The 57671-nt window shown below is 48.3% G+C and carries 53 protein-coding genes (1 of these 53 running past the window's edge); 48 read left to right on the top strand and 5 right to left on the bottom strand.

All coding sequences use genetic code 11. The features are described from left to right. The 11 genes from HP398_RS25770 to HP398_RS25720 all read left to right on the top strand — a co-directional run. Positions 1–482, top strand: the 3' end of a protein-coding gene (locus HP398_RS25770; protein WP_173624043.1) for a carboxypeptidase regulatory-like domain-containing protein. It extends 6073 nt beyond the left edge of the window; the window shows 482 of its 6555 coding nt (coding positions 6074–6555); the start codon falls outside the window, past its left edge; the stop codon is at positions 480–482. Positions 483–627: 145 nt separating this feature from the next. Further along, on the top strand, positions 628–1521 hold the full coding sequence (locus HP398_RS25765) for a MurR/RpiR family transcriptional regulator (RefSeq protein WP_069848228.1): 894 nt from the start codon (positions 628–630) through the stop codon (positions 1519–1521). Positions 1522–1559: 38 nt separating this feature from the next. Next, positions 1560–2324, top strand: coding sequence for a glucosamine-6-phosphate deaminase (gene nagB, locus HP398_RS25760; protein WP_017252189.1), 765 nt, complete (start codon positions 1560–1562; stop codon positions 2322–2324). A gap of 121 nt (positions 2325–2445) precedes the next feature. Continuing rightward, entirely contained in the window at positions 2446–3198 is a 753-nt protein-coding gene (gene hemQ / locus HP398_RS25755; RefSeq protein ID WP_017252188.1) for a hydrogen peroxide-dependent heme synthase, read from the top strand. A 121-nt stretch (positions 3199–3319) separates the two neighbouring features. Further along, positions 3320–4993 (top strand): YcdB/YcdC domain-containing protein, encoded by a 1674-nt coding sequence (locus tag HP398_RS25750; RefSeq protein ID WP_371736795.1) that lies wholly within the window; start codon positions 3320–3322, stop codon positions 4991–4993. Positions 4994–5090: 97 nt separating this feature from the next. After that, positions 5091–6080 (top strand): aromatic acid exporter family protein, encoded by a 990-nt coding sequence (locus tag HP398_RS25745; RefSeq protein WP_082192260.1) that lies wholly within the window; start codon positions 5091–5093, stop codon positions 6078–6080. A gap of 226 nt (positions 6081–6306) precedes the next feature. Further along, positions 6307–6681: a hypothetical protein gene (locus HP398_RS25740; protein WP_017252184.1), complete on the top strand. Its 375-nt coding sequence runs from the start codon at positions 6307–6309 to the stop codon at positions 6679–6681. A 14-nt stretch (positions 6682–6695) separates the two neighbouring features. Continuing rightward, a complete protein-coding gene (locus HP398_RS25735) occupies positions 6696–6893 on the top strand; it encodes a hypothetical protein (protein ID WP_144612861.1) in 198 nt (65 codons plus the stop codon). A gap of 56 nt (positions 6894–6949) precedes the next feature. After that, complete coding sequence (locus HP398_RS25730) at positions 6950–8401, top strand: glycosyltransferase family 2 protein (protein WP_173624042.1); 1452 nt, start codon at positions 6950–6952, stop codon at positions 8399–8401. A 46-nt stretch (positions 8402–8447) separates the two neighbouring features. Continuing rightward, entirely contained in the window at positions 8448–9155 is a 708-nt protein-coding gene (locus HP398_RS25725) for a glycosyltransferase family 2 protein (protein ID WP_173624041.1), read from the top strand. A gap of 4 nt (positions 9156–9159) precedes the next feature. Then, positions 9160–11343 (top strand): polysaccharide pyruvyl transferase family protein, encoded by a 2184-nt coding sequence (locus tag HP398_RS25720; RefSeq protein ID WP_173624040.1) that lies wholly within the window; start codon positions 9160–9162, stop codon positions 11341–11343. 62 nt (positions 11344–11405) lie between these two features. On the opposite strand, the gene HP398_RS25715 is transcribed toward HP398_RS25720, so the two are convergent. Continuing rightward, complete coding sequence (locus HP398_RS25715) at positions 11406–11594, bottom strand: H-type small acid-soluble spore protein (RefSeq protein WP_017252179.1); 189 nt, start codon at positions 11592–11594, stop codon at positions 11406–11408. Positions 11595–11739: 145 nt separating this feature from the next. On the opposite strand from HP398_RS25715, the gene HP398_RS25710 reads away from it, so the two are divergent. The 5 genes from HP398_RS25710 (at position 11740) to HP398_RS25690 (ending at position 14713) form a co-directional block, all read left to right on the top strand. After that, positions 11740–12216 carry a MarR family winged helix-turn-helix transcriptional regulator gene (locus tag HP398_RS25710; protein ID WP_069848208.1) on the top strand — a complete coding sequence of 159 codons (477 nt, stop codon included), beginning with the start codon at positions 11740–11742 and terminating at the stop codon, positions 12214–12216. Between the two features lie 75 nt (positions 12217–12291). Next, complete coding sequence (locus tag HP398_RS25705) at positions 12292–13476, top strand: ArsA family ATPase (protein ID WP_173624039.1); 1185 nt, start codon at positions 12292–12294, stop codon at positions 13474–13476. 11 nt (positions 13477–13487) lie between these two features. Beyond that, complete coding sequence (locus tag HP398_RS25700) at positions 13488–13667, top strand: hypothetical protein (protein ID WP_254476370.1); 180 nt, start codon at positions 13488–13490, stop codon at positions 13665–13667. Positions 13668–13697: 30 nt separating this feature from the next. Further along, positions 13698–14048, top strand: a complete 351-nt coding sequence (locus HP398_RS25695; protein WP_173624037.1) for a DUF6463 family protein — start codon at positions 13698–13700, stop codon at positions 14046–14048. Between the two features lie 113 nt (positions 14049–14161). Then, complete coding sequence (locus HP398_RS25690; protein ID WP_017252174.1) at positions 14162–14713, top strand: riboflavin biosynthesis intermediates N-glycosidase; 552 nt, start codon at positions 14162–14164, stop codon at positions 14711–14713. 109 nt (positions 14714–14822) lie between these two features. On the opposite strand, the gene HP398_RS25685 is transcribed toward HP398_RS25690, so the two are convergent. Together HP398_RS25685 and HP398_RS25680 are read right to left on the bottom strand one after the other, a co-directional pair. Beyond that, positions 14823–15980, bottom strand: a complete 1158-nt coding sequence (locus HP398_RS25685) for a serine hydrolase domain-containing protein (RefSeq protein WP_017252173.1) — start codon at positions 15978–15980, stop codon at positions 14823–14825. A 279-nt stretch (positions 15981–16259) separates the two neighbouring features. Further along, positions 16260–16859 (bottom strand): hypothetical protein, encoded by a 600-nt coding sequence (locus tag HP398_RS25680; protein WP_017252172.1) that lies wholly within the window; start codon positions 16857–16859, stop codon positions 16260–16262. Positions 16860–17072: 213 nt separating this feature from the next. On the opposite strand from HP398_RS25680, the gene HP398_RS25675 reads away from it, so the two are divergent. The 18 genes from HP398_RS25675 (at position 17073) to HP398_RS25590 (ending at position 41385) form a co-directional block, all read left to right on the top strand. After that, on the top strand, positions 17073–17795 hold the full coding sequence (locus HP398_RS25675; protein WP_173624036.1) for an amino acid ABC transporter ATP-binding protein: 723 nt from the start codon (positions 17073–17075) through the stop codon (positions 17793–17795). Between the two features lie 50 nt (positions 17796–17845). Beyond that, a complete protein-coding gene (locus HP398_RS25670) occupies positions 17846–18658 on the top strand; it encodes an ABC transporter substrate-binding protein (RefSeq protein ID WP_173624035.1) in 813 nt (270 codons plus the stop codon). A 65-nt stretch (positions 18659–18723) separates the two neighbouring features. Next, a complete protein-coding gene (locus HP398_RS25665; RefSeq protein WP_017252169.1) occupies positions 18724–19413 on the top strand; it encodes an amino acid ABC transporter permease in 690 nt (229 codons plus the stop codon). 27 nt (positions 19414–19440) lie between these two features. Further along, positions 19441–20172, top strand: coding sequence for an IclR family transcriptional regulator (locus HP398_RS25660; protein WP_173624034.1), 732 nt, complete (start codon positions 19441–19443; stop codon positions 20170–20172). 130 nt (positions 20173–20302) lie between these two features. After that, entirely contained in the window at positions 20303–21352 is a 1050-nt protein-coding gene (locus HP398_RS25655; RefSeq protein ID WP_173624033.1) for an ornithine cyclodeaminase family protein, read from the top strand. A gap of 33 nt (positions 21353–21385) precedes the next feature. Beyond that, on the top strand, positions 21386–22507 hold the full coding sequence (locus HP398_RS25650; protein WP_173624032.1) for an aminotransferase: 1122 nt from the start codon (positions 21386–21388) through the stop codon (positions 22505–22507). 224 nt (positions 22508–22731) lie between these two features. Next, positions 22732–23613, top strand: a complete 882-nt coding sequence (locus HP398_RS25645) for a LysR family transcriptional regulator (RefSeq protein ID WP_173624031.1) — start codon at positions 22732–22734, stop codon at positions 23611–23613. A gap of 145 nt (positions 23614–23758) precedes the next feature. Beyond that, positions 23759–24037, top strand: a complete 279-nt coding sequence (locus tag HP398_RS25640) for a hypothetical protein (RefSeq protein WP_017252164.1) — start codon at positions 23759–23761, stop codon at positions 24035–24037. A gap of 801 nt (positions 24038–24838) precedes the next feature. Then, the gene (locus tag HP398_RS25635; protein WP_017252163.1) at positions 24839–26017 is read left to right on the top strand and encodes an ROK family protein; all 1179 of its coding nucleotides are present in this window, start codon (positions 24839–24841) and stop codon (positions 26015–26017) included. A 24-nt stretch (positions 26018–26041) separates the two neighbouring features. Further along, positions 26042–27166 (top strand): extracellular solute-binding protein, encoded by a 1125-nt coding sequence (locus tag HP398_RS25630; protein WP_173624030.1) that lies wholly within the window; start codon positions 26042–26044, stop codon positions 27164–27166. Positions 27167–27289: 123 nt separating this feature from the next. Continuing rightward, positions 27290–28366, top strand: coding sequence for an ABC transporter ATP-binding protein (locus tag HP398_RS25625; protein WP_017252161.1), 1077 nt, complete (start codon positions 27290–27292; stop codon positions 28364–28366). Positions 28367–28380: 14 nt separating this feature from the next. Further along, positions 28381–30108, top strand: coding sequence for an ABC transporter permease (locus tag HP398_RS25620; RefSeq protein WP_173618794.1), 1728 nt, complete (start codon positions 28381–28383; stop codon positions 30106–30108). Between the two features lie 54 nt (positions 30109–30162). Further along, on the top strand, positions 30163–32682 hold the full coding sequence (locus HP398_RS25615; protein ID WP_217368884.1) for an NEW3 domain-containing protein: 2520 nt from the start codon (positions 30163–30165) through the stop codon (positions 32680–32682). A gap of 120 nt (positions 32683–32802) precedes the next feature. Further along, positions 32803–35334 carry an NEW3 domain-containing protein gene (locus tag HP398_RS25610; RefSeq protein WP_173624028.1) on the top strand — a complete coding sequence of 844 codons (2532 nt, stop codon included), beginning with the start codon at positions 32803–32805 and terminating at the stop codon, positions 35332–35334. A gap of 109 nt (positions 35335–35443) precedes the next feature. Continuing rightward, positions 35444–36952, top strand: a complete 1509-nt coding sequence (argH, locus tag HP398_RS25605; protein WP_069848172.1) for an argininosuccinate lyase — start codon at positions 35444–35446, stop codon at positions 36950–36952. Next, the gene (locus HP398_RS25600) at positions 36952–37968 is read left to right on the top strand and encodes an N-acetylglucosamine kinase (protein WP_173624027.1); all 1017 of its coding nucleotides are present in this window, start codon (positions 36952–36954) and stop codon (positions 37966–37968) included. Before argH ends, HP398_RS25600 begins: the two co-directional genes overlap by 1 nt. A gap of 10 nt (positions 37969–37978) precedes the next feature. Continuing rightward, positions 37979–38716: a PIG-L deacetylase family protein gene (locus tag HP398_RS25595; RefSeq protein ID WP_017252155.1), complete on the top strand. Its 738-nt coding sequence runs from the start codon at positions 37979–37981 to the stop codon at positions 38714–38716. Positions 38717–38859: 143 nt separating this feature from the next. Next, positions 38860–41385, top strand: a complete 2526-nt coding sequence (locus HP398_RS25590) for an SEL1-like repeat protein (RefSeq protein ID WP_173624026.1) — start codon at positions 38860–38862, stop codon at positions 41383–41385. Positions 41386–41445: 60 nt separating this feature from the next. Here the strand turns inward: HP398_RS25590 and HP398_RS25585 are convergent, their stop codons facing one another. Beyond that, on the bottom strand, positions 41446–41826 hold the full coding sequence (locus HP398_RS25585; RefSeq protein ID WP_173624025.1) for a RidA family protein: 381 nt from the start codon (positions 41824–41826) through the stop codon (positions 41446–41448). Positions 41827–41893: 67 nt separating this feature from the next. Here HP398_RS25585 and HP398_RS25580 point away from each other — a divergent pair, with 67 nt between their 5' ends. The 4 genes from HP398_RS25580 (at position 41894) to HP398_RS25565 (ending at position 43931) form a co-directional block, all read left to right on the top strand. Continuing rightward, the gene (locus tag HP398_RS25580; protein WP_173624024.1) at positions 41894–42154 is read left to right on the top strand and encodes a hypothetical protein; all 261 of its coding nucleotides are present in this window, start codon (positions 41894–41896) and stop codon (positions 42152–42154) included. Positions 42155–42235: 81 nt separating this feature from the next. Beyond that, the gene (locus HP398_RS25575) at positions 42236–42793 is read left to right on the top strand and encodes a nitroreductase family protein (RefSeq protein ID WP_173624023.1); all 558 of its coding nucleotides are present in this window, start codon (positions 42236–42238) and stop codon (positions 42791–42793) included. Between the two features lie 97 nt (positions 42794–42890). Continuing rightward, positions 42891–43238, top strand: a complete 348-nt coding sequence (locus tag HP398_RS25570) for a DUF1801 domain-containing protein (protein ID WP_173624022.1) — start codon at positions 42891–42893, stop codon at positions 43236–43238. 78 nt (positions 43239–43316) lie between these two features. Then, positions 43317–43931: a PH domain-containing protein gene (locus HP398_RS25565; RefSeq protein ID WP_173624021.1), complete on the top strand. Its 615-nt coding sequence runs from the start codon at positions 43317–43319 to the stop codon at positions 43929–43931. A 230-nt stretch (positions 43932–44161) separates the two neighbouring features. Here the strand turns inward: HP398_RS25565 and HP398_RS25560 are convergent, their stop codons facing one another. After that, positions 44162–45856 carry a PucR family transcriptional regulator gene (locus tag HP398_RS25560; protein ID WP_017252148.1) on the bottom strand — a complete coding sequence of 565 codons (1695 nt, stop codon included), beginning with the start codon at positions 45854–45856 and terminating at the stop codon, positions 44162–44164. A gap of 215 nt (positions 45857–46071) precedes the next feature. Here HP398_RS25560 and HP398_RS25555 point away from each other — a divergent pair, with 215 nt between their 5' ends. From HP398_RS25555 to HP398_RS25510, 10 genes are all read left to right on the top strand, one after another. After that, a complete protein-coding gene (locus HP398_RS25555; protein WP_017252147.1) occupies positions 46072–46680 on the top strand; it encodes an ankyrin repeat domain-containing protein in 609 nt (202 codons plus the stop codon). Positions 46681–46688: 8 nt separating this feature from the next. Continuing rightward, on the top strand, positions 46689–47600 hold the full coding sequence (locus tag HP398_RS25550) for an oxamate carbamoyltransferase subunit AllH family protein (protein WP_173624020.1): 912 nt from the start codon (positions 46689–46691) through the stop codon (positions 47598–47600). Further along, positions 47582–49126 carry an acyl-CoA synthetase FdrA gene (gene fdrA / locus HP398_RS25545; protein WP_173624019.1) on the top strand — a complete coding sequence of 515 codons (1545 nt, stop codon included), beginning with the start codon at positions 47582–47584 and terminating at the stop codon, positions 49124–49126. The genes HP398_RS25550 and fdrA overlap by 19 nt, the downstream gene beginning before the upstream one ends. 2 nt (positions 49127–49128) lie before the next feature. After that, the gene (locus HP398_RS25540) at positions 49129–50553 is read left to right on the top strand and encodes a YlbE family protein (RefSeq protein WP_173624018.1); all 1425 of its coding nucleotides are present in this window, start codon (positions 49129–49131) and stop codon (positions 50551–50553) included. An 81-nt stretch (positions 50554–50634) separates the two neighbouring features. Next, on the top strand, positions 50635–52116 hold the full coding sequence (locus HP398_RS25535; protein ID WP_106834275.1) for a cytosine permease: 1482 nt from the start codon (positions 50635–50637) through the stop codon (positions 52114–52116). Positions 52117–52134: 18 nt separating this feature from the next. Continuing rightward, positions 52135–53085 (top strand): carbamate kinase, encoded by a 951-nt coding sequence (gene arcC / locus HP398_RS25530; protein WP_173624017.1) that lies wholly within the window; start codon positions 52135–52137, stop codon positions 53083–53085. A 27-nt stretch (positions 53086–53112) separates the two neighbouring features. Then, complete coding sequence (locus HP398_RS25525; protein ID WP_173624016.1) at positions 53113–53565, top strand: nucleoside deaminase; 453 nt, start codon at positions 53113–53115, stop codon at positions 53563–53565. 219 nt (positions 53566–53784) lie between these two features. Then, a complete protein-coding gene (locus HP398_RS25520; protein ID WP_173624015.1) occupies positions 53785–54840 on the top strand; it encodes an ankyrin repeat domain-containing protein in 1056 nt (351 codons plus the stop codon). Positions 54841–55457: 617 nt separating this feature from the next. Further along, the gene (locus HP398_RS25515; RefSeq protein ID WP_017252139.1) at positions 55458–56915 is read left to right on the top strand and encodes a YcdB/YcdC domain-containing protein; all 1458 of its coding nucleotides are present in this window, start codon (positions 55458–55460) and stop codon (positions 56913–56915) included. Between the two features lie 136 nt (positions 56916–57051). Further along, positions 57052–57618: an SLOG family protein gene (locus tag HP398_RS25510; protein WP_173624014.1), complete on the top strand. Its 567-nt coding sequence runs from the start codon at positions 57052–57054 to the stop codon at positions 57616–57618. Positions 57619–57671: the final 53 nt, after the last annotated feature.

The raw sequence follows: 57671 nt of genomic DNA, 5'->3' as shown, positions 1-57671 counted from the left end.
AAAATATTCTGGCTGAGCCGGATGGAACCTTCCATTTTGTCAATGTCGCTCCGGGGACGTATACCGTTATCGGGACCATCCCGGGCATTGGTACCGGTCAGGCACAAGTGGTCGTTTTGCCGAACCAAACAACCTTTATCATCATCCGCCTTTCTCAAACGGGTACGATACAAGGAACGGTTCGATCCGGTTTGACAGGTTTGCCAGTTGCTGGAGCGACCGTGTATGTGCAAACGGTGAATCAACCAATCAGAAAGACGGTGGTGGTCCAAACAGACAGCTTTGGCAAGTATAAGGTGACTGATCTTGATCCTGGCTCCTACTTGGTTGTTGCCAATGCGATGGGGAGTGGAGAAGCGAGAGGGACAGTGACGCTAGGTGCAGGGGAAATCGTAACGCTCGATCTGGTTCTGCTTCCAGCAGCAATGAGCGGATCTTTGCGGGTCGCAGCATGTCCGACCATTTTGTTTACCCCATTTTGACATTTTGGAGAATTACTCCACTAAAAATATTTAATATGGCGGATAACTCCTTTTTTGATATAATAGCTGTAGAAATACAGCTATTTTGTTTTGGGTAAAAACAATTGAGAAAATCCTGACTTTTATTCAAGGGGGAGCGAGCCATATGGTGAAACAGCAGGAGGAGCTGTCCCATCCATTGACAGCTACCATCACGAAGACAAATACGCTTTTGCATATTCAGAGTCTCCTTCCCTCCTTTACGAAATCGGAGCAAAAGGTTGCCCACATCGTCCTACAGCAGACAGATAGCGTGATTTATTCATCGGTGATTGACCTTGCCGAAAAGGCGGGAGTTGGTGAGACGACCGTTTTGCGATTTTGCAGGAAAATAGGCTTCCATGGCTATCAGGAATTCAAGCTGGCATTGGCGCAAGAATTGGTTAATCCAGTCAAAAACTTGCATGGCGAAGTAGGAGAAGACGATTCACTGGATATCATCACGCACAAAGTAACCGCAACCAATCAACAGGCGATTGGGGATACCTCAGCCCTGTTTCAGATCGAACAGCTGGAGCGCTGTGTAGACCTTTTGCAAAAAGCAAACACGATCCATTTTTACGGAGTAGGTACGTCAGCGGTAACAGCACAGGATGCCAAGTACACGTTCTTGCGGATCGGGCTTCGAGTGGACGCTTTTAATGAATCACATCTGCAAGCGATGGCTGCAGCGACTCTGGGACCGGGGGATGTCGCGATCGGCTTGTCTGTATCCGGCAGTACGAAAGACACCATTGATTCATTGAAAGTCGCCAAGCAGGCAGGCGCAACTTGCATTTGCCTGACGCACTATCGACGTTCACCGATTACGAATGTAGCGGACATTACGCTTCTGACCGCAGCGCAAGAAGGTCCGTTGCAGGGAGGCTCTCTCGCAGCAAAAATTGCACAGCTGCATGTACTGGATGTTATTAGTACCACAATAACAATGCGCAACAAGGAAAAGGCCCTTTTATATAAAGAGAGAACAGCGAAGGCTGTACTGGAGAGAAAATACTAAAAGCATTCTGAACTTATATTGGATAGGAGTGGTTGGAAATGAAGCTCGTGATCGTGAAAGATTACGCGGAGCTCAGCAGAAAAGCTGCTGAAATGCTCGTAAGCGAAGTAAAAGCAAATCCGAAGACCGTCTTTGGCCTTGCAACCGGAGGCACACCAGTAGGGATGTACCGTGAGCTGATCAAGCTGTCGCAAGCAGAGAGCATCGATTTTTCGCAAGCGAGCAGCTTTAATCTGGATGAATACGTCGGACTTTCCTCGACTCATCCGCAAAGCTATCGCTCGTATATGCAAGAAAACTTGTTCAATCACATCAATATTCCTGCGGAGAAAACACATGTGCCAGCTGGGAATACGACAGATCATTTGGCAGAATGTGCACGCTATGAGGAAGCAATTCGTTTGGCAGGCGGGATCGACATCCAGGTGCTGGGGATCGGCAATAACGGCCATATTGGCTTCAACGAGCCTGGCTCCTCTGCGGAATCATTGACACGCGTGGTCCAGCTCACTGACAGTACGATTGAAGCAAATGCCCGCTATTTTGATAGTGTGGACCAGGTTCCGACTCAGGCAGTTTCCATGGGGATCAAGACGATTCTTGGCACTAAAAAAGTCGTACTTCTCGCAAGTGGAGAGGCAAAGGCAGAGGCAGTGCGATTGATGCTGGAGGGTGAGCCTACGGCAGATGTACCAGCTTCCTTATTGCAACTGCATCCGAATGTAACGGTCATTGTGGATCACGGGGCAGCGAGTAAGCTGACAACCTCCGTACTGGCAGGAACGAAACCAAGCGGCAGCTAATGCGCCCCTTGGTTTTCATTTTTCTTGTTCACCAATCTGTTCCGAATACGCACTTGTTCCTTATGCTATACTGGGAATGTTGCAAGAAGGTCACCAGATTTTTCAAAGGAGCTGATTTAGAATGAGCGCAAACGAAGCGTTGCTTACATTAGAAGGTTGGTATACGTATCATAATTTCCGCACCATCAATTGGGAAAAGTGGAAAGCAGCGTCCGCAGCAGAACGCCAAGAAGCGTTGGACGAGCTGAATACATTGATCCGCACATGGGAAGCCAATGAGGGAGAGAACCAAGGCAGCACGGCTGTCTACTCCATCCTCGGACACAAAGCAGACCTCGTGTTCATGTTCCTGCGTCCAACCATGCAAGAACTCGATGAGATCAAAACAGCGTTCAATAAAACTCGCTTTGCTGCCTATACAGAAGCTCCTTATTCGTATGTATCCGTAGTAGAGCTGAGCAACTATGTACATAACCCAGGTGAAGATCCAAAAGCGAATCCGCACGTGCGCGACCGCCTCTATCCGATCCTGCCAAAATGGGAGCACATCTGCTTCTATCCAATGAACAAAAAGCGTGATCTGCAAGACAACTGGTACATGCTCTCCATGCAGGAGCGCCAAGAAATGATGCGTTCCCACGGCTTGATCGGTCGCTCCTACGCAGGTCGCGTGAAGCAAATCATCGGTGGCTCCGTTGGTTTCGACGATTGGGAGTGGGGGGTTACCCTCTTTGCCAACGATCCGCTGGAATTCAAGCATATCGTCTACGAAATGCGCTTTGATGAAGTGAGTGCGCGCTTCGGTGAATTCGGCAACTTCCTCGTAGGAAACGTATTGAACGTAGAAACATTGGCGAAAAAGCTGGAAGTATAATCAACATCCCAAAAAATCCGCTGTGCGAGATCTTCGCATTGGCGGATTTTTTTATGTGAGCCTTTGTTTTTCAAAAATGGTAAAATTAGTCTGTTTGGAATTGGAGAGGAGAGGTTGATTTGTGTTAAAACGTACTTCATCGTGGGGACTTTCACTCGGCGTGACATTGTCCATTTTGATGACGACTGTGTTCGCTACAGGAGCGGCTGGAAGTTTGGCTCCAGTCGTACATGCAGCCGAGAAGACACTTTCGGAGGAAGAGGCAATCGCGCTTGCCCAGAAACAGTTGAAGAATCTTGGTGAGTACAAGCTGCTAAGTGCCGAATTCGTGGACGGCATTGAAATGTTATGGGGAAATTCAATATGGTATACCAGCTGGAGTAAGGAAAATGGTAGAAATTTTGGTGTTCAACAGGATGCAATATCAGGGGAAATATGGGTATATGAGTATCGTGGGGAAGAACGGAAATTGGATACAAATCAAAAGAAGCTTACGGAAGATCAGGCGTTTCAAGTGGCGACTCAATTTCTTAAGCAAGTAGCGACAGAAGAAGAACGGAGCCGTTTATCCAAGCCCAATGAATATCCTGATTCGGACATTTTCCATACGCGTGCTAAACCGGGAATAGATGTCAACTTTACTCGTATCGAAAACGGGATTCCTTTTCTGGAAAATGGGTTTCGACTGATAGTGGGCTATGATGGGGAAGTGATCTATTTTGAGCGGCGCTGGACAGAGGGGAAACTACCAGATGCTTCGAAAGTCATAGAGATAGCGGAAGCTGAGAAGAAATGGGATGAAGGGGCGACTCCAACATTTTTGTACAAGGATATGGCGTCCAGCTTTCGTCAGGAATCTGAATCATACCAGCTCGTGAATGAATTCCAGAGAATCGACCCACAATTTGTCGATGCCATCACAGGAAAGATGCTCGATTCGTATGGACAGGTTGCTAAAGAAAGGAAGATACAGCCTTTAGGGAAAACCGTTCCTCCAACCCCAATAGAACGAAAGCTCATTACGAAAGAAGAGGCGCAAAAAATAGCAGAGCAACAGCTCAAAAAGCTCCCTGGTACATACCGTTCGAATGGCAGGATCACTGAATCAAACCCAGGATCTGATGAAATGAGCTGGTTTTTCGAGTTTATTTCGCAACCAGGGGATGGTGAAAAGTCAGATACTGTAATAATAGCGATTGACGCCCTTGGAAATTTAGTCCATTACAGTGTGAATACAAAAATCAGGTTCAACGAAGAGAGCAAGAAAATAGAAAAGGGCATTACCTGGGAACAAGCACAAGAGAGTGCGCGAAAACTCGTACAAACATTCTACTCCGATCAGTTAGGAAAAATTTATGCGGTCGATTACGTTCCGCGAGAGAAAAGGATCAAAGAAATCTGGGAAAACGATGAACCGTATGAAATCGAATTTGGCTATCTCATAAACGGCATACCGGTATATAATACTATCTTTCAAGTCGATGTTGACGCTGAGTCAGGGGAAGCAGTGGATCTGTATAACTCTGAGTATAACGATGTACCTTGGGGTGATTCATCTCTTTCTCCCAAAAATAAAGATGGTATCGATCTGAATACGGCGAAAAAAGTCGTGAAAGAGAACAAGAAGCTCATGCTCACTTACTTTCATCCAAAAGTAAGGGGGAGTTATGGAAGTGATAAAATGCTCGAACAACCACTCCTCGTCTATCGTTATGTGGGAGAGAAAGGGCTCGTCACAGCAGATGGCAAGTGGCACAGTTTTGCAGAGGAGCGCAAGAGGAATAGACGCCTTTGAAAATTAACGAAAGCTTGTCTTTGGTTCCCCGGTACTTTTTGATACAGTATAGTGAGATGAAACAGCAAAGTATTTTTGACAGCGGAGGGGAACAAGACTGGGCTTTCTCAAGTTTAAAATTGGTTATCGTACGTTAAAAACAGCCATTGGAACGGCTGTCTCGATTCTGATCGCCCAGCAGCTAGGCTTGATGTATGCTTCTTCTGCGGGGATCATTACGATCCTGTGTATCCAAGTAACAGTCAAGCAATCGTTTCAGACAGCGTGGAATCGGATTCTAGCTAGTTTATTGGGGCTGGGAATTGGGGTTTGCCTGTTTTCCCTTATGGGCTATACGCCGCTTGCCATTCTCCTTTTCATTTTGCTTTTCTTGCCGCTCGCAGTGCGATTTGGCATTCAGGAAGGCTTCGTCAACAGTATGGTTGTACTCATGCACCTGTATTCTTCCAAGAGAATTGACGGGATGCTACTGCTGAACGAGGTAGCTTTGCTCGTCATCGGTGTGGGTGTAGCCTTATTGGTCAATCTGTACATGCCGAGCCTCGATAAAGAGCTAAAAGGGATGCAAGTAAAGGTGGAGAAGCTGTTCAGCAAAATCTTGCGGGAGTTCTGCTATTACTTGCGTCACGGAGAAAGTGATTGGGACGGGAAAGAATTGATTGAAACAACAGGGGTATTGGAAACGGCGATTCGTTTAGCCTCGCGAGATGTTGGCAATCGATTGGGCCGCCGCAATGATTCGTACTACGAGTATTTTGTGATGCGACAAAAGCAGTTCGAGCTATTGGAACGCATGATGCCGATCGTCTCTTCCTTGGATCATCAGGTAACAGAGAGCCATCGGATCGCAGATTTTCTCGAGCGAATCAGCGCCTCGGTGCACCCGGGCAATACCGCCTACCGCTTTATCGACCAACTGCGCGTGATGCAAGAGGAGATCAAGGCAGCAGATTTGCCGCGAACGCGAGAGGAATTTGAGACGCGTGCCTCGCTGTTCTATCTTCTTCGAGAGATTGAGAGCTATTTGTTCATCAAGCATGAGCTAGGCAAAAACAGGGACGAAAAGGCTCAGACGGCAAAGAGTTAGACAAGCAAGAGTGCGTAACTATGAAAGAATTGTAGAATATCGAGGGAGGGGCTGCGAATATGTTCGCAGTCTTTTTTTTGTTTTTCGATAAAAATTCCGTGAACTTTTCATTAAAATCAAAAAATTGCACCGTTGTACTAGTACGCTTTTGAACTTACTTGTATACCGTGTACAAGCGGCGAAAAATAAATCAAAAGAGTAGGATCAAGGAGATGAGAGTGACCAGATGAAATTAATTGTGAATGAAAAAGAGTTGAAAGAGTATTTTCAAGGGCTGCGGCGTCTCGTCTGGGGAAAAGAACGGACAGACGAAGGACACGCAAATGACAAGGAAGAAGCCATTCGCAGTTCGCTTCGCAAAGAGCTGTATGCAGATGAGTTCGCCGCATTTCTGCAAGAAAACCACAGCGATTTGCGACGTGATTCTTTTCGAAAAGTGCTGCTGCGTTATTTGCATGAAACCGTTGAGCTGGGAACAGATGCAGGGAGTGTCACAGGCGTCCTGGATGAGGTTGGTCGGGACTATGCTGAAATCATAGAGTCAGGCGGTACACGTGTGCTGATTCGTTTCGCGCAAATTAACTCTGTTCAAGAGGTGTAAGGAGGAGAAGACAAATGAACTATGTACAGAAATTGAGAACGTTTATAGGCGATAGTGTACAAGTCGTAACTGGATTCGATGTGGTTTCCGGTGAGTTGCTCGGCGTGACCAATTCGACATTAACCGTGCGTGCAGCAAGTGAGCCAGGCTATGGCGGCGGTCAAACAGTTGTATTTCAACTCGACCGCATCACGTATGTGCGCGTCGTCTAATGGCTGGGCGGCAAGGGAGAAGGGGCCAAGCGCCCCTTTCCATTCTCATTCCTGCCATGCATGGGACAGTTCATCTGCCAAAGCTGATTGCCGTATGTAAACAGCTTGCCCCTTTGGAGCTCATCGTGATTTCGAAAAGGACCCTGGAGCTTGGCGCTGGTATTCGCGTCGTTCCTGCAGAGGATGCTGAGAATCTGTTTTCATGGAGGAGAGAGGCTGCGAAGCATGCGAGAGGGAGTGTCCTGCTTTTTCTCGGGGAAGAGCAAATCGATTCGCTGTCTGGATTGCAGCGCTTCTTGTTCCCGATTTTATATGGAAAGGCACAGGTCGTTTTGCCCCAGCATGATTCTCGGAACAGGAAGATGATAAAACCACAGCCCATCCACAGTTTTTCCTTGCTTGTAAATAACCTCTTCGGTCGCTCTGACCTGCGTGAAGCTTCCTTGCTGGACACACCTCACGCGATGACCAGAGAGGCACTTTCCAAAATCGGAGTGGAACAGTTGGCACAGCCTGCACAAGCCCACAAGCGGGCAGTTGTGGGCGGGCTGTCTATTACTGCGCAAATCATAGGAACGGGGACGGAAGAAAGGTTGTTTTTGCCTCAGCTCCACGGTTCGTTGCTTAAAGAGCTCTCTTTGTATGAAAAGCTGGTGATTGCCGAACAGCTTGATCTTGTCTCACATCTTCCTTTTCGTGGTGGATTGTCCGATGGAGGCAGGCGAAGAGATCTAGCAGAGAATGTAAGTGTTACAAACAGTGGTATACCTGTTAGGCAGGTAGGGAAATGGCCCTTGCGACAAACAAGTCTGTACAGCGGGAAAACGGTATCCGTGATCATTCCAGCCCTTAACGAAGCAGCAACAATTCAGCAGGTGATCCGTGAAGTTCTTCGGCTGGAGCCAGTTGAAATTATAGTGGTCGTCAATGGCTCGGATGATCAAACAGCACAGCTTGCCCGTGAATGCGGAGCGACGACCGTAGAGTTCCCATACGCATTGGGAGTAGACACAGGACGGGCGATTGGGGCAAGTCTGGCAAAAGGAGACATCCTACTGTTTGTCGATGCGGATGTGATCATGACCGCGCATGATTTGTATCCATTTGTACTCGCATGCCAGTGCGGCGTGGATGTTGCGTTGAATGATGTTTCTGGTTTTTTGAATCAGCCTTGTGCTGACAACGTTTTTGTGGCTTGTCGCCAAGCTCTCAACTTGGCTTTGAATCGTAAAGATTTGGGGATCGGGTCTATGGTGACCGTCCCCTTTGCCTTACGCAGGGAGGCGGTTGCTCCGCTCGGGTGGCCCATACTGCTTTGCCCGCCTAAAGCACAAGCAGTATACGCACAGGCAGGTGTAAAGATGGAATTGGTTCATCAGGTGAACAGCTTCTCCTCCAACCGACTCCGGCCAGAAAAACACTTCGCCAGCTCCGGAATGCCCCCAGCCGTTGAACAGATTGCGGGTGACCACGTGGAAGCCTTGCAGTTTCTGGTGAAAGGACGGTAGCGAGGATGCGTTGTGAAATCAAGAAGACTGGAAGGAGGGAATGAAATTGGCAAAACAGCGAATAGAGGGTCTCGTAAGTGTCGTTATTACGAATTTCAACAGGGCTGCTTTTATACGAGAGTGTCTGGACAGCATACTTCAGCAAACCTATGAGAATTGGGAAATTGTCCTGATTGATGATGCTTCGACGGATCAATCGGTAGAAGTCGCCAGAGAGTGGCTGGAACAAAATGAAAGGTTTTTTCCAGGAGACAATCAGGTACTGATTCATGCGCTCCCTCGCAATGTTGGCTTTGCGGGTGCCATCAACTTCGGGCACTACATGAGCCGAGGTGAGTTCATTGCGAATCAGGACTCGGATGATTTCTCCCATGTTCTGCGTCTTTCGCGGCAGGTTGAGTATTTAAAAAGTCATCCCCAGATTGATTTGGTCGGTACGAATTATTACGCGTTTTCGTCCGATCACCCGGAAAAAAAGGAGCTTGCTACTTGGATCAAGTACGGCGATGACATTCGAAAGGTATATGGGAAAGGCGGACACTGTGTCTGTCACGGTACCTGCATGTTTCGGGGGCGCTTGTTTGATCAGGTTGGTGGCCCGACTCGTCGGATCGACGGTGCAGAAGACTACGAATTTATCGCCAAAGCCTTGAATGCGAGAGCAGACGTCAACAATATCGCAGAAGCATTGTACTATTACCGAATCCACGCTGAGCAGCGTTCGGCGCACTATTATCGGAAAAAGGGGGTGTGAAAATTTGAATAGCAGTAATGATCGCATCTTGATGGTGCTGGATAATTTGGGGACAGGCGGAACCGAGACACATGTTCTTAGCATAGGCAAAGCGTTGCAAAAAAAGGGCGCCCAACTGTTTTATGCTGGCGGGAACGGCCCCCTCTATCAAGCGTTTGTCGATGCAGGTTTTTTAGTTGAACGAATCGACTCCGCACGGGAACCCCTCTCGGCACGCGGGCAGCATTTGATCGAGAGTTACCAGGGGGTTATGAAGAAGCATGGCATTAGCATCGTCCATGTGCATCAGACTCCTTCAGGCTTACTCGCCGCTACTGCCGCTAATCAGTTGGGCATACCCGTCGTATTTACCTTGCATGGCACGTACTATCCAAAGGATGAAGCGATAAAAGTGGCACAGCTCTGTTCCGCTGTCATCAGTGTGAGCAAACCTGTCCAACTATTCTGGGAAAAGCTAGGGGTGAAAACCACACTCATTTCCAATGGGATTGATGTGGAAGATTTCCGGCCTGACTCTGCAAAAATGGTGAAGCTACCTTCCTTGCCGTCTGATGCCACAGTGGTGACGTATGTCAGCAGGCTGGCTTGGCAAAAAGCAACGGTGTGCAACATGGTGTTGCGAGCAACCAAAACATTGCGTAGTGAAATCCCCAACCTGCATATCGTGGTGGTGGGTTCGGGTGCCCAGTCCATTCATGTACATGAGCTGGCAAAAGCGTTAAATAAAGCAGCAGGGCAGCCCTATATCCACATTGTGGGGGAGCAAACCGATGTCCGACCGTATTACGCAATCAGTGATTTGGTGATTGGAACAGGCAGGGTCGCACTCGAAGCGATGGCGTGCGAAAAGCCAGTGCTTGCGATCGGAAATCATGGCTACGTCGGGTTGGTCGCGCCTTCGTCTTACGATTTGGCTTGGGACTGTTACTTCGGTGACCACTCCTCTGTGCAGAAGCCATCTCCTCAGCTGATCGATAGCGCTCTGCGTCAAGCGTGCCGAAACCGGAGTCAGCTGAAGGAAATAGGAGGTCTGGGAAGAGCATGGGTCCAATCCAATTTTCATATCACGCAGAAATGTGCCTCCTTGCTTACCATCTACGCTCAAGTGAAGAATGGGGGAGGTCAGACGAATATGAAAAAAGTCTTGTACGTAGGTTGGCTAGGGTTCAAAAATTTGGGTGACGAACTGATGTGGCATGCCTTTCACGATTTGTCCCGCAAATATCTCGACCCAGCTAAATACAAGGTGATTCCTTCGCTGCCAGGGGTTGACCTCAACGATTTAAGCGAATATGACACCGTCGTTTTGGGGGGAGGCTCGCTTCTTGTCCCCGGTTATGTGGATGTAGCCTATCGAGCAGTTGAACAGAAAAAGCGGCTATGGATCTGGGGGAGCGGATTCGATTCACAGGATAAGGTGCAGCTCGATTCCTCTGGCATATTAACGACGAAGCTCATGACAGACAATGAAAAGATGAGCCAGACGCTGCAAAAAATCGCGGAACACGCTACGTTCTTTGGTGTACGAGGACCGGTTACTCTTCAATACCTCCAGCAAGCGGGAGTAGGCGGCAAAGCATGGATCAGCGGAGACCCAGGAATGCTGCTCCTTCCTGCATCACCAGCAGCAGAGGTAGACAAAAGCAAGCGATTAACCATTGGTATCAACTGGGGGACATCCTATAATCGCATCTATGGGAAAAACGAGGACGCCGTAGAGGATGCGCTGGTGTATGCAGCCAAGAGGCTCATCAAGTTAGGCTACGATATCCATTTGCTGACGATGTGGGGACCGGATCGGGAAGCTATAAAAAGACTGCACAAAAAAATCGGCGATCCAACGCATACGATCCTCGACTTGGAGCTACACGACCATTCAAAAATGCTGGAGCTGATGAAAGGGTTTCAGGCGACGATTAACTTTAAGCTGCATGCCAATGTGCTGAGTGCCGCTGCTGGAGTTCCATTCGTCTGCTTAGCGTATCGCATCAAAAGCATCGACTTCGCTTACTCCTTGGATCTACCGGAGCTCCTTGTCTCCACAGATGAGCCACTATTAGCGGAACGAATTCTCATTTGTACCTGGGATGCAATCGCACGCAGGGAGCAGATCGCAGCAAAAATAGCAGCCAGTCAAAAAAAGATGATGGAGAATTTGGAGCAGCCGTTTATCCAAGGTCTGCTGTAAATCAAAAGGGGACCTGTGCTTCGCTACAGGTCCCCTCTTTCATTCATGAAAAGTGACGAAAATCAGTACTCACCGTGCTCCCGCAAGCTGGCTACAGGAACACTCATCTCCTGATCCGGCTGGTTGAGCGGGTAAATCCTTGCCATGTCGTTGTCATCATCGATGTGCTGGATGTATACGGGTATTCCATCGCAGGTAACATTCGCCATAACGGGTGAAGCGGCGATTTCTTTCGCGCGCTGTTTATTCATTTTGATTCCTCCTGTCATTCGTAACAGCATTAATATGTACATCAGCCCAGCAAGGTATACTTTTTGCGCCTGTTGACATTTCCTAAAATATGTAATAAATTGAAGGGGGAATTACTACGAAATCGTACTAAAAGGAGTCACCGGTATGCAGCAACTATATGACCTCTTTCTGAAAACCGGTTTGCGTCCGTTCGCCTTTATGTCTGATACGATGCAGCTTGAAGAAAAACTGACTCGCTCCGATTTGTCGACCCTCCTCATATTGCTGTTCCGCGGAGACTTGACCATGTCAGAGCTGGCGCAAGAGATGGGGGCGCCGCTTAGTTCGATGACCAGCATCGCGAAACGGCTTGAACGCAAAGGATACATCGCGAGGGCGACCTCTGTAGAGGATCAGCGGGTGAAGCTCGTCACACTGACACAACCAGGCAAACAGCTCGCAAAAGAATCGGAGCAAATGATGTTGGCGATGCTGGGCAGGCTTCAGGAAGCATTTACACCGGAAGAAATGGAGCAATTCACCACCCTGTTACTCAAGGCAGCCAAGGTATTTCAGGAGGGAGGACCTGTCAAGCCGCGCGAAACAAAGGTTCGTTCCATCAAGATCAACATTGAGGAATAGTCGGTTCGAGCCTGCTTCTTTTTTTGTCTAATTACTACGAAATCGTATTAAATGGATTGGAAGGAGAGAGTCGAGATGAGAATCGTCATTTATACCGGAAAAGGTGGGGTTGGGAAGACGAGTGTCGCAGCAGCAACGGCTGTTAAGCTGGCAAAGCAGGGAAAGAGGACGCTCGTACTCAGTACGGATGCCGCACACAGTTTGGCAGATTCATTGGGGACTGTGATCGGACCAGATCCCGTACCAATCAGCGAAAATTTATGGGGCCAGGAAGTAAACAGCTTGCGGGAAACCGAGCGCAACTGGGGAGCCGTTCAGGGGTGGCTGACAACACTGCTCGACAAAGCAAAGCTGACTGATATAACAACGGAGGAGATGCTCGTTTTTCCTGGCATGGAGGAATTGTTCAGTTTGCTACAGATCAAGGAACACGCCATAAGCGGGAAGTTCGACGTCCTGGTAGTAGATTGTGCCCCAACCGGGGAAACACTGCGTCTGCTCAGTTATCCGAACGTATTGAATTGGTGGTTGGAGAAAATTTTTCCGACGGAGCGCAAGCTGATCAAACTGGTTCGCCCAGTGGCCAAGATCGTCAACAAAGTAGAACTTCCTTCTGATGATGTGCTAGACAGTGTTGAGCAGCTCGCTCGGGGGCTGGAGGAAATGCAACGAATTGTTTTGGACCCGGAGATTACATCAGTGAGGATCGTCGTAAACCCAGAAAAAATGGTGCTCGCGGAAGCAAAGCGCTCGTTCACGTACTTGAATCTGTTCGGGTTCAATACGGATGCGATCATCGTGAATCGGGTGCTTCCGGATGAAGCGGGAGAAGGATTTTTTGCCCACTGGCGAGAGCTGCAACGAAAGTATGAGAACGAAATCGTGGAAAACTTTCAGCCGCTCCCGATTTTGAAAGCACCAATGATGCCAAAAGAAGTGATTGGGTTGCCCATTCTAGAAGAATTGGCTGACATCGTTTTTGGAACAGAAGACCCATCCGCCAAGCTTTATCAGGGCAGAACGGAACTGATTCGAGAAGTGGACGGCGAGATGCATTTGGAGCTGACGATTCCTTTTGTAGATAAAGCAGCCTTGGATTTAACGCAAACAGGGGATGAATTGACCGTAAATGCGGGTGCCTACAAGCGAAAAGTTATTTTACCACGAGTATTAATGGGACGACAGGTAACGGGAGCGAAATATGCGGAAGATCGGCTGATCATTCGTTTTAGCGCAAGGGAAGGGGCTGCCCAACATTGAGACCTACTGGATTGAATCGGGTGCTGACGATTCTCGGGAACATGGAACAGCATGGAACCGAGCGACATGTGAAAAATGCCTGCAAAGAATGGCTACTCGCATCGCGGTCAGTGATCGACAGCATGATCGATGCGTTACAGGATGAACAGGAACGTCCGAAAGCTCATAAAATCAACATTTCCAAGGAATAGAATAGGCCAAATTGAGAGGAGAGAAATGACATGGTAAATGGGATCAAGCGCCAAATGGGTTTCACTCTCATCCTGACAGGACTGCTGCATACGGTTGTCGGACTTTTTTTCTACGCGGAGCCACTTCAGCAGATCGTCGCAAATGGCTTTTGGAATGCGGTAGGGCGAGAGGAAGATGCTGCTTTCTGGTTTATGATGTTTGGCTTTTTGTTGATTTTACTCGGATATATGGCGGATTGGCTGATGAAAAAGAAGGGAATGGAGCCGCCGGCTACCTTCGGGTGGACGATTCTTGGCATATGTGTGGTCGGGGTGATTGCCATGCCTGTATCGGGCTTCTGGCTAGCCTTACCACAGGCAGGCATCTTGCTTCGCAAGTGATGTAAGAAATTTGCGGATAGGTAGATGGTTCAGATAAAATGAATGTACCATTTTCCATATGTTTCAATATCCGAGGATGGGATTGTCTATAAAAGAAAGATGGGGATAACACGATGGAGCACATCTATAACGTCCAAACCTTAATCAAAGAATCGCAAAAAAACAGAGTGAAATACTTGTTCTTTTGGGGACATACACAGAAGGAGTCAGGCACTATCGATAAATCATGCTTCAGCCAATGGTATCCGGCCGCTTTTGTAGAGGACGGTATCACGTACTTGACCGCTGAGCATTACATGATGGCGAAAAAGGCTGAGCTGTTCGGTGATCTTGCCATTCGTGATGAAATACTCAGGAAAAGCCATCCAAAACAAGCGAAGGAATTGGGACGAAAGGTTCATTCCTTTGACGAGGCTGTGTGGAATGCGAACAAGACGGCGATCGTTCGCCAGGCAAACCTATTAAAATTCAGCCAGCATGCCGATTTGAAAGCGTACCTCTTGGACACAGGTGACCGTATTATTGTGGAAGCGAGTCCTTATGATCGGATATGGGGAATCGGGATGGCCCACGATCATCCGCATGCGGAACAGCCCGAAAAGTGGCGGGGAGAAAATCTGCTCGGTTTTGCATTGGTGGCAGTCAGGGAGCAGTTACGTTCATGATCCAGGTTGCCCATCTTTTTTGGGGGGAGCAAAACAGAAATAGACGTACAAATACGCCATTCTTTCCTATGATTATTCAGAAAGAATAGCGTATTTTTTCCTTTTTTACCTACTTGCTAAATTCTGCAAGTAACATATTTTTAAAGTTAGCTTTACCCAAATTGTTCAAATTGACGGTTAACATATGCTTGCCTCCAAGTGTACCCCCAACAAGAGTAATAAACCCTGGAATGCTACCTGTATGTCCCCATATTGAAACACCGTTTGGAAGCTTCGTTTCATAGATTCCAAGACCATATCCGCTGATCTCAGCACTTCCTGTAGGAACTGTAGTAAGCATTTCTTTTAATTGCTGCTCCTTCAGTAATTTGCCACTGAGTAAGTAAGAGAAGAATTTATTTAAGTCGTCGGCAGTAGAAATCATATCTCCAGCCGAGCTAGCTATACTTGGGTTATAATAAGTAACGTCTTTTAGCTCACTTGCTCCGTCAGGATGGAAATATCCACGGGCATGGTTGGTGCCTGGAATAACGTTCGAATTGCCAGGTAGGAATGTATTCGACAATTCAAGCGGTTCAATAATCCGATTTTCAATCTCTTCCGCATAGCTGTTTCCGGTTATTTTTTCAATAAGGATACCCAGTAATACGTATCCTGTGTCTGAATATGACCAGCCCTTTCCTGGGGCAAAGTCTGGAGGCAGAGAAAGCCCAATCTTTACTAATTCTTCAGCGGTATATGATTTTTTGGCATTCATCATATCAGCATCTTTTGATCTTAAGTATTCAGCGATACCACTTGTATGGTTCAATATCTGCCGGATAGTAATCTGGTTACCATCATATCCGTTTCCTTGAATGACACCAGGCAACCATTTTTCGATGGAGTCGTCTAGATTCAGGCGATTCTCTCCAGCTAATTGAAGTACAACTGTTGCGGTGAACGTCTTCGTCACGCTACCAATGCGAAAGCGAAAATCTGTTTCCATTGGTTTCTTAGTGCTCAGATTCGATACCCCAGCGGCGTAACCCCATGTTTTTCCATCCTCATAAGTTTTAGCGAGTATCCCCGGGTTTCCAAGTTGCAATATATCCCGCATTGCTTGCTTGACGGAATTACGATCTCGTTGAGTGCTTGTTTGTAACGAACCGGATACATTTTGAGTGGGCTCTGCTTTTACAATTGAGGTTGGCGTTATGTATAACAGGGAACTTCCAGCTATTAAAAGGGCCAGACTTGCAAATGTAATTTGACTACGTTTTTTCATAAGGCATTTCTCTCCTCTATTTATATTGTATAGGTGATTGCTTGTTCTTTTCCTTGAAACACTCTTGTTAAATGGTTTGTTTTTCATATATAAGTCATATCTGTTCCGCGTTTCACGCAGCGTTGTTTTTTTATCATACAGAATGAAAATCTCTTTTTTCTTACGCATTCCTTACAAATTACTTATGTTTAAAATAGCTTGACATTGTGCTGCATTAAAATTTGTCTTTACACGAAAAAGTGGTTGAGCAGACATCGTGCTGCTCAACCACTTCTTTCTTTATTGCACAGAAAACGCAGCTTTGACCTGGTCCAAAGACATGACCATCTGCCCATATAGCTTCCCGTCTGGAGTTGCTGGATCATAGGGATTGGACTGAGGCAAGGAAACGACGTATACCAGCCCATGCGTTTGTGCCAGTACATCACCCAGCGGCGGTCCTTCCAATTTGGACAGGTGATTCCAATGTGGTACCGTCATGACAAAAATGGTGAGGAGTGAGGATCGCTCCTCCTTTCGTTGATTGGGAGCGAACATAAAATGCGCTTCGTATTTCGTCGGCACATCCAGCTTGCCCTCCAGTGGCTGTTGGCGAGGGGGGCGCTTAGTCGTCGATGAGAACTCCTCCACGATGTAATTTCCGGTCCAAGAGGGAGGGATGGCAAACGTAAATGTCTCGGTGATCGGGATCGGCACTGTGAATTGATTGTTTATGGTTCGACCTTTGATCTCATCGGTTGTCGGTCTTTTGACTTCCCGCTCAGGGTCAGATGGAGCCGCTTGCTGTGGCGGTGGCGCTGCTTGTGGACCTGTCAGTGAACAGGCGGAGAGCAGAAAAATGAGGATGAGTCCTACATAGAAGTACGTTGCTACTTTCATCACGGTCCTCCTTGATGTATAAAACACTCCCGCTTATTCATTCCACGCAAGGAGGAAAACTATTCCATAGTCTTATCGTGAATATTTATTCAATAAAACATATTTTTCTTGAATATCAGAAAATATATAATTATAATTTAAATCAGAAATCATTTCCGGTATTCGGAAAAATTAATGCGCAATTCATCCGGGACATAAATGGGGGATAGCAGGATGATTGAGGTTAAGCAGCTTGTCAAATCTTTTGGCCCGTTAACCGTGTTGAAGGGCGTTACGCTCACGGTGGAAGAAAAGGAAGTTGTCGTCTTGCTTGGAGCCAGTGGCTCAGGAAAAAGTACTTTACTCCGATGTTTGAATTTTCTGGAATTTCATGACGGCGGAGAGATTCGAATCGGTGGTCAGCAAATTGATCCACACAAGACGAATCTGAATCAGTTCCGCGCCGAGGTCGGCATGGTTTTTCAGCACTTTAATCTGTTTCCGCACAAGACAGTTTTGGAAAACTTGATCGAGGCACCTGTTCACGTCAAAGGGATGAATGTAGCAGAGGCCAAACAATTAGCGTATGAGCTCCTGAAAAAAGTGAATATGCAGGATAAGGCCGATGTCTACCCAGACATGCTCTCTGGTGGACAAAAGCAACGGGTTGCCATCGCCAGGGCGCTTGCGATGAAGCCGAAAATCATGCTTTTTGATGAGCCAACCTCTGCACTCGATCCCGAGCTCGTCGGTGAAGTGCTACAGGTCATGAAGCAGCTCGCCAAAGAAGGAATGACAATGATCGTCGTGACACATGAAATGGGGTTCGCTCGTGAAGTAGCAGATCGGGCGGTGTTCATGCACGATGGGCAAATTCTGGAGCAGGGACCACCGAGTGAATTCTTTGAGAATCCGCAGCATGATCGTACCAAGCAGTTTTTAGGTAGCATCCGGTAAAATCCGCTACATCTAAATAATATAGAGATGAAAAACAGGGGGAATCACCAATGAAAAAACGTGCAAAATGGTCCGGAATTTTGTTGTCCACGGTTCTAATGGGCTCGCTGCTACTCTCAGCTTGTGGATCACAGACAAGCACACCGGCAGCAGGTGGACAAGCTTCTGGAGACGGTGGAAAGAAAGATTTTACGTACGCCATGAGTGGCGTGTACAAGCCGTTTAGCTTCAAGGAAAACGGGCAACTTACTGGCTTTGACGTAGAAATTGGACAAGCACTGGCAGAAAAAATGGGCATGAACGCAGTGCCGATCACCAATCCATTTGAAACGATCATCCCCGGTCTGGACGCGAAAAAATACGACGCTGTCATCGGGAGCTTGACCGTCACACCTGAGCGTCAAAAAGCTGTTCTGTTCACCAATCCGTACTACCGTTCCGGTTCGCAAATTTTCGTGCAAGAGGGCAATACCACCATCAAGAGCAAAGAAGATTTGAAGGGCAAAAAGATCGGCGTAGTAAAAGCATCCAACTACTTGGATTGGGCGAAAAAGCTGACCGATGAAGATAAAATCACGCAGTATGATAGCGATATCACCGCTTTGCTCGACCTGCCGACAGGACGCCTCGATGCCGTGATTACCGACCAGGTAGTTGGCTTGCGATTCATTAAAGAAGGCGGAGGAAAAGTAATTGACGTAGGCGAACCACTGAGCTTTGACGAGCAAGCGATCGCTGTGCGCTTGGGTGACCAGGAGGCAGTAGATCGCCTCAACAAGGCGTTGGACGAGATCGTTAAAGACGGTACCTATGAAAAGATCAGCCAAAAATGGTTTGGCCGCAATATCCTGCAAAAACAGTAAGTGGGCAACGGGGTGTCCGTGATGGATGCCCCCCTTTTTAACGCTTCATGTGAGGAGGATTGCACGTGATTATAGATATTTTTCTATCCAGTTATCCCCTTTTTCTAAAAGCGACATGGCTCACAGTTCAGTTGACGGCCGTTGCCCTGATGCTCGGTTGTGTGGTAGGTCTTGTCATTGCCTTTTTCCGGATATCCGATAACAAAGTATTGAACTACATCGCACACGTCTACATTACCGTCATTCGCGGGACGCCTTTGATCGTGCAAATTTGTATTCTGTACTTCGGCTTGGCAAATTTGGTGACGCTCTCGCAGTTTTGGGCAGGAGCCATCGCGCTGGCAGTTCATAACGGCGCATATATTGCAGAAATTTTCCGAGGCGCGATCCAGTCCATTGATCGTGGGCAGATGGAGGCATCCCGATCACTCGGAATGTCGTACCCGTTGGCGATGCGCAGAATCATTTTGCCACAGGCGTTCCGTCGGGCGATCCCATCGCTTGGCAATCAGTTTATCATCGGGCTCAAAGACTCATCGCTGGTCGCCTACGTAGGGATGCAAGATTTATGGGGAACCGGTCTGGGTGAAGCAGCCTCCAACTACAAGCAGCTAGAGACTTATATGGTCGTAGGCTTGTACTATCTCGTATTGATCATGATCTTCTCATATTTCGTAAACAAACTGGAAGCACGATTAGCCAGAGGCAAAGCCCCCAATAAACAAGCGAAAGACAACACGAGTGTGGCGGCGTAACTCTTAGTCATGGAGGACGAAAGAAAGATGGTTCAATCAGTCGAACGGGCGATGAAAATTATTCGGGTACTGATTTCAGACGAAAAACATGCTTGGCCGATTTCGGAGCTGGCGAGCGCAACGGGTCTACCAATCAGTACGCTCCACCGTTTTCTCGAATCCATGATCCAGTTCGGATTGGTTGAGCAGGACCCAGTCACCAAGCATTACAAGCCGGGATATACGTGGATGGAAATCGGTTTTATCCTGCATGAAAAGCTAAACCTGCGGGCTGTGGCGAGGCCTTTCATGGAGGAGCTGGCAAATGAAGTCGAAGAGAGTATCTTCCTCAACGTATTGGCTGGGCCGGATTCGATGCCGATCGAAAAAGTAGAAAGTCCACTGAAAATACGCATAGACGAGAACCTGGGGGAGCGGATTCCTCTCACAATCGGCGCCCCTAGCAAAATCATTCTCGCGTATTTGAAGCAGGATGCGATCACGAAAGTCGTTTCAGCCCAGCTTTCGCCAGACAAGCAGCCGTCATTTTTGGACCAGCTGAGTGAAGCGAAGAAAAGTGGCTATGCGATCAGCTACGAAGAGAAGACGGAAGGCACCATGGCAGTCGCTGCTCCAATCATCGGCTACGGAAATCAACTCGTCGGAGCGCTCTCGATCAACGCCCCGTGCTTTCGGGTGACAGAAGATCGATTGCCCCTACTCATCGAAAAAGTGAAACGCCAAGCTACGACGATTTCGGCAAGAATCGGCGGCGCATAAGTTAACCCTCCATTCCAGCATCTGTGGATGGAGGGTTTGCTTTTTTTTATAGTAACCATCAGATCTTTCAATTTTTTCGCCTCGAAAAACTGTGTTAGTGTGAAAGAAACAGTGGGGAGGGGAGAGAGACATGTTTCCATTTCGCGTTATTAATCAGGAAACAACGGAAGATGTGCTGGATATGGTTAGTGTCATCGAAGTGGTGGAGCAAGCCTATCAAATGAAATCGAGTCAGCAGGCGACGTTGTTTCCACTCATTTTTCATGAGTTCGTAGAGGGCAGAGCCGACATGGATATCAAATCCGGTCATTTGCCGCAAGCCGATATATTTGGACTCAAGCTCGTCTCGTGGTTCGGTGACAATGACAAGAAAGGTCTGCCACAACTAGTCGGTACTGTGATGGTAGTAGACAGCCGAACTGGCGTACCGCAGGGGATTTTGAGTGGAGAGCACATTACTTGCATGCGTACGGGAGCTGCCGGAGGAATCGGTGCAAAGTATTTGGCACGTCCCGAATCGGAGAACCTGCTGATTGTCGGGACGGGACATCAGGCTCCTTTTCAAATCATGGCGACACTGATGACGATGACAGAGATCAAGCGGGTGTACATCTGCAATCCGCGATCACCAGAAAAGGCGCAAAGCTTTGCCGCCAAAATCAAAGAGAACCTCTTGACCAGATTCGTCTCCAAGTATGCGGGAGAAGAGTACGAGCGGTATGCCAGCCGTTGTGACGTGGAGTTTATCGCGGTGGACAATCTCGAAGAAGCGACTAGACAAGCAGATATGATCATCACCGCAACTCCTTCACGTGAACCGATGATCCAAGCGGAGTGGGTAAAGCCGGGGACGCATATTACCTGCATAGGGGCAGACATGGAAGGAAAACAGGAAATCGATGAACGGCTTTTTGCAAAAGCGCGCGTCTTCGTTGATGATGTCGGACAGTCAGTACGGGTGGGAGAGACAGAGGTAGCTGTAAAAAAGGGGCTGATAACAGAGGGCGATATCGCAGCAGAGATTGGCAATGTCATCCCCGGTCGTGCCCAAGGAAGACAACATGTAGAAGAAATCACGATTTTTGATAGCACCGGGATCGCGTTCCAAGATTTACTGACAGCGGCACACATTTTGAAAGTGGCGGATAAGCGCGGTATAGGAACGATCGTTGATCTGTAAGGGTGAAAGGATAGGATTAGGAGGGGAACGACGATGAGAATTGCACCTTTTAAAGTAGAAGAATGGATGAACGCCTACGAGATGGAGGCTGTTTACAATATTGCCGAAACATGCGTCGATTCGCTGACGGTAGAAGAGTTGATCCGCCTTTCCGATGAGCCGGAAGATTTTTTCCGAGAGATGGCCCAGAAGAAGCTGACGTACGGTCATATCGAGGGTTCGCCGGAATTCCGCAGTCTCGTCGCGAGTATGTATCAAACGATGAAGCCGGACAACATTTTGGCGATGAACGGGGCGATCGGAGCGAATTTTCTCACCTTGTTCTCGCTCGTTGCGCCTGGTGACGAAGTAATTACAGTGCATCCAACGTATCAGCAAATTTATTCGGTACCGGAGTCGTTCGGAGCGCAGGTCAAGCTGCTCAGACTTTTGCCGGAAAATGATTTTTTGCCTGATCCGGTTGAGCTACGTTCACTCATTACAGACAAGACCAAGCTGATCTGTATCAACAATCCGAACAATCCATCTGGAGCTTTGATGGGTGAAGGTTTGCTGCGAGAAATCGTAGAGATTGCCCGCTCCGTAGATGCTTACTTACTGTGTGACGAGGTGTATCGAAATTTGCACCAAGACCCGGAGGTTGTGGTACCATCTATCGTCGACTTGTACGAAAAAGGGATTGCGACAAGCAGCATGTCCAAAGTGTTTTCATTGGCGGGCTTGCGTCTGGGGTGGATTGCAGCACCTCAGGATGTGATCAAAAGCTGCTTCCAGCACCGCGATTATACGACCATCAGCTGCGGGATGCTGGATGACATGCTGGCTGTCCATGCACTGAAAAACCGCGACAAGATCATGGAGCGCAGCCTAAAGATCGTGCGGGACAACCTGCAGATTCTCGATGAGTGGGTAGCGAAGGAGCCGTTGGTCTCTTACGTCAAGCCGCAGGCTGGAACAACGGCAATGCTCAAGTACGAGCTGGATATCCCTTCGGAAACGTTTTGCATTGACCTGTTTAAAACGACAGGGGCGTTTTTGACACCAGGCAGTTGCTTCGACATGGAAGGGTGGTTACGAATCGGGTACGCCTGCTCGTCTGAAGTGCTTCAAGTAGGTCTATCAAAAGTATCGGAGTTTTTGGAGTCACGCAAATAAGGGATAAAGTAGGAGAGGGAGTGTCTCTTCGGTGGAAGAAAAGAGACACTCTTATGCTCGCAAGCTGGCGGAGATGATAGGGGAGCACGCACAGGGTATCGGTTGAACATAGAGCCACTCTCGGCTACACTTTTTCTAACAGAGGTTGTTCAAAAAGCCGACTTTTTGAACACGCACTTACACGAAGAATGGGTGTCGTTCGGTGAGGGAGTGGATAATCAATCATGGAGTTACGCAATCTGAAGACATTTCAGGTCGTTGCCGAGCATTTGAACTTGACGAAGGCTGCAGAGCAACTCGGATACAGCCAGCCTACGATTACACTCCAGATTCAAGCATTGGAGCGGGAGCTGGGTCATCCTTTGCTTAATCGGGTAGGCAAGCGCACGTTTTTGACACCGGCCGGAAAAATAGTGAAACAACATACGGATCAGCTTTTCTACGTTCTCCAGCACATGGCGGAGGGACTTAATCACTTAGACATGCCTGTAGGACCGCTGGTCGTGGCGGCCCCGGAGTTTTATTGCATCCAATACATGCCCCAAATTCTGAAAGCATATGTAGAGACACATCCACAGGTCAATTTGCAGGTCATTTCATGCACCAGTCAGGAGACTTTGAAAAAAATACAAGCCCACGAGGCAGATATTGGGATCATTGCGGGCATCACCTCGCAACCAGGTATTCATTCCAGCGTCGTGGACTTGGAACAATTCACCTTGATTGCTTCTCCTGATTTGATGAAGGACAAAACACTGGCAGAGGCTCTCATGACCTTTCCTTTTTTGTCTTATCAGGAGGGGTGCAATCTCGATGAATTTATTACCCAATGCCTGTTGGAGTTAAACTACATCCCACCCTCTATCATTAAATGTAGCAGCGAAGAAACGATCAAACGGTCAGTCCTGAATCAAACAGGCATAGCCCTGCTCAGTAAGGTTCTAGTGGAAAAAGAGCTTCGAACAGGAGAACTAATGGAGTTGTACCGCTTTTCCAAGAAAGCAGAAACATCGCTGGTCTGTCTGGGGCGCCGAAGAGAAGAGCCTGCAATCCAGACCTTCATGGAACTGGTCAAAGACATTTGGTTATCGATAAGAGAAGAGTAGTCATGACAAGGGGCAGTCTAAGGAGTCCCTCAAAAGTAAAGAAGCTGGGAAAAACGGTTTCGTTTTTCCTAGCTTCTTTTTCTGTGTGGAACGGCAATAATATTGTAAAATGAAAGAAGGTAAGAGAAATAGGAGATGACAACAAATGAGTAAGCAAGTAAACGAAAAGGAACTCGTTTCGCATTTAGCTACCAAAACAAAAGTAGATCCGCAAAAAATCATGATCGTACTCAAGCATGAGCAAGCGTACATGAACAGTGCGAAGGCAGATGCAAAAGGTGATGTCGACGTTGATTTTGATGATCTCGTAGATTACATCATGGGTAAGTCAGATGTGAAGCTAGATGAGATCACCGTAGAGAAGATCCTGGATGTAGAGATGGAATACTTGATTAAAAAAGGAATCGCCGGATATATAGACTAATAGAGGACGTCTGGTTATCAGGAAAAGAAGAGTAGTGTTCCAAGCACATTCCCCTTGTAGAGGGTGATGTGCTTTTTTATTACCACAACGCAAAAGGGTTATCATGGTAAAAAATCTAAAAACCATCTGAAAGACGGTGGCTGCAGTGGGGAGAAGAATATTTCCAGTCTAGGCTCCAGGCTCCGTCCCTCAGGGAAGCTTTGACTGCCCGCTCCAAAGGAATTAGCGGGGAAACGCAAAAGTGGTAGCCGCTACGTCGCATGAGCACGGTTGCGTTTCTTTTACCCGCTAATCCCTTCTCCGCTCGGTAGGACTCCACAAGTCGCTACGTCTGGAAATATTCTTCTCTGGCGTATCTGATTACGTTCTTCGTTCTTTTCAAGCTTTTAAAAAACGAATAACTTTAACAGCTCGTAGAGGAAACAGGAGAAATAAGCGAAGATCTTTGGTACACCGACCGAGACGGAATGCAAAAAGCGAAACACGCCCTTAAGCGTCCACCTCTGAAACACATCCTGAATGGACCACTTTGGACGCGGTTTCGCTTTTTGCATGGAGTCGGGCAGTGAATCCCCCAGCGGGTGGGACAAGAAGCTGAGCGTTTTCTCCTGTTTCCTCCCCACCACAACAGAGTGACAAGTGGATTTTTAGTATTATTTAACAAGGGATATATACACTGAAAATCCAAAAAATATCTGAAAGACAAATGTAAATTGTTTGACTATTGGTAGTCGTCGTGTCTATAATTTGGTTATCTTTGTTAGTAATGTTAACTAACTGTGTGGCGGTGATCGAAGAAGCGTGCAAGCTCCCAAAAAAACAGGTAATAGCAAACTCGTGAAAAAACTGAATAAAGAAGAAGTATTGCAACAGGTCGTCTTGCACGGGCAAATTTCCCGCGCAGATATCTCCAAGCAGACACATCTCAGCCGTCCATGTGTTTCCGCCCTCGTAGATGAAATGATCCAGGAAGGACTCCTACAAGAAGTAGGAATGGGCGATTCCAAAGGCGGCCGAAAGCCGATTTTGTTGGAGTACAACTATCAGGCGTACGCCATTGCAGGCGCGATTTTTGAAGGATCTACCCTGGACATGGCCATCGCAGATATGAAAGGTGAGTTCTTGGCTCGCTATCGCAAACGGCTGGCACAACCAGCGAATGGCGAAACCGTCATCGAAGATTTGGCAGCCGGACTGGATCGCTTGCTGCGTGAAAGCGGCATCCCGCGAGAGCGTCTACTCGGAATGGGCGTCGGTTTGCAGGGGGTCACACAGCGTGGCAGTGGAACCGTCAGCTTTTCGCCCAGCACAGGATGGATGGGTTCACCGATTCAGCAGACCATCGAAGCGCGACTCGGACTGCCCGTCATTATCGACAATGACGTGAATATGATGACACTGGGCGAGTATGTCCGTGGAGCAGGGGTCGGCCATACCAATGTCGTCTACATGTACGTAGGAACGGGGATTGGGGCCGGGATCATTTTGGATGGACAGTTTTATCGGGGGAGTCGTGAGGCAGCAGGAGAAATCGGCTTCATGATGATCGGCCCGGTACATAATCGCCCGAATGGCGCGTCAGGCGTGTTTGAGACGCATTATTCGATTCCGGGTATCCAAGCGCAGGCTAAGGGATTTCTCTCTGACCTTCAGGAAGGGTCGAGTGTCATAGAAGAGCTGATCCGGCACGCCAAGCAAAATGCAGAAGCAAAAGAGCTTCTTGCAGATGTGTATCGACATTGGGCGTACGGAATGGCGAACATCATCAGTATTTTGAACCCGGAAATATTGATCCTGAGCGGGGAGATGGTCCACGTCGATGGTGAAGGGGTGAAGCAAATTCACGAATGGCTGAGAGAATGGGTGCCCGAGGTGCCTAATCTTGAAAAAGCGAGTCTGGGGGAGCGAGCTGGTTTGATTGGTGCTGTCCATAGTGTTTTGGAAGCGTTTCCTTTCACACGACTGCTTGACAAAGAGTGAGAAGAACAAGAGGGGGAGTTCGTTTTGAAAAAGACAACTAGCAAGCTGAAAACATGGATGAAGGGCGTATTTGTCAGTTCCTTGGCTCTGACTGTGGCTGCGTGCGGCAGTGGAGGACAGGAAGCAAAGCCTGCGGACAACAACGCAGGCGGCCAATCAGGCACGGCTGCTCAACCTGCTGATTCATCGGGTGACCCACAAAGACTGGTGATTTACACCGGACGGGACAAAAACATTTTTGAAATCGTATTGCCAAAATTCAAAGAAAAGTACCCGAACATTGAAGTGGAAACACTCGAGATGGGTGCCCAACAAATTTTGGAGCGCGTTCGTGCAGAGAAGGCGAACCCGCAGGCTGACTTCTGGTGGGGTGGTACCCAATCTGCTCTAGCGACAGCAGCCAATGAAGATCTGCTGGAGCCTTACAAGCCGACTTTTGCAGACAAGGTTCCAGATTTGTACAAAGATCCACAAGATCGCTGGTACGGCGAAATGCTTTTGCCAGAGGTTATCATGTACAACTCGCAGGTGCTGAAGCCAGAAGAAGCGCCGCAAGATTGGGACGAATTGATCGATCCGAAATTCAAAGACAAGATCGTTATCCGAAACGTACTGCCGTCCGGCACGATGCGTACCATTTATTCTGCAATGATCTTCCGTCAAGGGGCGGATACTCCTGAAAAAGGTTATGAATGGCTGACCAAGCTCGATGCCAATACAAAAGAGTACACGCAAGACCCGACAAACCTGTATTTGAAGCTGGATCGTCAAGAGGGCGTCATCTCCTTGTGGAACCTCCAAGACGTGCTGATCCAAAGCAAAAAGAACAACCATCCGTATGACTTCATTTATCCGAAGAGCGGGGCACCAATTCTCGTAGACGGCGTGGCTCTGGTAAAAGGCGCGAAAAACCAGGACGCAGCGAAAAAGTTCATGGAATTCTTGATGAGTCCTGAAATGGCTGCCCAATTGGCGAAGGAGCGCTTCCAGTTCCCATCTCGTACGGACATCAGCAAGGACCAATTGCCAGATTTCATGAAAAATCTCGAGCTGAAGCCAATGGAACTCGATTGGGCTGTCATGGCTGCAAAAGAAAAAGAGTGGATGCAGCATTGGGATGAAAACATCAAGGGCAAAGGCAAGAAGTAAGGAAGGTTTTTTTCAAGCAGCTAGGCGGGAAGGCGTTGTCCTTTCCGTCTAGTCACTTATAGAAGTTGTTTGAAAACGGACGCAGCTTGAAATGACTTGCGATGAAGGAGGAAACACAACCCGATGAGCAGCGTAACACTTGATCACGTTCACAAAAGGTTTGGCCAAGCAAAAGGGGTCGAAGATGTTCACATTCATATCGAATCAGGAGAGTTTTTTACTTTTCTCGGTCCGAGTGGCTGCGGCAAAACGACTACCCTGCGCATGATTGCCGGCTTTTATTATCCAACGGATGGCCATATCCGCTTTGGATCACAGGAGGTTACATCTCTTCCTCCGCATAAGCGCAATACCGGGATGGTATTCCAAAACTACGCGTTGTTCCCGCACATGACTGTTTTTGAAAATATCGCGTTTGGTTTGCAGGTTCGGAAAGTGAACAAAACCGATGCAAAAGAGCGCGTAGAACGGATCATGAAGCTGGTCCGTCTGGAAGGCTATGGTGAACGCCGCATTGATCAGCTTTCTGGGGGACAACAGCAACGGGTAGCACTGGCACGGGCGCTGGTCATCGAGCCGCAGATTCTGCTGTTGGATGAGCCGCTGTCCAATCTGGATGCGAAGCTTCGCGAAGAGACGCGTTTTGAGATCAAGAGACTCCAGCTGGAGTTGGGGATTACGACGATTTACGTTACGCACGATCAGGCGGAAGCGATGTCGATGTCAGACCGGATTATGGTCATGCAGAGCGGAGAGGTGCAGCAGATAGGCACACCGCATGAGATTTATCATCGTCCTGTAAACCGTTTTGTCGCTTCTTTTATCGGCGAGACGAATCTGTGGGAAGGGACAGTTACAGGGTTTGATGGCGACGAAGTGCTGGTTCGCACGGCTTCTGGACAAATGCTCAGCGGATTTAAGAAAAACGCTTCTCCACGTGCACAGCTGTCAGTTGGGGAGAAGGTGACAATGTCGATCCGTCCTGAATCCGTCCTGGAGAGTACAGGCAACGAGGGACAAAATGTAGTGACAGGCTCTGTTGTCATGTCTGAATTTACAGGGGCGTGTGTCAATTACGTCACGGAGGTAGGAACGGAGAGCCTGCGCAGCATGTCGATCAACCTGGGACGACCGATTAAACAGCGCGGCGATGCCATCGGCCTACATATACCGAAAGAGAGCATTTATTTTGCCGGATAAGGGGGAAGAAGCTTTTGAGAGCAGAGTTGCAGCAAGCGCCGACAGCAGCCAGACGAAAGTCCATCACCGCTTCACCCGCCTTCGTCTACGTGCTGGTATCGCCACTCTTTTTAATATTGTTGGCTTATGTCGTTTATCCATTGTTCGAAACGTTCGTTGCGAGTATCAAAATCGATGAAGAAATTACGTGGAAAAACTATATTCGCTTCTTCAGCCTGGAGCATACGGCCAACCTGGAAGCGTTGTGGAACAGTGTCTACATATCGGTTCTGAGTGTCATTACATGCGGAATCGTTGGCGTCGCGATGGCGTTTTTATTGGAACGCTATGATTTTCCTGGACGAAAAATCCTTTCTGTTCTGGCTTTGGTTCCGATGGCGTTGCCTCCACTCATTGGCGTTCTCTCGTTTACCTTTTTGTACGGAGAGAGTGGAATCATTCCACGGGCGATCAAAGAGCTGTTTGGGCTTGCCCAGGTTCCTTTCTCGTTAAAAGGAATTTGGGGTGTGGTCGTCGTTCATACGTTTACGATGTACACCTACTTCTTCATGACAGCTACAGCAGCAATCAAGGGACTCGACCCGTCCTTGGAAGAGGCGGCAGCCAGTCTTGGAGCGAATCGCTTTACCGTTTGGCGGCGCATTATTTTGCCGATGCTTACGCCAGCCATGGTCGCGTCTTCTCTGTTGGTTTTCATGATTTCGATGGCTTCTTATACGGCGCCACTCATTTTCGGAATTGACCGGACAATGACGATGCAAATCTATCTGTCTCGCACCAATGGAGATTTGGACATGGCTGCGACACAGTCTACGATTCTTTCGATTGTTTCCGTGGCTTTTCTTTTGATCATGCGTTGGTACCAAGGCGCGCGCAACTACCAGAATTTGAGCAAAGGGGTCAGCGTGCACCGTACCGAGATCAAGAGCAAAGCAGGACGCTACACCACGATTGTGCTGTCGTTTATCGGTACAGTCATTCTGATGCTGCCAATTCTCGTATTGGTACTCATCTCCTTCTCGGTGGATGGTACCTGGACGGTGCAAATATTACCTCCGGAGTATACCTTGTCGCATTACATGGATTTGTTCACGGATAGTAAGACATGGCGTCCGATTCTCAACAGCTTGCAGTTGTCTGCTATCGCGGTAATCGGGATTGTCATTTTCGGTGTAGCTGCGGCTTATGCCATGGTTCGCCTCAAGTTTCGCGGGAAAACGCTTCTTGATGTATTGATCATGCTGCCATGGGCATTGCCAGGGACAGTTGTGGCGATCAACCTGATTGCAGCGTTCAGTGAGCCGAATGCATTCAGCTTTGGTCAGGTTTTGATCGGAACATTCTGGATTATCCCGTTGGCGTATTTTGTCCGACATCTACCACTTGTGTTTCGCTCTACCAATGCGACTTTGATGCAGATGGACCCATCCGTCGAGGAGGCTGCGCGGAATCTGGGTGCTTCCTGGTGGTACAGCTTCAGACGTGTCGTGTTCCCGATGGCTTGGGGTGGAATTCTCGCAGGTACGCTCTTGGCATTCGTCCAGTGTATCGGGGAGTTTGTGGCTTCGATTCTGATCTTCACACCGAAGACAACGCCATTGTCTGTCGCGGTATTCCAACGCATGTACAGTAATGAATTCGGCACCGCTTGCGCCTATGGTGTCTTGCAAATCGTGGTCATCATCATCGTATTGTTCATCTCCAGAAAACTGACCGGAGATAAAGCGGGAACTGCCGTGTAAAAGCTGGATGCCTTCGTGAAAAAGGGGGAGCTTCACGTGGATGTCAGTGAATCGATGGACAAGAAATCACCGATGGTGCAGCCGACTAAATTGCCCTGCCCGCCCATTCCCGCATCTCTTCGCACCATGCAGGGGGAACACGGACTGCTCGATCTATGGAAAGCGATTAAGCCGCTCGATACCATTGCCAGTGCCATGAACACAGGTGCCCATCCAGACGATGAGCACAGTGCCATGCTCGCTTACTTGGCGCTGGGGAGAGGCGTGTATACCACGAGTGTGATCGCGACAAGAGGGGAAGGCGGCCAAAACGAAATCGGCTGCGAGCAAGGTACCGCGCTTGGGATTATCCGCACGCGCGAACTGGAAGAAGCCTCATCTCTCGGCAATGTGACGCTTGGCATCTTAAGCGAAGAGCTGGATGATCCCATTCATGATTTCGGGTTCTCCAAATGCGCCGAAGAAACCTTCCGCAAATGGGGCGAAGAGGTCGTGTACGAGCGATTGATTCGAAAAATCAGGGAGCTGCGCCCCGATGTCGTCATCGCTTGCTTTGAAAATGAACCGACGACACACGGACATCACCGGGCGATTACGTTACTGACACAGCGTGCTTTCCACGAAGCGGCCGATCCACAGATCTTTCCGGAGCACAGGCAGGCTGGACTTTTGCCGTGGCAAATGAAAAAGCTGTATTTGCCTATCATGGACAACGATGATTATCACGTGGCTGTACCCGTGGGGGAATACGACCAAATCTACGGCTCATCCTATGTCCAGCTTGGTGAGCGATCGAGGTTTATGCATAAGACACAGGGCATGGGTGTTCATTACGACGAAGGCCCGACCTACAATTACTACCGCTTGGATGCATCTGTTTCCCCGGCACCGGAAAAAGAGCGTGACTTTTTTTTCGGACTGCCCTTCAGTTTTGCTGATCTGGCGCAGGGTATCGCGGCAAAAGGCGGGCGAGAACTCGCCGAAGTGCTTCACCGTATGCACGATGCGGCTACAGATATTTTGAATGCCTACCCGCGTTTTGCTGAGGTGGCACAAAGGGTTCACCGCATGAAGGCCTTGCTTGCGTCTGCACAACAAGAAGTATGCAAGGCTCCACTCGATGAAGAAACAAAGATTGATTTGATGTATCGGCTAGGACTCAAGGAAGCGCAGCTAAACCGTGCCAGTGCCGAGGCTCTGTCATTGGTCGTGAAAATCAAACCGGAGACGGGCGAGTGGGTGGCAGGTCAGACGACAACCGTCACCGTAACGGCTTACAACGGCGGCTCGCTTGAGGTTGAGCATGTGCAGCTGCGTATGCGTGTCCCCGCTGGATGGACGGCGAAACCACTCACGCCAACTGCGTTTCCACGACTTGCTTACAATCAGACGGTGTGCACCGTATTTGAGGTATCGATTCCTGCACAGACGGAGCTGTTCCATCCTTACAAGCCGCCCGTGCTCGATGTCGAGGTGCTCTATTTCGCCTTCGATACAGCCAGTACGATTCGCGTGGAGCCGGATAGCCGTGTAGCTGTGCTTCCGCCGTATGCCGTCACGCTGTCACCGTCAGATGTGGTGCGAAACACGCTGCATACGGATGAGGCGATCCCGGTTAAGGTAACACTGAAACAGTACCGTCCGGGAAGCTCTACAGCCAAGGTCGCTCTCGTTGTTCCGGCAGGCTGGACGGCGGAGCCAGCCTTTGTCGATGTCCCGTTTTCTTTCCGCAGCGAGACGAAAACGATTGCGTTTACTGTTCATACCACGCCACAAGTGAAGAATGGCAAATATCAGATCAGCGCTACGGTCGCGGGGACAGACGGTGTGACAGAGATCGCGCAGGATGTGCAGGTCATTGAATACCCGCATGTCGGTCGCACGTATTTCATCCGACCTGCTACGCTGACTGTTCAAGCCTTTGACCTGGCCATCCCGAAAAATCAACGGATCGGCTATGTATCCAGCGGCTTTGACAATATGGATAAATACTTGCGCGCGGTTGGGGTGAATTGCCTCAATCTCGACGCAAACGAAATACAATCGGGCGATTTGTCCCGCTACGACACGATTGTTCTCGGCATTCGCGCATACGGATTCCGCCGCGAATTAATCGAGAGCAACCAGCGTCTTTTGCACTATGTAGAAAACGGCGGAAATCTCGTTGTTCAATATCACAAGCCGGAGGACAAATGGAAGCCGCACTTGGCACCTTACCCTATTTTTATCGGCGAGTCGCTGATCGATTGGCGGGTGACCAATGAGCAATCAGACGTCCGTATGCTGGCCCCTGACCATCCGATGTTCCAGGAGCCAAATGTGATTACCCAAGCAGACTGGGATGGATGGGTGCAGGAGCGCTCCATCTACAATCCTTCTCGCTGGGGAAGCGAGTATACCGAGCTGATTGCGACAAGTGATCCGGGAGAACCGGAGTTCCGCGGCATTTTCCTCACGGCGCACTATGGAAAAGGGACGTACACCTACAGCTCGCTTGCCTGGTTCCGCGAGATTCCACAGCTAGTCCCTGGCGCTTTTCGTTTGTTCGTCAACATGATCAGTCAGAAGCAGTAATGCCCCATCCACTCCGGGCCAACCGTGGGTCGATCCATGGCTACATCAATGAATTACAAACGTACAGACCGCCATGATTGATATAGACATCAATCTGAAAATGGAATGGAGGAACGTTCATTGAGTAAGGGGAAACTTGCCAAGCTGTACACGATTACGACTGCAGCGGTGCTAGCCACGAGTCTGATTATGCCGGTAGCACCCGAGACCGCCCATGCAGACCGCGGGGTTGTCGACCTGTGGAAAGCCATTAAGCCGCTCACCACGATTGCCAGTGCGATGAACACCGGAGCACATCCGGACGATGAGCACAGTTCGATGCTCGCGTATTTGTCGCTTGGCAAAGGGGTGGACACATCCAGTGTCATTGCGAACCGAGGCGAGGGAGGACAGAACGAGATAGGCAGCGAGCTGGGTAATGCGCTGGGGATCATTCGTACCCGCGAATTGCAGGAAGCTTCCAAAATCACGAACATCCATCTGGAGAACCTCAGTGAAAAAATCGATGACCCTATTTTTGACTTCGGCTTTTCCAAAAGTCCGGATGAAACTCTTCAAAAATGGGGCGAGGATGTCGCGTACGAAAAGCTCATCCGCCGTATCCGGACACTGAGACCCGATGTCGTGATTCCCGCATTTTTGAACGAACCTTCGACTCACGGTCATCATCGCGCGATTAATGTCATTACGGTACGGGCATTCAAGGATGCCGCAGATCCAAACGTTTTTCCGCAGCATGCAAAGGAAGGCTTGGCTCCTTGGCAGGTGAAGAAGCTGTATCTGCCTGCAAAGGAACAGGATTACTCGGTCAAGGTGCCTGTTGGCGACTATGACGAAATTTATGGTGCCTCTTATGTCCAACTCGGCGAAGAATCCCGTTTTATGCACAAGAGCCAGGGGATGGGACGTCACTATGACGAAGGGCCAAGCTTCAATTATTACAAGCTCGATCAATCCATCGTAGAGACAAAAGACAAGGAAGCGGACTTTTTTACGGGAATTGCCTATTCGTTTGACGATTTAGCCAAGGAAGTTGCCAGACAGTCTGGCGGGGAAAAAGTCGCGGGTGAACTGAAAAAGCTGCAAAAGGATGCCGCAGAAGTCATTGCTGCGTACCCAAGCTTTGCCTCAGTAGCCAAGGAAGCACATGAAATGCTGGCGGATGTGGAAAAAGCGACGGCAGTAGTCGAAGCGTCCTCCTTGCCAACTGACACGAAAACAGACTTGCGCCATCGATTGGGAGTGAAGAAATCCCAGTTGAACAAGGCTAGTGCCGAAGCGCTCTCGCTCGTAACCAAGGTAAAGCCTGAGACAACTGAGCTGGTAGCAGGCCAAACGACAAAAGTAACGGTTACAGCTTACAACGGCGGCCAAGCAAAAGTCGGGAAGATCAATCTCGCGCTGAATGTACCAAAAGGCTGGCAAGCCAAGCCGCAATCGCCCACCAGCTTCTCATCGCTCGGCTACAATCAGACGGTGAAAACGACATTTGATGTTACGGTTCCTTCTGATGCTGCTCTGTTCCAACCGTATGCTGCTCCAGCCATTACGGCAGATGTCAGCTACAACTTCGCAGGCTCGACGGCGAATAGCCATGTGACACCAGCAGATGCCATTGCAGTTCTTCCATCTTTTTCTATGGTGCTGAGTCCAAATGCGACGGTTTTGAATACGCAGAAGCCAGAGGAGCCAATCCCTGTCAAGGTTACGGTGAAAAACTACAATCCAGGTGCAGCCAAAACAACCATCTCTCTCGATGTGCCAAAAGGCTGGAGTGTAGAACCACAAGCAGCACCGCTCGCCTTTGAGGCCAAGGGAGAAACGAAGTCGGTTGCCTTTACAGTCAAAGCAGATGCTTCGGTCCAACCGAATAAGTATACGGTGACAGCAGTAGCATCTGGCAATGGTAAAGAGAGTCGACACGGCGCCCAAGTCATCCGTTACCCGCATATCGGCACGACTTACTTTGTTCAACCAGCGACGCTTGCGATCCAGGCATTTGACCTGAAGGTGCCGGAAGGATTGAAGGTCGGTTACGTATCCAGTGGCTTTGACAATATCGATCAGTATTTGTCCCAATTGGGAATCAATGTGACCAATTTGTCGGCAAAAGACATCGAGTCTGGCGATTTGGATCAATACGATACGATCGTGCTGGGCATACGCGCTTATGGTTTCCGACCTGAGTTGATTCCTTCAAATGCACGCTTGTTGAAATACGTGGAAAACGGCGGAAATCTGGTCGTGCAATACCACAAGCCAGAGGATAAATGGAAGCCGGAGCTGGCTCCTTATCCGATCAAAATCGGTGCTCCGCTGATTCAATGGCGTGTCACAGACGAAAAATCCAAGGTAACAGTATTGGCGCCTGATCATGCATTATTCCATTCGCCAAACAAAATCACGGAGGAAGATTGGGACAACTGGATTCAGGATCGTTCCGCTTACAATCCTTCCGAGTGGGGCAAGGAATACACAGAGCTCATCTCCAATGGAGATGAAGGTGAGAAGGAATTTACGGGTACGTACCTCACTGCCAAGTATGGAAAAGGAACGTATACCTACAGCTCGCTCGTGTGGTATCGCGAAATTCCGTCACTCGTACCGGGTGCGATCCGATTGTTTGTCAACATGATCAGCCCACAGCAGTAATCATAGTAGAAGGGAAGGCGATCGTTCGGCGGTCGCCCCCCTCCTAAAAGAAGATCAGACGCAAAAATAGAAGCAGCATACGAATGGGTAGGAAGGAGATGCAAGAAAGATGAATTACAGAGATCGAATTTTTCAACAGGAGGGAGCCAGTTTCCCTGGCAAGACATACGTGGAGGCGGTTTTGGAGCCTGCATTCAATGAAGCGAAGCACCATTTGCTGCATCCGATGATGGCGATCAACAAGGCACATTTGATCATGCTTCGTGAACAAGAATTGCTCACAGACGATGAGGCCAAAAGAATTGCTGGTGCACTGTGTGGGATCGAAATGGAAGAGCTGCGCCAATCGCATTACACCGGACAGTTTGAAGATTTGTTCTTTCAGGTAGAGAGCCGTTTGCTGGAACTGGCTCCTGATGTGGCAGGAAATCTGCATCTGGCTCGCAGCCGCAACGACATGGGGATTACCATATACCGCATGGTGCTGCGTGAAAAATTGTTGGTGACCTTGGCTTCTGCCCTCTATCTGAAAGAGCATTTGCTCCTCTTTGCAAATGAGCATGTGGATACGATCATGATTGGCTACACGCACACACAGCAGGCACAGCCGACGACCATGGCGCATTACATCATGGCGGCTACTGACATGCTCAGCCGTGATATCAAACGACTGATCCAAGCCTATCACACAGTCAATCGCTCACCGATGGGGGCAGCGGCCTTGACGACTTCTGGCTTTGCGATCAGCCGGGAGCGGATGCGCGAATTGCTCGGATTCGATGAGCTGGTGGAAAATTCCTATGATGCAGTCTGCGGCGCTGATTATTTGGGGGAAGTAGCGACAGCCGTACAATTGGCAGCGATTAATTTGGGGCGTACGGTTCAAGATATGCTACTGTGGTGCACACAGGAATTCGCGGGGTTAAAAGTCGCGAGTCCGTACGTGCAGATCAGCTCCATCATGCCGCAAAAGCGAAATCCGGTTTCCTTTGAACATATGCGCTCTTTGTTGTCCAGTGCAGCAGGAAATGCGACGACAGTGCTTACGATGATGCACAATACGCCTTTTGGCGATATCGTGGATACCGAGGATGACATGCAGCCGTACGCGTGGCGGAGCATGGGAGTACTTGAGCAGATGTATCGTTTGATGGCGAGTGTTGTGGGTACGATGGAAGTGAACAAGGACGTCCTCTTGGAGCGGGCAAAGGGCAGCTTTGCGACCGTCACAGAGCTGGCGGATACATTGGTGCGCACGGATCAACTTTCGTTCCGCAAATCTCATCACATCGTGAGTCGTGTGGTAAAAGAAGCGATGAGCGAGCAACTCGCTGCAAACCAAATCAGCTTGGAGCTGGTAAACCGTGCAGCCGTGGAAGTAATCGGGCGGGAGCTGTCGCTCACAGCAGAAGAGCTCAGACTGGCGCTTGACCCCGTTCATTTCGTAATGATCCGCAAGCTTCCTGGTGGACCAAATCCAGAGGAAATGAAGCGCATGATCGCCGTTCGCCAAGCGGTTCTCCAGCAGGAAACAGAATGGCTGGCACAGAAGAAGCAGGCGAATGCGAATGTGATGAAAGGGCTTGATCAGATGACAGCTGAATGGAGTGTGGGGTAATGGCAGTGGTGCGAATACCTCTTCTGGCAGTGGACGGAGGGGGCACCAAGTGTCTGGCGGTACTGGTGGACCGCTCCAGAAATGAAATCGGTGCAGGACGCTCCGGTTCATGCAATTATCAAGGGATCGGCGAGGGAGCGGCAGCTCGTGAGTTGGTTGCCGCGATCAGCCAAGCTCTGGACGATGCGATCGCTCGTCAAACAGTTGCCCCCTTTATGAGCGGCACTTCGACACTGGATGGACCAATCGAATGGGAAATCGAGTGCGCGGTGTTCGGGATCGCTGGCCTGGACACAGAGTATGATCGACAGGTAATCTCGCGGATGGTGAGCAAGGTACTGCACCAGCTCGATATTCGCGTCCAGCACCTGATTGTGGAAAACGACGGATTTGCGGCATTGCTCGGTGCGACCGGAGGCAAACCCGGCATTCTGGTCATCGCAGGCACAGGTTCGATTGCCTTTGGTGTAAACGATGAACAGGAAACGGCTCGAGCAGGAGGCTGGGGGCATCGGGTCGGTGACGAGGGTAGCGGCTACTGGATCGGCAAGCAAGCGATTATGGCTGTATTAAAAGCAGCGGATGGCCGTGGCGAGCCGACCGTATTGAAGGAGCTGCTCCTCCCGCACGTTGGACTGGGACGCGTAGATGAATTGTTTAACTGGACGTACAGTGAGCATTATTCCGTAGAGAAGGTAGCAGAGCTGTCGCCGTTGGTCAGTCAAGCAGCACTTGCCGGAGATAAGGTGGCAGCAGCTATTTTGCAGGTCGCAGGCGAAGAGCTTTTCGATGCTGCTCGGGCTGTCATTGATACGTTGCAAATGAAAGCCAAGCCGTTTCAGATGATCATGCAGGGGGGCGTTTTGCAAAACGATGATCGGGTACGTGAGATCGTCGTAGAGCGCGTCCGAGAGTACGCTTCGCAGGTCGTCATCGAAAATGCACAAAACGATCCTATTTACGGTGTCATTGCAAAAGGATTGGCTTATTTAGAACGCCAATCGGGCGGCAAGTGAGGTGCTAGAAATGAAAAAAGTAATGGTTGTCTTTCCACATCCGGACGATGAGTCTTTTGCCTGCGGGGGAACGTTGGCAAAGTGCAAGGACGCCGGACATGAAACGTGCTATTTGTGCATTACCTCCGGCTGCAAAGGACGCAGTGGTCCATTCGATATCGATTGCCGAGTCAAGCTGGCAAAACATCGAGAGCTAGAGCTGAAAACAGCGGCGGAAGTGCTCGGAATCAGTCGTCTTGACTTGTTCCGGTACCCGGATGGTTCCTTGCAAAATGCCGATCTGGATGAGCTGGTGGGTAAGATTCGGGAAGCGATAGAGGAATGGAAGCCCCATGTCGTCGTGACGTTTCCGCCGGACGGGGTAACGGGTCATCCCGATCATATCGTCACGTGCGAGGCGACGACGCGAGCGGTCGAACAAGCGGAAGCGAGCTTGACTCCCGCAGAATATCCTGATCTGTACTATGTTTCGATCCCGCACTACTACGATCATTGCCCGGATCATGGTCCAAAGCCAGCAGTTCCGATTACAGGCAAGGTCGATATTTCGGGCTATCGGAAACAAAAAGGAGAGGCGCTGAAGGCTCACTTGAGTCAGGAGTATTCCGTGAATCGCGCTTATCCGGGTGTGATCGATGGGGACTTTGGTGTCATTGGCTGCTATGAGTACTTTACTTTGGTGCGGTCAGCGGGCAAGGCGATCGAGCCGGTTAGTGTGGGTGGGAGTATTCCTCTCATTGACCTGTAATCTAAAAAGTAGAAAGGGCTGACCAGCATGATTTTTGCTTGTCAGCCTTTTTCGTTGGATAGAACATCAGTCGGATTGTTTTGCCCTGCTAGATTTGCTTACAATGTGATCAAGTGCAATTGGAAATCAAAGGGAGAGAAGACATGTCACACAGAGTCTATGTATATAACGTCAGTGAGCCCTCTCAAGCGCAAGACAACGACACGATGATGGTGGAATGGGGCTATGAGGTCCCACTACTCTTGCAGCCGCTCTTCATAGAAGGTGGTTCAATCGCCGGAAACAATTACAACAACCATACCGAGCCGGACAATTCCGGACTCTATTACGACGCGCAGACAGGCATCGAAAACGTGAAGCGATTCTACGATTTTCTGGAGAGACAGGAAGGGCTAATCCGTAACAAAGAAGCATTTTTATATGCGAGAAATCAGCTTCTGAGCTATCTGGAAAAACGAACGCTTCCGTATTTTCACATCGATGCCTGGGATGTATTCAATATGGATGACATCCCTCATGACGAGCAGGCGGAAACTTTGCGCGCCAATATTGCCCATAACAACGAGATCATGACAAAGGCAATGGACAACGATGACATCTCATTGCTGAACTACTCCGAATTGATGGACGTGAACCCAGGCTTTCGTTCTTTTGCCGAGCTGCTCAATTATGAGGACTACCAATACGGCTGGGGACACATCTGGCAGCCTTATGAAGAGCATTCCGACGTGGAGATTTTTGAGGAAGCTGGCTTGCTTGGTCTAAAAGACGCAGAGGGAAACGTATTGCTCGCTCCTCAGTTCGATGCCTTTTACGATTTCGCTTCCGAAGATCTCGCTGTGGTCGCCCGAGATGGTAAATACGGCTATGTACATAAATCCGGGAGAATTGTCATTCCATTGGAGTGGGAGGATGCCTACGATTTTGAATACGGCTCTGCTGGTGCCATCGTCAAACGAAACGATCGATATGGTCTGATCAATCTGGAGGGCAAAACAATTGTCCCTACCGACTATGAAGAATTGGAACCGCTCGATTACCAACGATTTTATACGGCCAAGAAAGACGGAAAATGGGGCGTGCTGGGGGAAGCTGGTTTTGTAACGATAGATTTTGAGCATGAAGAAGCTTTCAAGTGTGGGGACGGATTTTACCATACAGCGGTTAAAGGCAGGAAAAATCAGAAAATCTTTAACGAATATTGGAAATACATCGGGGAATTCCCTCTGGCGGCGGTGGAACAGATCGACGAAGGGCTTATCCTCGTCAAACCACACAAGGAGGCAAGTCATAGCACCTTGTACAAAAGAGACGGCGCTGTCGGCGCATCCGGCTTCGATAAATTGAATCGGCAAACCCATTTTCCGAATCTACTTGTTCTACGCAAGGGAAAGAGGTACGCCGCTTATGGCAAGCAGCAGGAGAGCCTTCTGTTGCCGTATGAATACGATGAACTGATTGATTTGCAGGTTTATACGGAGACAAGGCAGGGCAATCAGGTGCTGGCCAAAAAGGATGGAAAGCTAGGCGTTTTTTATGGAGATGCCGATCAGCCAGCATGGTTATTCCCCTTAGACGATTATGAGAATATTTTTCGGCTGCATCAAGATGCGTATGCTTTGAAGAAAAATGGATTATGGAGCATTGCCTTATCGCCGGAAAAGAGATGGAGTGATTTTGAATTCGATTTGGTGGTGAAAAAGGCATTTGTCGGGGGTTTTGCTTATGCCCTCAAGGGTCACGACGTTTATGTAGTAAGCGAGTATGGGCTGTCGAGGGCAGAGAAAACGCTCGTTCTGGAGGATGTAGAAGATCGTTATTCCAACTATTATTTTGATGCTGAGGTTCGCAAGCGACTGCTGGCCTATGCCAAAGGGGAGCAATCCGATGTTGGCAGTGTAGATCAGTACACGCCAGTAGAAACGTTGTACAATCTGGGCATGGAAGCGTATGAAGCAGGTGATTATGAGAAAGCCATTCTGTACGATACGCTTGCTGCTAAAAAGGGCTATGCCCCATCCATGAACAACCTTGCGCATATGTATTACAGTCGAGAAGGCTTCGAGGATGCTGATAAAGCTTTTTACTGGTATGAATTAGGGGCTGCGGCAGGCAACCACCATGCTATGAATGGATTAGGCTGTTGCTATCGACACGGGGTAGGCACGGAAGCTGATGCCGATCAGGCAATGTACTGGATGGGCAAGGCGGCAGAACACGGTCATGCGCTGGCTCACAACAATTTGGGCGCCATCTATTATGACGGAGAACTGGTGCCGCAAGATTTGGACAAGGCCCTCTGGCATTATGAGCAGGGGGAGTTATTGGGCTCGCCGGTTTATGGTTGGCTTGGCTATCTTCACGATTCAAAAGCAAACTACGAAAAGGCGCTGCATTATTATCACCAAGATTACGAAGTAGGCGGCGATATCAGTGCCTATAATTTGGGGATCTTCTACTATAATGGCTACGGTACAGCCAAAAATATCGACGCCGCTATCACTTATTTTCACGCTGCTTTGGAAAGAAACTACCCGCATGCGCATCTCGAACTGGCAAGGATTTACCGGAATGAAGAACAATTTACGGACGAGCTCCTGGTGAAAAAGCACATCGAAGAAGCGGAAAAGGCAGGTCTTGATATTCCTGAGGAGCTTGCACAATCGTAGAAAAAGCAAAAAGCGGATCGACAGGAAAAGTCGTCGGTCCGCTTCCAACTAACCAGCATGCTAAATAATGGCTTCCGCTTCAATTTCAACGAGCAGACGCGGGTCAATCAATGCCTTGACCTCAACCATCGTAGCGACAGGCTGAATCTCGCGGAAAAACTCCCCGTGTGCTTTTCCGATCTCTTCCCACTTGCTGATATCCGTTACAAACATCCGCGTTCTGACCACATGAGACAAATCGGCATCTAATTCTCGCAATGCTTTCTCAATCGTCTCCAGGATGAACCGCGTTTGTTCATAGGCATCGCCCACACCAACGACTTCCCCGTCTTTCATGGCGGTTGTGCCAGCCACTTCAATCCGGTCGCCGATTCGGATTGCGCGACAATAGCCTACAACCGGTTCCCAAGGTGAACCTGTGAATACTTTCTTTCGATTCATAGTAGAAAGCCCCTCTCTTTTCCGCAATAATTGGAATATACTACAAAAAGGAAGGCGAGTGGAGCGGATGATAGACTTTTTTTTCACCCTTTTTTCCAAGTACAAGTGCTTGATACACACCGCGTTTGGTCATGAAGAATACATCCGCGTGGTAAACAAGCTAAGTGCTCATGGCATTCGTTTTCGGACACGCTGTCACTCTCAAGCAGTTCGTCATTTAGGGGGAGACATGGGGATGTTGCCCCAAGAACAAGACCATAAGCAGTATGACATCTACGTGGCGAAAGAAGATGAACACCAAGCACATTTGGCGATTCATTCCCGTTGATGGATACCTATACGATCATGACAACCTCTTATATAATGAGTGGGATCAGTAAGAAAATGGTACACCCGAGGAGGAACCAATATGTCCGTACTAGAGGCACTCAAAAGCAGAAGAGCCGTGCGTAACTATATTCCAAAAGAAGTAGAAACAGAAAAAATCCAAGCGCTGCTAGATTGCGCAGTGTTAGCGCCGAATGACCGCTTGCGTCAGCCGTGGCATTTTTACGTGATCAGAGGAGAAGCAAAGCTGCGGTTCGAGGAAATTGCGAAGGAATTTTTGCTGGAGCGTTTTCCGACCAAGCCGAATCTCGTGCAGGATTCCTTGGTCGTCCTGGAAAAAACACCGCTCGTCATTGTCGCGACTGCTGATGTGATCCCAGGAGATGAAGCATCTTCAGAGGATAACGAATACGCGGTTTGCTGCGCGATTCACTCCATGTGGCTGGCAGCGAAGGAACTCGGACTTGGCATGGTATGGCGCACAAGAGGAGTCGGCTTGGTTCGCGACGAGCGCTTGCTGCAATTCCTCGGATCGCCTGAAAATAAAAAGGTCGTGGGCACGCTGTTCATTGGTTATACCGAGGCAGATGCGCCTGAGACGAGTCGGGTAGCGGCGGAAGAAAAGACGACCTGGCTGTAATCAATAGAATAGCAATCGAGAAGAAGCCTCCTATTGCATCTGTCGATTATCATAAAGACTAGAAGCACCATCACTTTTGGGAAGCGGAGGACTATTCATGAATCAGCAAGTAACGGATTATATCCAAAACATAACCAATGAATCTCAGGTAGAAGTTTGCAAGCGGATTCGCCAGCTCATCCATGAAAATATCCCGAATGTAGAAGAGCAGGTGAAGTATAAACAAGCCTTTTATTCCATTCAGGGCAAGCAGACATGTGTGTATTTTCCGGCAAAGGATTGGATTAATGTGACGCTGTTTCAAGCGGCGAATCTGGATGCTCCAGCTGGCTTTTTTGAGAAGTCTGATCATGCTGACCGGAAGACCATCAAAATACGGAACGGAAAAGAATTTGATTTTGATGTTCTTGCAGGCCTCCTCAAAAAACTGGGTGAAGCGCAGTAGTTGTTTGCAACTAAGTTTCCCCACGCACGTATAAATGGATAAGGTTAGACCGTACATATCGAGGGGAGCTGTTTCATTATGTTTGGAAAGCTTGCGGCAGACGCGCTTGGCTTGAGCAATGTGGGAATCGTGGTAAAACCAGCAGATTACGACAAGGTGGATGCTGATGATTACATCATGCACGAGGACAATGAGAAAATTTATTTTTTGATCAAATCAAAGTCCGACGAGTATTGCTTCACCAATCTGGGGCTAGTTCATCTGGATGGAACGAGTGCCACCAGCAAAAAACGCATGCTGCGCCGCTATTCCTACCATACACACCCGATCTCTGACGTGTATCTGGAAACAGCGGGGACCGTCGATTTGGATGTAGAAATCAAGTTCACCATGGGCAATGAGCACTACTCGATCGATGTCAACAAAAAGCATTTGGAGGAGCTAAAAGACCTCTACAAAGCTCTTGTGAAGATCGCATCGATTATGCACGATAACGAACTCGCGCTCCAGCATGCAAAAGAAAGCCTCCACGTCGCCCAAAGCACACTGGGCCGCGTAACAGGCCAGCAAGCAGACGTAGCTTCACAATTCAAGTCCATCAACCAATACACCTTCGATTGGTTGGAAGACATCCGATACAAGTATGTCGTGAAAGACTTTGGGAAAGTCTTTGAAAAATACATTCAAAACTAAAAAGGAAGAGCCTCTTTGAAGAGGCTCTTTTTGTATTTTAGCGAAATCTTCGATAAGCCCCTACTTCTTACGAGTAGAACTAATCGGGCAAAACAAACAGCTGTACGGGAAGGCGTGTCACATGTTTGGAAGGAGACCGCCCGAACAAAGTGAGGATACAGGCGACTGGAAAACATGTGGCACGCCTTCCACCCGACCACAGCAGCAGGAAGACAACGCTCCTTCGAGCTCTACTCCTTGTGCAAAAGCTTGCCGATCTTGAGCGCCAGCTGGATTTGAAGCAACTCCTCCGAGTTTTTCAAATCCATGTTCAAAATCTCTTTGATCTTTTCGATCCGGTAAATAAACGTATTGCGGTGAATGAACATTGCTTTCGCCGCTTCACTGACGTTTTGATTGTACAGAAAGTAATTGTCCAAAGTCACCATGAGGCTCGTACCGAACTCTTGATCATGCTCGTACAATTTCCCCAGTCGCTTCAAAAAGAAGTCTTCCAGTTCAATGTCCTTAATGTTGGAATCCAGGAAATGATAGACGGAGTAATCATCGAAATGAGAGACGTCGCCCTTGCTGTTGAACTTCTGCATCAGGCGGATCGCTTCATGTGCTTCGGAAAAGCTTTTATGAAGCGAAGCGATGTTTTTATACTGACGTCCTACCCCAATAAAGAACAAGGTTTTCTTGATTTTATCCACGAGAGCGCTGTACAGCTCATTGGCGAATTGTTTGGCTTCACTTGCAGACACCACGGGTTTTTGCTCATTTTGTCCGATAAGGATGATGATCCGATTGTTTCGATAAAAGCAAGTGATTTCTCCAGGAGCTTTGCTCGAATGGTCATAGACGAGATCGACGCATTTTTTGGCGATTCGATCCAGCTCGTACTTGCGATCAATTATATCCTCCAAATTCTCCAGCTCAACCGGCTCGATATTAATGACCATACAAAAATACATGTAGCTCGATTGCAGTCCGTGTAAATCGCACAACGTTTGAAGGGAATCAGCCGACGTGATTTTTCCCGTTAATAGATCATCGAAAAAGTCTTGTCTGATCTTCAGCTTCACTTCCTCGATTTCCCTCGCCTTGATCCGCTCCAGCGCCACGATGGTGGACGCCTGTTCCAGCACAATGTAGTCAAATTCAGTTAGCTCCCAAATGGTTTGCCAGACGACGATGTATCCATAGATGTGATTGGCCACAGCAACAGGTAGAATCCTGCATTTAATCTCATCATCCTTTACATGGTAGATACGCTTGATCGACTTTTTGATCTGGCTAATATTTTTCGGGACGGACTCCGTGAAGTCACGGGTAAAAACAGGTCTGTTTTTGATCAAGGTCAGGCAGGAGTCAAGCGGAATCGGATTGTGCCAGATTTCTGTGTAATGAAGCAAATGCCAGTCCTGATCCAGAATAAGGATCGGGTTGTTGATCGTCTCAGATAGCTCGGAAGCGATGCGATCCAGTCCGCCACCTTCCAGCGCAATGCGAAACAGTGCGTTATGCATGTCCAATGTTTTGCGGTTCAACAAATCATAACGCCCAGAGGCTTTTTCGTTAATAATGGCAATCACTTTAGACAACGTGTATTCAAAAGGCAGGGCCAAGAGCGGCAGCCCGTACTTGTTGGCATGCTCAATCATGTTTTGCGGGATTTGATCGAAATAGCGATGCATCTTGATTACGAGCCCGGAGCAGTTGATTTCCGCCAGCTCTTTGATGATTTTATTTTGTAATTCAGGATTGTCCTTGAAAATATACCCGGTGGAGAGCAACAGTTCGTTGGAAGACAGCCAGTCAAAAGCATCCGGGTTTTCCATAATATTGACGATGGAGATAATGTTGTTGATGCCTTGCTCTCCGGCGATGATTTTGATGCCGTCTATGGATTGAATGGTAAGCAAATCTTTGATGGTCAGCACCCTGTTCACTCCTTTGCCACAAAGGGATTCATGTAATTGTGCAATGTGCACAAGTGAACCTCAGTTTTTTTAGTTTCGATACACAATGACGATTCCATTCACCATGTCTAAAATAATGATGTAAGTACGAGGGCTTGTCTAATTGTTTTTTAAAAGAGCAAGCGCTCAGCCAATCTTGGCGGGTTGTTCAATCACGAGATCATGGAGGGCTTACTATGACAGACAAAAGCGTAGTACAAGCATTTCTCGAGGCAGCGGCTGAGGGGAATATCGAAGCACTGAAAAAGCATTTGGAGCAGGGCGTAGATATCAATGCAAGAAACAGACAAAAGCGTACAGCGATTCTGACTGCTGCCATGAACGACAAATTGGAAGCGGTATCGTTTTTGGTAGAGGCGGGTGCAGATGTAGATTTGCAGGATGAGACATGCTTCAACCCGTTCTTGTTCGGATGCATCAACGGCAAGCTGGAGCTTGTCAAAATGATGATCAAGGCAGGAACAAACCTGGAGCTGTTGACTCGTTTTGGTGGAGTAGGGATTACACCAGCGTGCGAAAAAGGCCATGTGGACATCGTACGTGAGCTCGTAACGACGACTGACATCAACGTAAACCATACCAACTTTGTGGGGTGGACACCACTCATCGAAGCGATCATCCTCAATGATGGCGGTGAGAAGCAACAAACGATCATCAAGCTGTTGATTGAGCATGGCTGCAATGTGCAGATGGTAGATAAATACGGCGTAACACCGCTTGAGCTTGCGAGAAGAAAAGGCTACACCGAGATCGAAAAAATCTTGCTGGAAGCAGGAGCAAAGTAAAGCGTCCCATGTACATCCAGGCGTTGTCTGGCGATGCCGGTTTCCTTGAGCGATTGGCACGAGCAAACTTTAGCGGGACCGTACACAGTATTTTTGAGCGAACGATCAATCTGACATGCAGCGAAAACGGGGAATTGTACACCATTGGAAACTATCAGCTAGACAATGCACCGAACACGCTCATCATTGATAGAAAAGGCTTTTCAGAGCTGGGGCTGTCAACTAACGCTCCGGTTATGACCGAAAATAACACGCTCGTTATCGGAGCGAATTTACGAATATGGATCCAGCAAGCAACAAAGTGGGAAGGTGAGCTTCCTTCCTATCCTTGTGACATAGAAGGCGTAGATGTATTGCGCAGAAATGTGGCGTTCACGAAAAACTACGTGGACGTATACGGCAAGACGGGGGGCATGAAAATGTCCTCCCACCCTGCCAGTCCGTTTGAGAAAGAGATGTCCCGTATGCTGATCCAGCGTGCAGGCATGCTTTCCGACGATCTGGCGAACAACCGCATAGAGTCAGCTACTCAGCATGCGATAAGTCTTATCGGACTGGGGCCGGGGTTAACACCCTCAGGTGACGATTTTTTAGTGGGATTGTGCAGTGTATACAAAATGCGAAACATTTCCTCTTGTTTGTCATGCCCATTTTTCGATGAAATCGTCCGTAGGTCCCAAGCATTAACGAACGAAATCAGTGCGATCACGCTGAAAAAAGCAGCCCATGGACAAGTAAGAGAGTCGCTAAATGACTTACTTTCATGCATGGTGTCCGGCTCCATGGAAGAGCTTGTCCCTGCTTTAGACAAAATCATCGGGATCGGATCGTCATCGGGTACGGATATCCTGCTTGGCATCCTATGTGGTTTGGAACGAAATCTAGAAGCTGGAGGTAACGTATGTCTACCAAAGTCGTAATCAAGCAAAGCACGTATTTTGACTCGGTATCCCTGATGTCTCTCTCTACAAAAGCAAATCAAATTGAAGGTGTCGAACAAGCGGTTATTGCGATGGGCACCGACATGAATAAAGAGGTATTGAAAAACGTAGGCTTGCTCACACCTGAGCTGGAAGCAGCGAAAACGAGCGACCTGATGATCGTGGTGAAGGCGGCGACAGACGAGCTGTGCGAGAGCGCTCTCATCGCCATCGATGAACTGTTCAAGAAAAAAGGCGGCAGTAAATCCGCAACGGAGATCAAATACTCCACGATTGATTCAGCGGCAGCCAGCAATCCAGAGGCGAACCTCGCTGTGATCTCTGTAAACGGCGCGTTCGCGGCGAGAGAAGCGAGAAAAGCGTTGGAAAACGACCTGCACGTCATGCTGTTCAGTGACAACGTGAGCATCGAGGAAGAGATCGCTCTGAAGCAATTCGCGCATGAAAAAGGCCTCTTGATGATGGGACCTGACTGCGGTACAGCGATTATCGGCAATGTGGCACTGTGCTTCGGAAACGCCGTGAGAAAAGGCAACATCGGGATCGTAGGTGCATCGGGCACAGGCAGCCAAGAGGTGAGCGTGCGCATTCACGACTTCGGCGGCGGTATTACACAGCTGATCGGTACAGGCGGCCGCGACCTCTCCGAGCAAGTCGGCGGCATCATGATGCTCGACGGAATCAAAGCATTGGAAGAGGATGAGGCGACAAAGGTTATCGTGCTCATTTCCAAGCCACCAGCACCGAGCGTTCAGGAAAAAGTATTGGCGCAAGTGAAAAACTGCAAAAAGCCTGTGGTTGTGTACTTCATTGGTGGAGAAGAAACGCCAGTTCTGGAAGCAGGCGGGCATTTTGCAAAAACGAGTAAGGAAGCAGCCATTAAAGCAGTTGTACTGGCAGGTGCCAACGAAGACGAGCTCAACAAGCGCGCCCTCAACTGGCCACTGATTGAAGAAGTTCGAGCAAAACTGACACCTGAGCAAAAATACGTTCGAGGTCTGTTCTGCGGCGGTACTCTGTGCGATGAAGCGATGTACCTCGCGATGGACAAGTATGAAGACGTATACAGCAACATTCAAAAGAAAGCAGACTACAAGCTGAAAAATATCCATGAGAGCAAGGCTCACACTTTCCTCGACATGGGCGATGACGACTTTACAAATGGCAAGCCGCACCCGATGATCGATCCTTCCACGCGCATCGCGAGATTTTTGGAAGAAGCAAAAGATCCTTCCGTCGGCGTGATTTTGATGGACTTCATCCTGGGCTTCGGTTCCCACGAAGATCCTGTTGGTGTCATGCTGCCAGCGATCATCGAAGCAAAAGCACAAGCAGCAAAAGAAGGCAAACACCTGGAAATCTTGGGCTACGTGCTGGGTACCGACCTCGATACACCGAACTTCGACGAGCAAGTGAAAAAGCTGATGGATGCGGGCGTAACGATTGCGAGCAGCAGCACGAACGCAGGTCTTCTGGCTAGAGAATTTGTTGCGAAAGGGGAATAATCATGAGCAAAATCAACGAGCTGTTTAACGGAAAAATTCATGCGATCAACGTAGGGATCGAGTTTTTCAAAGACGATATCATCAAGCAAAATGCGAATGCGTCTCATCTGGATTGGAAGCCTCCAGGCGGCGGAAAGCCTGAGCTGATCAACGCTCTCGACAGACTAGAAAACGCTGCTGTCGCTGATAAAATCGCTGCGGCAAACAAGCTGGCGGTAGAGCGTATCATCAACTCCCAGCCGATGCTTGTTGGCTTCGACCAAGCGATCAATGTGGTGCCAGGCATGACAAAAACCACGATTCTGCACGCGGGTCCGCCTATTACGTGGGACAAAATGTGCGGCGCGATGAAAGGTGCCGTAACCGGAGCAATCGTATTCGAGGGCTTGGCAAAAGACATCGAGGAAGCTGAACAGGTAGCTGCTTCCGGCGCAATCACGTTCTCTCCATGCCACGAGCATAACTGCGTTGGCTCCATGGCAGGTGTCACATCCGCTTCGATGTTCATGCATGTAGTCAAAAACAAAACGTACGGAAATGTCGCGTATACCAACCTGAGTGAGCAAATGGCGAAAATTTTGCGCATGGGTGCCAACGATGAAAGTGTCATCGCCCGTCTGAACTGGATGCGCGATGTATTGGGACCAATGCTGCGTGATGCGATGAAGATTGCAGGTGAAATCGATCTGCGTCTCATGCTGGCGCAAGCGCTGCACATGGGCGATGAATGCCACAACCGCAACAACGCGGGTACGAGCTTGTTGATTCAAGCACTGACTCCGTACATCTTGGAGACAGATTTTACCAAAGAACAAAAACGCGAAGTATTCGATTTCGTAGCAAGCAGCGATTACTTCTCCGGTCCGACATGGATGGCGATGTGCAAATGCGCGCTGGATGCAGCACATGGAATCGAGAACAGCACGATTGTCACCACAATGGCGCGTAATGGCGTAGAGTTCGGTATCCGTGTAAGTGGTATGGCTGGCAACACTTGGTTCACAGGACCTGCTCAAAAGGTAATCGGTCCCATGTTCGCAGGCTACAAGCCAGAGGATTCCGGTCTGGATATCGGAGACAGTGCGATTACAGAAACGTACGGTATCGGCGGCTTCGCGATGGCGGCAGCTCCAGCAATTGTTGCGCTCGTAGGCGGTACGGTTGAAGAAGCGATCGGTTTCTCCACCACGATGAAAGAAATCACGACAGCAGAAAATCCAAACGTCACGATTCCTCTCCTGGACTTCCGAGGTGTAGCAACAGGCATCGATATTCGTCAGGTGATCCAAACGGGCATCCTGCCAATTATCAACACTGCCATTGCGCATAAAGACGCAGGGATCGGTATGATCGGTGCGGGTATTACGTATCCACCGATGGAAGCTTTTGAAAAAGCATTGCTCGCAGTAACGGAAACGGTTAGCTAATTGCTTTTCATCCTAGGTGACTCAGCTTTCGCAGCAAAAGAAGGTTGCGAAAGCTGGGTTGAATGAGGAAGGTGAATGAACATGGGACAGGCAAACGTAAAGGAATCATATGAAGAATTCAAGTCCTATGGATACGCGGACGATATTTTGCCAAAGACTTCCGAAAATCGAGATTGGGGCACCTTTAACTACGTGACCGTGTGGATGGGCGCTGTGCATAATCTCATGTCGTACATGACTGTAGCCGGATTCTTTGTCCTCGGATTATCCGTTCCGCAAGTCTTGTGGGCAGTCATGATTGCTGCCTTGATTGTTTCGGCGGGCTATGTGTTGAATGGCTATGCGGGACAGAAATACGGAATTGGCTATTCGATGCTGTTGCGCAGCTCTTTTGGTGTAAAAGGCTCGATCATTCCTGCTATATGTCGTGGGCTTATCGCTGGTGTTGTGTTTTTTGGGACAAAAACAATTATTGGCGCACAATCCTTTAATGTCATTTTTGAGAAAATATTCCCTGGTTATATGAATATGGTTCCAGGCTTTGATTTTCTCGGATTAGATTTCCCGACGATGCTTTCTTATGTGATCCTCTGGGTCATTACAGTTGGATTGTTTTTAGGTGGAATGAAAATTCTCAGTCTGTTTAGTAAATGGTCTTCCCCGATCATCTATATTTTCATTGTAGGTGCAGCGATTTGGGCGATCAGCGTTGCTGGCGGATTTGGTCCGATCTTTGCTTATGCTCCTGCCAAACCGATGGAGAATTGGCTTGTATTTATCGCATGTGTAAGTGCATTGGTATCGAACTGGGGTGGCCCGATTGTAAATATTGCAGACCTTACGCAAAGGGCAAAACACCCGAAAGCTCCGATGATTGGTCTGCCGCTTGGAATGATTACATCCTACATCCTGTTTGGAATTACGTGTGTAGGATTGTTGGTTGGAACGCAAATTGCGTTTGGCATCAAAGACTTTAATGTCGTCGCTGCCATTGATCAAATTGGGAATCCTGTTGCCGTCATTGTCTTGTTGCTGGCACTGAATATAGGTTCGACGAGCTATGTTGTGTTTGGGAATTTGCTTCCATCTGGACTACAGATGACAGCGCTTCTTCCAAAAATGTTTACAGTGAAATCAGCGGCTATCTTAACAGCTGTATTGGGGACTGTCATTTTACCTTGGAAGCTGGTGAATGGTACCGCCGCGCTGTATATGTTCTATAGCTTTATCGGCTCCATGTACGGTCCGATTACGGGGATCATGCTGGTTAGTTTCTTCATTGAAAGAAAAAGAAAGCTGGATTTATCCAGCATCTACGTAAAGCCAGGTGAAAACGGAGAATACAAAAACGGCGTTAATATGGTGGCATGCGGCGTATTGATTGTCAGCTTCTTGATTACGCTATCCGGCTCTTTCTTGCCAAATGTGCCACTATTGGCAAACATCAGCAAGTCTGCTTTCCTTAGCGGGATGATTATCTCCAGTGTTCTCTATGCATTGAGTTATAAATGGAACAAATCAAGTGCGATCACGCAGCGTGAAACCACTGCAAAAGTATCTTAACCAAAGGAGAAGTGCCCAGTGGAAAAACTCGTAATTGTTGCTATCGGCGGCAACTCGTTAGTGAAAGATAATGGTCGCAATACCATTCAAGACCAATATGAAGCCGTATGTGAAACCGCGGCAAATATCGCGGATATGGTGCAAGAAGGCTACAACGTTGTCGTTACTCATGGCAACGGACCGCAGGTTGGATTTGCTTTGCAAAGATGCGAAATTGCCAATGAAGTGTCCGGGATGCCTACGATCCCGCTAGTCAATTGCGTGGCGGATACGCAGGGGGGAATCGGCTACCAAATCCAGCAGGCACTCACCAACGAATTCGCCAAAAGAGGAATCAACAAAAAAGTGGCGAGCGTCATCACACAGGTAGAAGTCAGCAAGGATGATCCGAACTTCGAAAATCCAACGAAGCCAGTCGGCTCCTTCTTCACACTGGAGCAGGCGGAAGAGATGCGCAAAGAGCATCCGGACTGGGTATTTATCGAGGATTCCGGTCGTGGCTACAGAAGAGTGGTTCCTTCCCCGAAGCCAATCGACATCGTGGAAAAAGACGCTATCAAATCGTTGATCGAAGCGGGATATGTGGTAGTCGCTGTTGGCGGCGGCGGTATTCCGGTTGTGAAAACGGGCGAAAATACGTACGATGGGATTGATGCTGTCATCGACAAAGACTTTGCTACCAGCTTGCTGGCAGAGCAAATCGATGCACAGACATTGATCATTACGACAGGTGTCCCGCAGGTATGCATTCACTTCGGCAAGCCGAATCAAAAGGCGCTGGAGCGCATCACCGTAGAGGAAACGAAGCAATACGTTCGTGAAGAGCACTTCGCAAAAGGCAGCATGCTGCCAAAAATCGAGGCCAGCCTGAGCTTTTTGGAGAAAAACGGATCAAGCGTGATCATTACGAACCCAGAGAGCTTAAAGGATGCCATTACGAACAAAGCAGGGACACACATCGTAAAATAAAGGCCTCTTGAGGGAGGATGCAAGGTAATGGATTATATGAAGCTGGCAGTGGAAAAAACGATAGAAGGCATGAACAACAAGCTCGGTGGGCCTTTTGGGGCGGCTGTCGTGAAAGGGGACGAAATCATCGCCGTATGCAGCAATCGCATGATGGTAGATATGGACCCGTCCCAGCACGCAGAGATGGTAGCCATTCGCGAAGCGTGCAAGACCTTGGGCACGATGGATTTGACAGGCTGCGAAATTTACGCGACATGCGAGCCTTGCCCGATGTGCGTGGGCGCTATTATCTGGTCCGGCATCAAGGTCGTTCATTACTGCTCGACTGCGGAGGATGCGCATGAGAATGGTTTTTCGGATAAGCATCTGCGCGACTATTTTTCCGGTAAGGATACGAGCGTTTTGAACATGATCAAGGTCGAGAAGCGTGAGGACTGCGATCAGCTGTTTACCCACTTTCATCAGTTGAACAAAGAGTAGAAGGTAACTGAATAGCAGACAAGAAACACGGATGTTCGGAGCATGAAAAAAGGGCCTTATAAGGGCCCTTTTCTTCTTTGTTATTTTCCCTAAATTCAAAAGTTTTGATGCTATCTCATTTTGTTCAATCTGAATATAGTGCAGCTAGTCGAGCTGCGTTATGAACGGAAATGACTCCTGATTATGGTATAATCTACCTAATCAGGAGGTATTAAAGATATGTCAATAAAAATGAAACGGAGTTTACTCCTAGCTTCAGTTTTGGTGATTTGCGTGAGTATATGGACGATTGTCATACAAAATATGACAGGTTCGAATTCATTATCAAAGCCAGCCTTCACTTCTACTAATCAACAACAGAAAACGATTGTTAATGAGGAACTACTTATTAAGGAACCGGAGCCTGAAGATAATCAAGAACTTCCAAATCAGCAAGAAGATACTGCTAGTAGCAATCCTAATTATAGAGTACCTAGTGAGGTGGAGCAGCCATCAATAAATACTCTTCAAGAACCCGAGGTATCTATGAATCTCGATTATGAACAAATTGTAAGAATTGGCCCGAATGTTAAAATTGTAGCCATTTCAGATGATAAGATGGCTTCTGATGAAGCAAGACAGGCAAGAAAAGAATTAGAGGCTTTAGTTCCTCAATTCAACGCACTATTTTTCATTGATGCCGCTTCTGAGAATGAATTAGATATTCTAAAATTATTTTTGAAAGCTGGAATGGACCCTGATGCATATGTAGAAGTGAAAGAAGGTTCCAAGAGTACTGCACTCGATCTAGCAGTTTCAAACGGCCACCTTGATGCTGCAAGGTTACTTCTAGAAAACGGGGCAAATCCGAACTTACTGATAGAAATTAAAGGAGGTTTCAAGAGTACTGTACTCCAAACAGCAGTTTCAAACGGCCGACTTGATCTTGCGAGGTTACTTCTAGAAAACGGGGCAAATCCGAACTTACTGTATGATCAGTTCACCATAATCACCTTAGCAGTAGCAAAGAATAATTATGACATGGTAAACGAATTACTTAAGTATGGCGCTGAGCCTGATTTGAATTATCAGAACTTTAGATCACCACTAATGCGTGCAGTTCAAGATAACCGCTTACATATTGCAAAGTTGTTATTGGAACATGGAGCTGATCCTCTTCTTGCTACACAGTATGCCCCAGAGCACCCGACCAAGTTGGGGAGTCCGATCGCAGAAGCAAGAATGTTGGGGAATCGAGAAATGATTGCTTTGCTAGAAGCATTTATCCGTGATTAGAACCAGAGATTGCTATCAATCAAACCTCATTTTCAAGGGATCATGCTCAAAAGCGGCAGGAATCACGCTAAAGGTAGCATTGCTAGGTTTCAATGCATACCTGTGGCAGTAAGCAAGCCTGAATCGAAAAAGCAGTCGTCGACAAAGGCCGTGCAGACGGCTTCTAGCAAACAACCAAAGAAAGCGGTCAAAAAGCCTTCAACCCCATCGAAACAGTCGGATGGTCCAGACGTTCAGATAAGCTTTACAGTTGAACCAACTACGATACATTATGAAGAGACGACTTATACAACAACGAGCAGCTACGGCGGTGGGTCGTTCAATATGCCGCTCGAATATAATCCGTATACGGGATGTCATTTCACATGTTCCTCATGCAGGAACATTTTTTTTTTGCAAAAAATTGGTCGAATTTGAGTTTAATAAGGGATAGTTGTCCAATTAGATTATTTGGAGGATATGGATTGATCACCATGGAAAGCCAGAGCAATGAATTTCGTTTCTACCTAAAAATTTGAATCGTGCATGAGGCGATTCCACGAGTGATGTGACAATTTTTGCCAAGCGCCGTCTTATTGTGTAAGCTTCAACTTCAAGAAAAAATGGAGGATAGACGTATGACCTCTCAAAGGCGTTATCCTGTACTAGCAAGCTGCGTACTAACAACCACACTGCTCCTGTCACCAGCCTCGGACACAGTCATGGCAAATCAGACAGGGAACCAACAAGCAGCCGCTCACCTTCAGGAAAATCAGTTAAGCGAAAAGGCAAAACGAACGGAGCAAAAGCTGCAAATGCTCTTCCCAACGCTCGATGACACATCAAGACAAATTACCTTGGAAACGAAAGACCAGCCTGTGTACGATATCGGTTATGAAAAAAATAATGAAATCTTTGCCAGAGCCAATATCCATGCAGAAACCGGGAAACTGCTTTCGTTTTATTGGGATAGTAAGGTTCAGGATTTTAAAATTCCTGATGATAAGCTGGCCTATAAGAGCGCCGATACCTTCATGGAGGGCTTGATCGGTGAAATGCGCAGCTTGTACGAGGTAACGCGGGCTCCTGTAGGCGATGTCATCTATCGTCGCTATGTAAATGGCATCGAGGTAGATGGCGATGAGTTTCGGGTGGCAGTAAACAGTGCGGGACAGGTAACCGGCGTTTCGGCAGGTGAAAACACGCTGACCAACGTCAATCCCGCTGACTTCCTTCCTCCAGCCCAGGCGATGAAGAAAGATCAGCTCAGTCGCTGTATCCCACCCCTACTGCAACTCATGTACAAGACTGGTGAAAATCAGACCGATCTCGTCTACTCCGCTGTATTCTCCGGTTATGTGGACGCAGTAACAGGAGCTGAGCTGATCACTGATCGGCAATACAGAACCTGGAGGTGGAAACCAATCTCCCTCACGCCTGGTGGAAAGGTAGTAAAGGTGAAGAATGAGCAGGAGGCAACGCGGATTTACGAAAGCGAGTTTGGTATCAGCCTGAAGGGTAGGACCTTCAACAGCAACGGCGGCAATAGCGAGAAGGAAAGTGTTTATTTTTCCCCTGATGAAAAAGAGTTTTTATTTACGAAGGATGACGTTGTGATCGGATTTCAAAGCTATGCGAACGGCCAACCCCAAAAAGGGAAGGCAACATTGTCGGAAAAGCAGGTTCTTGAGAAAGCTGTTCAGTTCCTGCAAACCTATCTCAAACGGGAAGAAAAGGAGTTCTACTACAGGGTGAATCATCCTGGTACGCAGAATCCACATGTGTACGTAGTAACGTTTGTGCCATCTGTTGAGGGACTTCCTTTGGACTACCGAGGAGGCAGTGGTATGGGTGTAAATGGAGAAACGGGGAAAATCACATGGTACAATCAAAGCCTCGACCAAAAGCCCGCCAAGCTCCCGGATAAGAGGAAGGCGGTCTCCATAGATGCAGCAGCCAAGGCCCTGCTGGCGAAACCCACTGAACTGCGATACATCTACCCATTCGTTAATGGTGAGAGGTTAGCCAAACCGGTCCTTGCCTATTCAATTCATATTAACACTATCAATGCCCTGACAGGTAAGGTCGAAGAGTAGGTAGAATGAAAATCGACAGTTAGAACACATCATTTGTGATAAGATAAGAAAAAATGAGACGTAACACGAATGAATAGACAGCGAGTGAAAAGAAATCTATTATCTGCTAGCGTTCTTTTAAACTAGAGGTGGCATCATGTTAAAACGTTTATTTGTTTCAGGATACAAGGCGCACGAACTTGGCATTTTCAATGAAAAAAATCCGGGGTTAGCCATTATTAAGAAAGCACTGAAGCGGGAACTCGTAAGATTCCTTGAGGAAGAATTGGAATGGGTCATCATATCAGGCCAACTCGGGGTAGAAATGTGGGCAGCCGAAACTGTTCTGGAATTGAAAAAGGACTATCCACATCTAAAACTGGCGGTAATTACTCCGTTTTTAAATCAAGAGGAAAAGTGGAAAGAAGAGACCCAGGATTACTACCGAAATATTGTGATGCAAGCCGATTATATCAATAGTGTCTATCAAACACCTTACCAGGGTGTTTGGCAGCTTGGAGAGAAAGACAAATTCTTGCTATCCAATTCAGACGGTATCTTGTTAGTTTACGATGAAGAAAACGAAGGCTCGCCGAAATTTCTAAGTAAGCTCGCCGCAAAAAAATCAGATATGGGCGATTATCAGTTTTTTCGAATTAACGCATATGACTTACAGAACATTGCAGAGGAACAGCAGCAAGAATTATATAATGACTATTTCTAAACAAAGAAACCAGCTATGAAAAGCTGGTTTTTATTCTTGGAAAGTCGCTCCCG

The sequence above is a fragment of the Brevibacillus sp. HB1.4B genome (assembly GCF_013284285.1).
Taxonomy (GTDB): domain Bacteria; phylum Bacillota; class Bacilli; order Brevibacillales; family Brevibacillaceae; genus Brevibacillus; species Brevibacillus porteri.
Note: the sequence above shows the minus strand (reverse complement) of the source record. Positions and strands in the feature narration are given on the sequence as shown.

Excerpts from the sequence above, each read along its gene's own strand:
- HP398_RS25765 (WP_069848228.1), top strand. The coding sequence starts at position 628 with ATGGTGAAACAGCAGGAGGAGCTGTCCCATCCATTGACAGCTACCATC.
- HP398_RS25570 (WP_173624022.1), top strand. The coding sequence starts at position 42,891 with ATGAATCAGCAAGTAACGGATTATATCCAAAACATAACCAATGAATCT.
- HP398_RS25625 (WP_017252161.1), top strand. The coding sequence starts at position 27,290 with ATGAGCAGCGTAACACTTGATCACGTTCACAAAAGGTTTGGCCAAGCA.
- HP398_RS25595 (WP_017252155.1), top strand. The coding sequence starts at position 37,979 with ATGAAAAAAGTAATGGTTGTCTTTCCACATCCGGACGATGAGTCTTTT.
- HP398_RS25555 (WP_017252147.1), top strand. The coding sequence starts at position 46,072 with ATGACAGACAAAAGCGTAGTACAAGCATTTCTCGAGGCAGCGGCTGAG.
- HP398_RS25655 (WP_173624033.1), top strand. The coding sequence starts at position 20,303 with ATGTTTCCATTTCGCGTTATTAATCAGGAAACAACGGAAGATGTGCTG.
- HP398_RS25660 (WP_173624034.1), top strand. The coding sequence starts at position 19,441 with ATGGTTCAATCAGTCGAACGGGCGATGAAAATTATTCGGGTACTGATT.
- HP398_RS25590 (WP_173624026.1), top strand. The coding sequence starts at position 38,860 with ATGTCACACAGAGTCTATGTATATAACGTCAGTGAGCCCTCTCAAGCG.
- HP398_RS25565 (WP_173624021.1), top strand. The coding sequence starts at position 43,317 with ATGTTTGGAAAGCTTGCGGCAGACGCGCTTGGCTTGAGCAATGTGGGA.
- HP398_RS25585 (WP_173624025.1), bottom strand. The coding sequence starts at position 41,826 with ATGAATCGAAAGAAAGTATTCACAGGTTCACCTTGGGAACCGGTTGTA.
- HP398_RS25640 (WP_017252164.1), top strand. The coding sequence starts at position 23,759 with ATGAGTAAGCAAGTAAACGAAAAGGAACTCGTTTCGCATTTAGCTACC.
- fdrA (WP_173624019.1), top strand. The coding sequence starts at position 47,582 with ATGTCTACCAAAGTCGTAATCAAGCAAAGCACGTATTTTGACTCGGTA.
- HP398_RS25580 (WP_173624024.1), top strand. The coding sequence starts at position 41,894 with ATGATAGACTTTTTTTTCACCCTTTTTTCCAAGTACAAGTGCTTGATA.
- HP398_RS25710 (WP_069848208.1), top strand. The coding sequence starts at position 11,740 with ATGCAGCAACTATATGACCTCTTTCTGAAAACCGGTTTGCGTCCGTTC.
- HP398_RS25510 (WP_173624014.1), top strand. The coding sequence starts at position 57,052 with ATGTTAAAACGTTTATTTGTTTCAGGATACAAGGCGCACGAACTTGGC.
- HP398_RS25600 (WP_173624027.1), top strand. The coding sequence starts at position 36,952 with ATGGCAGTGGTGCGAATACCTCTTCTGGCAGTGGACGGAGGGGGCACC.
- HP398_RS25690 (WP_017252174.1), top strand. The coding sequence starts at position 14,162 with ATGGAGCACATCTATAACGTCCAAACCTTAATCAAAGAATCGCAAAAA.
- HP398_RS25680 (WP_017252172.1), bottom strand. The coding sequence starts at position 16,859 with ATGAAAGTAGCAACGTACTTCTATGTAGGACTCATCCTCATTTTTCTG.
- HP398_RS25670 (WP_173624035.1), top strand. The coding sequence starts at position 17,846 with ATGAAAAAACGTGCAAAATGGTCCGGAATTTTGTTGTCCACGGTTCTA.
- HP398_RS25525 (WP_173624016.1), top strand. The coding sequence starts at position 53,113 with ATGGATTATATGAAGCTGGCAGTGGAAAAAACGATAGAAGGCATGAAC.
- HP398_RS25735 (WP_144612861.1), top strand. The coding sequence starts at position 6,696 with ATGAACTATGTACAGAAATTGAGAACGTTTATAGGCGATAGTGTACAA.
- HP398_RS25540 (WP_173624018.1), top strand. The coding sequence starts at position 49,129 with ATGAGCAAAATCAACGAGCTGTTTAACGGAAAAATTCATGCGATCAAC.
- HP398_RS25730 (WP_173624042.1), top strand. The coding sequence starts at position 6,950 with ATGCATGGGACAGTTCATCTGCCAAAGCTGATTGCCGTATGTAAACAG.
- nagB (WP_017252189.1), top strand. The coding sequence starts at position 1,560 with ATGAAGCTCGTGATCGTGAAAGATTACGCGGAGCTCAGCAGAAAAGCT.
- HP398_RS25615 (WP_217368884.1), top strand. The coding sequence starts at position 30,163 with ATGGACAAGAAATCACCGATGGTGCAGCCGACTAAATTGCCCTGCCCG.
- HP398_RS25675 (WP_173624036.1), top strand. The coding sequence starts at position 17,073 with ATGATTGAGGTTAAGCAGCTTGTCAAATCTTTTGGCCCGTTAACCGTG.
- hemQ (WP_017252188.1), top strand. The coding sequence starts at position 2,446 with ATGAGCGCAAACGAAGCGTTGCTTACATTAGAAGGTTGGTATACGTAT.
- HP398_RS25685 (WP_017252173.1), bottom strand. The coding sequence starts at position 15,980 with ATGAAAAAACGTAGTCAAATTACATTTGCAAGTCTGGCCCTTTTAATA.
- HP398_RS25575 (WP_173624023.1), top strand. The coding sequence starts at position 42,236 with ATGTCCGTACTAGAGGCACTCAAAAGCAGAAGAGCCGTGCGTAACTAT.
- HP398_RS25695 (WP_173624037.1), top strand. The coding sequence starts at position 13,698 with ATGGTAAATGGGATCAAGCGCCAAATGGGTTTCACTCTCATCCTGACA.
- HP398_RS25740 (WP_017252184.1), top strand. The coding sequence starts at position 6,307 with ATGAAATTAATTGTGAATGAAAAAGAGTTGAAAGAGTATTTTCAAGGG.
- HP398_RS25650 (WP_173624032.1), top strand. The coding sequence starts at position 21,386 with ATGAGAATTGCACCTTTTAAAGTAGAAGAATGGATGAACGCCTACGAG.
- argH (WP_069848172.1), top strand. The coding sequence starts at position 35,444 with ATGAATTACAGAGATCGAATTTTTCAACAGGAGGGAGCCAGTTTCCCT.
- HP398_RS25520 (WP_173624015.1), top strand. The coding sequence starts at position 53,785 with ATGTCAATAAAAATGAAACGGAGTTTACTCCTAGCTTCAGTTTTGGTG.
- HP398_RS25535 (WP_106834275.1), top strand. The coding sequence starts at position 50,635 with ATGGGACAGGCAAACGTAAAGGAATCATATGAAGAATTCAAGTCCTAT.
- HP398_RS25715 (WP_017252179.1), bottom strand. The coding sequence starts at position 11,594 with ATGAATAAACAGCGCGCGAAAGAAATCGCCGCTTCACCCGTTATGGCG.
- HP398_RS25550 (WP_173624020.1), top strand. The coding sequence starts at position 46,689 with ATGTACATCCAGGCGTTGTCTGGCGATGCCGGTTTCCTTGAGCGATTG.
- HP398_RS25515 (WP_017252139.1), top strand. The coding sequence starts at position 55,458 with ATGACCTCTCAAAGGCGTTATCCTGTACTAGCAAGCTGCGTACTAACA.
- HP398_RS25645 (WP_173624031.1), top strand. The coding sequence starts at position 22,732 with ATGGAGTTACGCAATCTGAAGACATTTCAGGTCGTTGCCGAGCATTTG.
- HP398_RS25705 (WP_173624039.1), top strand. The coding sequence starts at position 12,292 with ATGAGAATCGTCATTTATACCGGAAAAGGTGGGGTTGGGAAGACGAGT.